The sequence below is a fragment of the Nostoc sp. NOS(2021) genome, from assembly GCF_017115025.1.
GTDB lineage: Bacteria > Cyanobacteriota > Cyanobacteriia > Cyanobacteriales > Nostocaceae > Nostoc.
This window is the reverse complement of the sequence record NZ_JABXKM010000306.1, coordinates 1-57671: the sequence shown is the minus strand read 5'-3', so window position 1 is coordinate 57671 and position 57671 is coordinate 1. Positions and strand designations below refer to the sequence as shown.

Below are 57671 nucleotides of genomic sequence, written 5' to 3'. Positions count from 1 at the left end.
AAAGCCCAAAGGCCCATGTGTCAGAAATTCCCGCACGCCCATTTCCACGCCAGAAATGTACTGTTTAGGAATCACGCCGCCGACAATGGTTTCATTAAAATTAAAGCCTGTACCGCGTGGTAAAGGCTTGATGTCGAGAAATACATCACCAAACTGTCCGTGACCACCACTTTGATGCTTGTAGCGTCCATGAACTGAAGCCACCGTTTTGCGGATGGTTTCTTTGTAAGGCACTTGCGGCAAATGAGTTGTCATCGGCAAGTTATATTTGCGGCGCAGTCTGTCGAGGGTGACTTGCAAATGAATTTCGCCTTGACCCCACAGAATTACTTCGTGAGTATCGCCGTGTTGTTCCCAAGCAAGTGAGGAATCTTCTTCTAACAACTTGGTAATGGCACTGCTGAGTTTAACTTCATCGTTACGCTTTTCTGGTGTAATGGCGAGAGCATACACAGGTTCCAACTGTGCAGCTTTGGGTAATTTTATTGCCGACTGCTGTTCTATAGAGATTGTATCGCCTGTTTTGACTCCTTCTAAACGGCTCAATGCGACAATTTCACCAGCACTAACTTGGTTAACGAACTGCTGTTGTTGTCCCATGAGGCGGTAAATTCCACCAGTGCGAATGCCATTGAGGACAATACCATCAGTTAATTTGCCCCGCCAAACACGCACGAGAGAGAGTTTGCCACCTTGGGGAGTGTAATAAGTTTTTAATACCTGTGCTAAAGCTGTATCACCTTTGATGTTTTTTAAACGACGTTCTGCTGTGGTTTCTGGTTCGGGGGCTTCCCGTAACAAGGCTTCTAATAGAGGTCTAACACCATAATCTTGTTCTGCAATACCAAAGAAAACGGGCACTACTAAATCTGCCCCTAATTCCATTTTTAAATCTTTGAGGATTTCTTCTTGGGGTGGTTCGATGTCTTCTAAAAGTTCTTCGAGTAAATGGTCGTCAAAATTTGCTAAGGCTTCGAGCATTTCTGCCCGTGCTGTATGTTCTTCTTCTTTTAAACTTTCGGGGAAGGGAATAGGATCAGCAGGTGCGCCTGGATGATATTTATATGCCTGTTCACTCACCATATCAATAAAGCCGGTGAGTTGTTCCCCGTTCATGATGGGATATTGATGCGCTACCAAAGGACGGCTAGAAACTGCTTTCAAGGCGTGTAACGTTTCCAAAACGTGAATATTTGCCCGATCCATTTTATTTACAAAGACGAGGTGAGGAATTTCCCAATCGTCCAGGAATTTAAATAGAGGGGCAAGGGTGAGGACGCGATCGCGGATGGGTTCGCAAACTACAATTGCTGCATCGACTCCGATTAAAGCATTGTAAGTTTCTTGGGCAAATTCTACACTTCCCGGACAATCAATAAAAGTGAAGCGAAGACCGTTATACTCAGTGCTAGCGGCGCTGACTTCTACACTCATCTGGCGATCGCGCGACTCGGCAGCACAATCTCCCACTGTATTGCTGTCCTTAACACTCCCTTTGCGGGAAATTGCCCCTGTGACAAATAACAAGCTTTCTAGTAGAGTGGTTTTTCCACTTAAATAAGGCCCGACAATTGCAACATTCCGCGAACCCGATTTTACTTTTTCGTTCATAAAACCTCCCTTGCGGTAAGTCTTTCGTAACCGCATTATTCTGCTGTATATATCAGGGATAAAAAATGGTTCTCTGGAGTCAAAATTACCCCTTCTTTAATTTGTTATTATGCTCCCTTTAATCGAAAGTTAAAACAATTGTAGCCTGTCGTAAGATTTAGCTTAAGAAAAGTTAAGTATCACAAACTTTCATGCCAAATAAAAAACTTTTGTAAAAAACTTTTTATGAAGTAAATTTAACTGAAAGTGTTGCGAGTCAGAAAATCAATGGGATTATCACTCTCTAAATATCGCATAGCCGGGTTAGTAAGTTTGACTTCACTGGTTGTTAGCATTTCCTTCCCCTCTGTTTCTCTATCTCCTCCTGTCGCCTCAAAACTGGCACAATCGAATGCTAAAACTGCCCTAGACTGGTTAAACCAAGGTTTACAAGCAATTCAGGCGGGAAAGGTACAAGATGCGATCGCGGCCTTTAAAAAAGCAACTCAATTAGATCCGACATTAGCACCAGCGTACTATAATTTAGGGCTAGCATTCCGACAAACGGGAAAATTACAACCCTCTGCGGATGCATTTTATCGAGCAACACAAGCCGATCCTAAATTTGCTCCAGCTTTTGCTAATTTAGGTGGTGCGTTGTTAGAAGGCAATAATTTACAGTTAGCTAATGATTATTTACAACGAGCGTTGGAACTTGATCCCAAACTAGGATTTGCCCACTATAACTTGGGATTGGTACGAGAACAGCAACGAGATTGTGAGCGAGCGATCGCATCTTTTAAAAAAGCCATAGAATATAGCAAAAATGCACCAGAACCTCCTTACCATATAGGGATATGTTATCTCCAACAAGGTAAACTTGATCAAGCCAGAGATGCCTTTAATCAGGCAGTAAAAATTAATCCGAAGTATCCAGAAGCTTACTACAATCTCGGTTCAATTTGGTTTAACCAACATAAATCACAAGAGGCATTAGAGGCTTTTAGAAAATCAGCCGAAGCTAACTCTAACTATCCCAATGCTTATTATGGTGCAGGGTTAGTTTTTATGCAGTTAAAGCAATATGGAGATGCAGTACAAGTATTGCAATTTGCTAGAGATTTATACAATGCTCAGGCTAATGCCCAATGGGCGAAAAATGCCGAGCAATTGTTGCAACAAGCACAAAATTTAAATTACCAACCTCGCTGAGGCGCAAAAACTTAATATTGCATAACATAAAACTATTGGGTTGACTCGCTGGTGTTGTCTGAACTTGTCCAGATTGGAATAAAACGTACATGCAAAAGCGCCTGAAGAGTCGATTTTTATTTGGCGATCGCTGGCTTGATCGGCACTCAATTGTTCGCAACATGGAAGCCTTCCAAGACTTAATTGTGATTGTCTTGTGTTTGGGTTTGTTCGCCGTCATGCTGATCCAATTGTGGGAGATATTTATTACCCTCACGCAGGCACTAGACTATAAACATGTGACTGCAAAAATACTATTTGTGTTGATTTTAGTCGAGTTATTCCGACTATTAATGATCTACTTGCAAGAACATAGTATTTCTGTAGGAGTAGCAGTTGAGGTAACAATTGTATCTCTACTACGAGAAGTAGTAGTTCACGGAGCGCTGGAAATTTATTGGGTTAATACGCTGGCAATTTGTGGTTTGTTGTTTGTTCTGGGTGGACTACTCGTGGTGTGTGCTAAAACACCACACATGGATTGTATGAGCGCTAATACTAAGTTTTGCCCGATTGTGTATAGAGGAGATAGGGAACGGCAAAATGATTTGAAATTCCAGTATTCACGTCAATGTGATGAGAATCAACCCCTTGGATAAATGATAAGATGTAACCCAGATTTTAAGTGCGTAGGCCTAGCCTACGCACTAGCTGATATTAGACTCTGCTTGCGTCTAATATCAGCTAGACTGATTCTGGGCTGTTTGCTGTACTTGCGCCACTGTTAAATCGAGAGCTACCGCCACTTGTTCCACACTCAACCCCAATGCCAACAACCGGGGAATAGCTTCTAACTTAGCTTCCTGGCGACCTTCCTGGCGACCTTCCTGGCGACCTTCCTGGCGACCTTCCTGGCGACCTTCTTCTAAGCCGTCTTCTTTGATTGATTGATACATCCTTGTTTTTTTGAATTCATCGTCTATACCTAACATTTCTGCTAACTCCTCTCGGCTTAACCGGGTAAATTTGTACAACAGAATAGTCTCTATCAATTCTACAATTTGCTTGGTGGTTGTTTCATCTGGCAGTTCTTGTCTTGCTTGCAAAATCAATTCTCTACCTTTATCAACGGCTGTCTCTTCTCTTTCGATAATTAATTTAACGATCGCAACTTGAAGTGAGTTCTCCCCCGTATCTAATTCATCTAGATAAATACGTTGCACTTGTAAACTGTTTAGCAGCAGCTGATACGGTAGTTGATCGTTGGGATCTAAACTTCGTTGGGGATAGATGACAACAGCACGCCAAAAATTGACTGACTCGTTTTGACGCAAGTAAAGAAAGATTTCAGCAAAGAAGCGTCTATAAAAAGCCGAGTCTAATTGAAACTGGACTTCCACAAAGTAGAGTGGTTGATTTGTAGTTTCACTTGTGGGGATGAATACTCCATCAATCCTAAAAGCAGTTTCTTTTAGTTCGACTGAAACAAATTTGTATGCGTTGACATTGACAGTCTTATCGCCAATTATTGCAAAAAATATGCTAGGGAAAGCTTGAAATAAGCTATAAAATATTTTGTCAGTTTGCACCTGGATTTAGTCAAGCGAAAATTGGATATTGAAAGTTTATCAAAAATCGTGTAGATGCGCCTGATTCACCATTAAAAAAAGCAGATGGGAACAACCATCTGCCTTAATAAAAGATTTGTTATAGTTATAGCGTCAAAATCTCACCCCAACTCATCTCCGAACTCACGGAGAGGGGAGATAAAGCACAGCTTTATCGGGGTGAGGTTAAACGCTATATCTCCTTTACTTGGATACCAACTGATTAACTGGAGGAATCCCAGCTAAATCTAAAATTGGCGCGATCGCATCTTCCCGTTTCACCGCCATCATGTGGACACCTTGACATAATTGCCGTGCTATTTGCACTTGCTCGGCGGCAATTTTTATCCCTTCTTCAAAAGGGTCTTTGGCTTTTGCCAATCTATCAATAATATGTTGGGGAATATTTACACCCGGAACACATCTATTAATAAACTGGGCATTTTTTGCCGACTTCAACAGAAAAATTCCTGCCAAAATCGGTTTTTTATAGCCAGCAGCAATTGTGTCCATAAACTTTTCTAGCCGCTCAAAATCGGTAATTAACTGACTTTGAAAAAACTGCGCTCCGGCTTCGATTTTGCGTTCAAATCGACTTTGCAAACCCGACCAACTCTGACATTGCGGATCTACTGCTGCACCCACAAATAAATCTAACGCTCCATCAGTCAAAGGTTTCTCGTTGCTATCAACGCCTTGATTCATCTTCCGAATCAGTTGCAGCAGTCGTACAGCTTCTAGGTCAAACACTGCTTTGGCATCTGGATGATCGCCTGCTTTTACTGAGTCGCCAGTCAAAGCTAAAATATTATGTATGCCCAAAGCATGAGCGCCCATCAAATCAGCTTGTAAACCAATGCGATTGCGATCGCGGCAAGCAATTTGACAAATCGGCTCTATACCGTTTTGTGACAAAATCACCGATGCGATTAACGAAGACATGCCTAACACGGCGCGGCTACCATCAGTAACATTGACGGCATGAACCCTCCCCTTAAGAGTCGCCGCCATTTGAATCATGTGCGCTGGATTTCCCCCTTTCGGGGGTGCTACCTCGGCGGTAACTAGAAATTCACCTGCTTGTACAGCTCTGCGAAAGTCATTTAAGGCTGTGGGGCTGTGGGTGTGATGCATAACATTAAGGTTTTCAATTTCTTAAATGGTATAACAAATCACACCTAAAGGTGAAAACTTATAGAGGAAGAGAGTAGCCTAAAGCAGCTTTGACTTGTGATAAAGTTTGATTTGCGATCGCCCTAGCTTTTTCCCCTCCATCCCGCAACACAGACTCCAAATAGCCTTTATCGGCCGTTATCACCTGATATTTTTCTTGAATTGGTTTCAGGGACTCAATTATCGTGTCCGTCAATAATGGCTTAAATTGCCCCCAACCCATATCCTGACACTCAACTACTACATCTTCCTTCCTTTTACCAGAAAGCAATGTATACAGCGTTAACAAATTATTACACTCTGGACGCGCTGGATCATCAAAAGTCAGCCCACGAATCGGATCGGTTTTACAACGCTTAATCTTGTATTGAATCTGTTCTGGTGAATCTAGCAAACTGATCCGGCTTAACTCTGAAGGATCGGACTTCGACATTTTGCGTGTACCGTCCGCCAAACTCATCACCCTTGCCCCTTCCTTGCGAATCAAAGGGTCTGGTAACTTCAGAACTGGCTGATCTAGTTTACCAAATTGGTGATTCAACCGAGCTGCAATATCCCGTGTCAATTCCAAGTGTTGCTTTTGGTCTTCACCCACTGGCACTTTATCCGCTTGGTAAAGCAAAATATCAGCCGCCATTAGCACAGGGTAATCTAATAAGCCTGCACTCACATTTTCTCCCTGTTTCACAGCCTTTTCCTTAAACTGGATCATATCTTGCAGCCAGTTTAGAGGTGTAATGCAGTTGAGCAACCAGGTGAGTTCACTGTGCGCCGAAACGTGGGATTGTACAAAGATGGTGGAGTGGTTTAAATCAAGACCACAAGCTAGATACAGAGCAACAAGAGTGTAGGTATCAGCTGCTAACTGTGTGGGGTCGTGTGGCACTGTAATTGCGTGCAAATCAGCCACAAAAAGGTAATTTTCGTATTCGCTCTGACCTTCTACCCAGTTGCGAATGGCTCCCAAGTAGTTACCTAGATGGTAATTGCCGGTTGGTTGAACTCCAGAAAGAACACGTTGCTTGCCCATAAATTCCAACTTAGTTATCTCAAATCTGCGCTATGTAAAGTGGCGATGTCTGGCGACAAGTCGCTTGCGCCTACGCAAAACTCATTTAATTTTGACATTTTCCAGGTCAACTGGCCGTTGCGGGATGAGAGATTTTAACTCAACTCGGATTGCTATAGAAACTCTTCACGAAGGAAAACGACAACTTAGTGTGTTAACGACAGCTTGTAGCGACTGTCTTGAATGTCAAGTGCGATCGCAAAAGAAAAAGCTGTAAATCAAAAGTCGAATTGGCATTTTAAGTCGATACAATCGCATAGCGAATTGTGCCAAGATGTCCTTGTGGCGTTAACACTGGCAACAGTGGGCATTCTGCTGACTGCGGCGAGGATGTGGTGTATTTCTATTTTGAAGCTTAAGGACGTTAGAAGACTAATGAAGCAGTACTCTCAACTCACAATTATTTCTTACATACTAGGTCCTACTTTGATCGTGGTGAGTCATTTAGGATCACTACTCATTATTGTTACTGGCTTATCGTGGGGTGCTGCCTTGTGGGCCGTGTTCTTATATATAATACGAATGCTTGCAACTACCGGCATTTACCATAGGCTACTCACCCACAAGAGCTACCAGGCTTCAAGCTCAGTTCTATGGGTTGGAAGCATCGTGGCTGCTTCAGCCGGGCAGATGGGGCCAAGTTGGTGGAAAGCTCACCACGTAGCCCATCATCAATGCTCAGACCAGGAAAAAGATCCTCATTCCCCCTATATGCCTTTTAAGGGAATCAAAGGATTCTGGTGGTCTCAAGCTGGATGGCTATTCTCTCCAGAGTTTTTTCCCTCGAAGCTTCCCACCGATGTTGAGAGTAATCTGGTTTTGAAGATTGTTGACCGTTTGCACTTCATTCCCACCGTTGCTCTTGGTGCTATCTCCTACTACATCGGTGGAGTTGAATATCTCGGCGCTTTTTTCCTCAGCACGACTGTCCTCTTCCACGGTGTCGCCACCGTCAACTCACTCAGCCATATACTGGGCGAGCAACCGTTCACAACCAACGACCACAGTCGGAACCATTGGCTCGTCGCGTTTCTGACTCTGGGTGAAGGCTGGCATAATCTTCATCATGCATTCCAGTCGTCAGCCCGACATGGCATAACCGTGCGAGAGGGACAGGTTGCTTATCTTCCAGACCCAACATTTTGGTTCATCAAAATCCTTGAGTTCCTGAAGCTAGCATCAAAGATTAGAGTGCCTTCTGAAACAGAACTTCTCGCTCGCGCCAAAAACCGAAACTGTCAGAACTCATTGTTCAAGGCGGAAGCGGAGATATCCGTCTAATATTCTGGTTGACAGATTGGTCAGGAGAAAAGTCTGTTCCTTGTCGTTTCAGTCAAGAATCCAAGGATTTAGCAAAATGGAGATGTTTTTGTGAAGAAGGCTTCTTCAGCCAATTAAATAGGGACGGGCAAGATGTCCATCCCTCAACACAAGTGCGATCTTTAAAGCATGGGCATTGCGTTGGAGCGCTTTGCAGCATTCGAGCTATCAGCCCAGTACTCCACACTGACCTTGATGCCGCAACAAATGATCGCAAAGCACCAGCGCCACCATCGCTTTCACCATCGGCACCGCTTTGCACAAGACACAGGGGTGATGCCGTCCTTTCGCTGCCAACATTGCTGAAAGATTTAGTTCAGGTCGAGGTGTCAAACTAAGTAAGGAGGAATGTAATTGACACTATGCCGTTCAACCCCTAGCTGGGGAAACTCTAGCTTTGTCCGGTTAAGCATGAACCATTAAAAATTGACCATTACCGTTATATTCTCCATCACAACAAGCAAAATTGTGAATAAACCATATCAAATAAAACCTCCATATCCGGCGAAACTTGGCATAGTCCATGCCATAGTTTAATGTTTTTATTGTTGCCTGGTTGTCGTCAAAATTTTGTAACCAGTTAGCTAGTGTTTTAGAGTAATTAGAGCCATTGAGATACCATTTTTGAATTGTTTTGAGGTCTTGGTTATGACTGGGAACTGCATCGTAATTCCAATACCGACCGTGTGGAAAAATATATTTGTGGGTGTAAACGCTAGACATATTGTTAGGGATGCGGACTGTGATGATGTGAATTAAAACTTTGCCATCATCCTTCAGAAACGAAGCTAATTTTTTAAACGCCCCCGTTAAGTTACCAACATGACAAAAAACACCAATCGAGAGGATTTTATCAAACTTTGTCTCGAAAGTTGCATTATTCAAATCACCTTCATATAGGGTAAACCGATCTGAACTGAGATAACTCTCAGGATCTTGCATTTTTTGGCGGATATATTCACATTGCTCATGGCTCAAATTAAGACCCGTAAACTTGACATTGGGGAACTTAGAAAGAATATAATTAGGAACACATCCCCACCCGCACCCAAAGTCTAAGATATTGTCTCCGTCCTTGATGTCTAACTTTTCAATCACATCATCAATCATGTGCATCTGGGATTGCTCAAGGTTTAATGCTCCTTTTTCCCACAATCCCATACTGTACTTAGGATAAATGAGTTTCCCATCCCATAACATAGTATTCAGCATGGCTTGAGGCAAGTCATACTGAATTTTCATTAGTTCCCGTGATCCTTCGGCGAGATAGTCAGTTTCTTTTAATACCCATTCATACGGTGCCAGGAGGGATGGGAAATACTGAAAGAAAATTGGCATACAGGTATCAAAAAGCGCTCCTAGTACTGAATCAGGAACTTCTAATCCGTTGATATAAGCTTCTGCCACTGCCATTTGGACTGTGTTGACTACCTCAACCGCCCCACGAGTTGCTTGGTATGCTAATGGACTCTTGATATTTATATCTCCGACAATAGGGATATACTTCTCTATTTCTTGCAGCAGGGTACCAGCAGTCATAGTCTATACTCCTAACAAGCATTAAAATAACCTAGCGTACTATAAGGATTGGATTTTTTTAGTTTTTTAACACTAAAATGTAATAAATATTAACATACATTTAGGAATATTGTTGAAGATACAACACGAGATTGAGCCGAGATATGATATAATTGGCGAAATATTTATTAATGGTGGCAGATACACCCTAGCCGAGCAGTTGGGTTTGCCTAGTGGCAGTTGGTAGCGATCGCCTTCCAGAAACCGCATTTATTGTATGATTACTTAGTAGCACTGATGGGTTAATCTTGTTCACAAAAACCAAACTTTTAAATTGGATTTACCCTTCTGCCAAACCTACTTGTCCTCCAATTAGCCCCAGAAATCCTGTTCCAAAGTGCTGAATCTCCAAAAAACTTGCTTGCTCCGGTGAGGTTTTATAAATTCGGAATGTCTTCATAATTCCCAAAGTAGCAGCACTTTCTAGAGGCCCAACAAAGCTAATATCTCGGTCGAGAAAATAAGTTTGATTAGCCCAATGAGCCATTTGATTTGCATTTAAAAAGTAGCAGCCTGCGTGAGGATTGAGAGCGCGATAAAAGGTAATTGGTGTATTCATAATTGTACCCTTGAGTTCCTGTTGCTCCTGCACATTTTGAAAAGGAGCAGTTACTCGTAAAGCCAAATCCCCATCAATGTAAGCTTTGTGAACCAAACCGTAGGGGGAGACTTCATAACGATGTGGCTGGAGCAAGTTTAAGTCACCAGCTTGTTGGGTAAACCAGTTTAATTTTATAAAAAACCAAGGGTCATGAATAATCAGATCATCTTCAAGAAAGCAGTAGTAATCATACTGACCGAGACAACTTTGCAGAACAGCTTGGCACTCAAACCCCAAAAGCAGAGGTTCTACATTAGTAGAATGATGCCTATATAAATGGGATGGTAAGGGAAGCTGATTCAGAAGATGATTATCTTTGGTTGTACAAATAACAATATCTAGTTCGTGCGACTGCGGCTGGTTAGCAGGTAAAGCTAGTCGTTGAGCAATGTTGATGATACTTTGAGATTTACCAAATAATTGGTGTAAAGCGGTAAGGCTTTTAGTTAACGCCTGCAAGCGGGGTTGCGGGTCTTTGCATTGGGAAGCATGACGACCCTCACTGCTAGGTTTGAAAAAATGGGCAATGGTAAAAATAATTCGCATTTTAAATATCGCTTTTATATAGCAGGGAACTCTTAATAGGGAACTCTTAACAGGGTTGAAAGTCTCTTGGTGTCAGTGTTTTCTGATTAGCTAATGTCAATGGCTACCTGGCAACTGCTATATTTCTCTGTCATTAGTCATTTGTCCTTTGTTGGTTGTAACTAATGACCAATGACTAATGACTAATGTCATCTAATTTCTGCCAAATCCTTTAGAATTTGGGCGCTTTTTCAAGCTATTAGAAGTTTTACCAGCGAACATCCATTGCAAATGCTGTGGTAACAGTTTCGCTAAATCATAACGCTTCAGAATTGTCTCTCGCGCATTCGCACGAATTGCGTTCATCTCTTGAGGATTATTCAGCGCCTCTTCAACCCTATTAGCAATATTCTGGGGAGAAAAGAAATCTACCAGCAGTCCATTCACCCCATCCTGTATGACTTCCAATACTGGCGCAGTCTTAGAAGCTACTAGTAAACATCCTGCTGCCATTACTTCTAACATTGACCAGGATAAAACAAAAGGACGGGTTAAATAAATATGAGCAGAAGAAGCTTGCAAAACTTGAAGATACTCATTGTAAGGAAGCCTATCTGTAAAGTGCAGCCTCGATAAATCCAAAGAAGATAATTTTTCCAACATTAATTGTTTATAAGTCTGACCATCGGGGAGATTTTTACCATAAGCCACCCGATCTTCGCCCACAACTACTACATGGCACTTCGGTCGTCGCTGCTGAAGTAGCGCCACCGTTTCCATAAACTGTGGAAAACCTCTATAAGGTTCCATCCCCCGTCCCACATAAGTTACCAACTCTTCGACATGGGAGAGATCAAGATTTATTCTTGGTAAAACTAACTTTGCGCCTGGTTTGGGGACAAAATATTTGGTATCAATGCCATCATGAAGTACAGTGAGTTTGCTATGATATTCTTTGGGAAACTGCTGCCGTTGCCAATTCGTCGGAGAAAGACCGCGATCGCAACTATATAAATCAGTCAAAATCGGCGCATTTTTCACGCGGATGCGGCATTGATCATCAGCATTCAGTGGTTCATTGGGATCAAAATCTGCATCCGAACCGTGAGCATGGTAAAACCACTCGAAATAACACAATAATTCGGCTTTGGGGAAAACATCTTTCATAAATAAAGTCGGCCCCCAACCAGAATGACCATAAACTATATCTGGAACGAAACCCTCGGCTTTTAATTTTTCTGCCACGCGATACACAGCCTGCGCGGTGAGAACAGCATTTTCCAGGCTGCGAACATAGTGGTGGGTTTGGGGAGCCGCTTCACGAGAAGGAGTGTAAATAGCTTTATAAACGCCAGGTATTTCCCCTTCACGACGATTTGTCCCAAAGACGACTTTGTAATTAGCATCTCTACCTAAAACTGTCGCTAGGTTGCGAAATTGCGAGGGAAAATTGGGATGTAAAAATAAAATCTGCATTGGAATAATCTTGATTAACTTATTGCCAGATAAAATAAATTAAGACAAGCTTTTTAAGATTATAAGATTATTTACCCTAATTTTTTGCAAGTAAATTTAGGTAAATGGTTGCCCGAAAATGCGAAAATAATCGCAAATTCGTGTTATGACCATGAAATTTATTGGCATTGATTTAGGCTGGAAATCCCAGCCAAGTGGACTATGCTGCTTAGAATGGATAGATGGACAACTGCAACTACTTGATTTAGATCGCAGAGAAGCCATTGCAGACATCCTCACTTGGCTCGATCAGAGCGTCAAACCAGATGAACCAGCCATTATTGCCGTAGATGCACCTACCCTCATACCCAACGCCACTGGGAGTCGCCTTGCCGACAAACTCAGCCACAAGTACTTTGGCAAATATCATGCGGGATGCTACCCAGCTAATCAAAACCTACCCTTCGCCGATCGCACCATCAACTTTGGCTTAGAATTAGAATCACGCGGCTTTGCACACGCACCCACCATCGAACCGCAAAAACTTGGCAGATATCAAATAGAAGTCTTTCCCCACCCAGCAATCGTTAACCTATTCAACTTAGAACGCATCCTCAAATACAAAAAAGGACGCCTCAGCGATCGCCGCCTAGAACTAATCAAACTCCAAAATTACCTTCTCGATATCCTCCCCTCCTTCTCTCCTCCTCTGCGTTCTCTGCGCCTCTGCGGTAGCCGACGGCAAGCCGCTGGTGCGTCTACGTTTCCTCTTGAAATCCCCACCACAGGCGCAGCCCTCAAAGCAACCGAAGATAAACTAGATAGCCTAATTTGTGCTTACGTTGGTGCATACTGGTGGTATTGGGGAGAACAACGTAACCTCGTATTAGGCGATGTCTACGACGGGCTACGCCTACGCACCACTGGCTACATTATCATTCCCCAAAGAATATTACCCTAAAATTGTAATATCCTAAGATTTAAGTCAAGGAGGTTTTATGCAAAGAGTTAATTCTAACTTGAGTTTAAAAGAGCTTTATGAAATTGATGATCATCTCTGGTTAGAGGAAACAATCAAGCTATTAAAAGCTAACCATTTAGAAGAATTAGATTTAGAAAATTTAATTGAGGAGCTAGAAAATTTGGGTCGTAGAGACAAAGCCAAGGTTGCTAGTTTATTAGAACAAATTATTAGACATTTTTTATTGCTGCAATATTGGACAGAAGAATATCAATATAATTCTGGACATTGGAAAGCAGAAATTAGAAGTTTTAGGAATCAATTAAAACGTAATTTAACAACGAATTTATATCAATATTTAGAAAATGAATTAGCATCAATTTATGATGATGCTTTAGGATATGTAGTTGAGAAAACGCAGGGCAAGCTAGATAACTTACCTCAATATTGTACTTATACCTTAGAACAGCTATTAGATATTAATTATCTACCTGAAAAGGTGTAACATAAAAGGGGTTGCTAAACTTAAATCAGCAATGCCTAGTCTTAGGTTTCAGGAATTTTGATGTTAAACATAATACTTCTCAAACAATTTCCCTCAGTGCTTGATTTTCCTGCCCCAAACATGAAGTTTACAGAGTGAAATTAGAAGAATTTGGGTTACTGCACGCACAAGAAGCGATGCCTACGGCGGCAAGCTACGCAATCAAATTTCTGATTTAATCTGGTTCCTGTCCAGATAGTGTTCATCAAGAGCGCGTCTTAGGATCATTTTAATCACAGCTTGACGGCTAATATTGAGTTCGGTTGCGATTTCGTCGAGTTCGTTGAGCATCAGACTAGGAATTTCAAGGTTTGTTGTGACTATATCCTGTCCTCTTCGTGAGGTCATTTGACGAGGCGTTCCGACTCTGGTTGTCGTGGAGTCAAAATAACGATCAACAACTTCCTCTCCTGCCTCAATTTTCTCCTCAAGTTCTTTAATAGAAATATTGTTCATAGATTTCTCTCTCCCGTCTCGTACTTTTCCAATAAGTAATTAACCAAATATATTCCCCTTCATCATCATAATGAACTTCGTAAATTACCGATAGAAGGGTGTTTTGCAGATATCCAATAGCAATAAATTGTTCTGGATCATCTCGTTTTATTCGTTCTACATAATCACCTGCCAAAATAGTAGCGACCTCTTCCAAGGAATATCCTCTATTTTGCTTAAGAAGCTGACTTTTGTGATTATCCCAGTCAAATCGCATTTCCCTTATATAGCAACGGACAAGAAGGTTAGGACATTAACTGATGATAAAACCTATATACAAACAGACTTTCAACCCAGTCCCCAGTCCCCTGCTATAATTCCTCATAATTCTAGCAATAATTATTTTCGGGGCATGACTGCATCGCAAAATAAAGGGCGTTGCTAAACTTAAATCAGCAACGCCTAGTATTGAGTATTCAAAAATTACTCAGCATTCTTATTCTGCCCAAGCAATTAACCTTGGTTCATAAGGATTAGCCAGATTTTTATTTTTCGGCAATACACGCAAAGACAAGCCTTGCAAACCAGAAGCGGTATAGGTGATATTACCCGTGTAAATACTCAATTGCTGTGCATCCTCCCCTTGGTAATCCATCACTACTGGCACAGCGTTGACAATCTCACCATTGGCATCGATCGCACCTTGATATAACTCTACCTGCACATCATTATTTGTCAAAGTTGCTAAGTCAACCTTGGCTTTAACAGCAACGGTTTGGTTAACCTCAATGTCCGAAACTGCGGATACGTCAATATCTTTGATTCTAATGTTGAACCAGTGTTCGCCCAGTTTTGCTTTCCAAGCAGCTAGTTCTTTAGCTGGGGCATAGTTATCAACAGTCAGGGTATGATAGCGATCGCTAGCTGGGAAATAAGCTCGTCCGGCATATTCTCCTACCATCCGCGCTGTATTAAAGAAGGGACAATTCAACCGAATAGCATCCTTCATTTTGGCAACCCACGGACGGGGTAAGCCATCACTATCCCGATGTTCATAAAATAGTGGTACAACTTCCTTTTCTAACAACTCGTAGAGAGCATTTGCTTCTACTTCATCTTGGTAGTTAGGATCGTCGTAATTTTCTCCATGTCCAATTGCCCAGCCCGTGCGGACATAATCCGCTTCATCCCACCAGCCATCTAGTACACTTAAATTCGGCAATCCATTCATTGCTGCTTTCATACCACTGGTACCAGAGGCTTCCCGTGGACGACGCGGTGTGTTTAACCAGATATCGCAACCTGCAACCATCAACCGGGAGATGTGAATGTCGTAATTGGGAACAAACACTACCTGTTTTTCTAAATGTTGTTCGCGGATAAAGTGATTGATATCGCGGATGAGTTCTTTACCGGGAATATCCTTGGGATGTGCTTTACCAGCAATCACGAATTGCACTTTCCGGTCTTTGTTGCCCAGCAAAAGCCGTTTAATGCGTTCCAAATCCCGCATCCAGAGGGTGGCGCGTTTGTAGGTGGCAAAGCGACGGGCAAAGCCAATGGTGAAAGCGTAAGGATCTAAAACTTCTTGTGCCTGGACAATTTCTGAGGCGGAAGCGCCGCGATCGCGCAAATGCTTGACCAAATGCTCTCGCACATACAAAACCATATCTAAGCGACAGCGTTCGTGATTACGCCACAACTCCTCATCGGGTATGGACTCCATCCGCTCCCACAATGGGCTATCTGGTGGTGCTGATGACCAATTTGGCCCCAAGTAGCGATCGTACAATTCTTGAGTCGATTTTGCAACACAACTCCGAGCATGGACACCGTTGGTAATTGCGGCGATCGGCACTTCCTCTACTGGCACCTTCTTCCACAAGCCCTGGAACATTTGCCGTGACACTACACCATGCAGTTGGGCGACACCGTTAGAAAATGTTGCCATCTTCAGCGCTAGCACCGCCATACTGAAAGGCCCAGATAAATCGCCTGTATTCTCGCGCCCCAGTCCTAAAAATTGCTCTTTGGGCAACCCAAATATCTCTGCATAGTACCCCAGGTAGTACAACATTTTGTCGGGAGCGAACAAGTCAATTCCCGCTGGTACTGGTGTGTGAGTGGTAAAGATATTGCTGGAAGCCACCACCTGTCTAGCTTGGGCATAATTCAGTCCCTCTTCCTGAATCAGCAAGCGGATGCGCTCTAAGGCAGAGAAGGCGGCGTGACCTTCATTCATATGGTAGGCTGTGACTTTCAGCCCCAAGGCTTTGAGCATTTGCACACCACCGATCCCCAGCATGATTTCCTGGTGGATACGCATATCGATGTCGCCACCATACAGCTGATCTGTGATGTCGTGATCGTAAGTAATGTTGGGTTCAATGTTGGTGTCCAGCAGATACAGGGGCACCGTTCCCACCTGTACGCGCCAAACTCTGGCATACACCTTGCGTCCGGGATAATCTACCGCAATCCGCAGTTCTGAACCATCGGCATTGCGCTCTAGATGCAAGGGCATATTGTAGAAATCGTTGTTCAGGTAGCGTTCTTGCTGCCAACCATCGGCATTGAGATACTGGGCAAAGTAGCCTTGCTGATACAGTAAACCTACACCTACAAGCGGTAGCCCCAAGTCACTGGCAGATTTGAGGTGATCCCCCGCCAAAACGCCCAAGCCCCCAGAATAGACGGGCAAACAATCTACAAGTCCAAATTCCGCCGAAAAATAGGCGTAGCATTCTTTTGGTTTCTGCTCCCGTTGTTTCTGATACCAGGTGCGCTCTTGCAAATAATCATCTAACTGACGATCAGCTCGATCCATTTGCGCTAAGAAGCCTTCATCTTCGACAACTTCCAGAAGCCGCGATTGAGAGATAGTACCCAGCATTAACACCGGGTTATGATGGCTAGACTCCCACAGGTCGGAGTCTAAGCGACGAAATAAATCTTTAGTGTCAACGTTCCAATCCCAGTGCAAGTTATATGCTAGCCGCCGCAGTGGTTCGAGTCGCGGCGGTAGTGAAGGGGATACGTTAAATGTGCGAATTGGCTGCATAGGTTGGCAAAACTCCAAGTTTAGCTATGGTTATTGTTTACTGTCTTTACCAATGTTGCCAATTCTTTATACTGTAGTTTGTGAAAAAGCGATGACTTTGTTAAGCATTGAGAATTCTTTTTAGCCTCGTTGCTAAAGTTTACACCAAGGTGTTTCTAATTCTATGCGTTAACCTCAGCCATGTACTTGGTATATTAAGATTTAATCATTTACTGTCATGTATCACTGAAAAAAAATCTAGTTTTGAATAAATAATTTATATTTATTTTAGTATTGCTTTCGGGGATCAATTCTAGTACAGCACGGACTAAATCAAGCTACCATCTCAATTAATCAGACAAGGTGCTTAAGCGACTTGTGAAACGTAGGCAAACTGACGCCACAGTGTATTAGGGGTCTTGGCTGAGGCTGAAAATTCCTCATAGCTGTTTACAAGAAAGTTAAATTTTTAATTATTTTTTAATAAAATTGCGCTGGCAAAGAAGCAGTGTGACAGATAAGACTTAGATGATTTTTCGGTTAAGGTTAGCTTAAGGTGATGCGTGAACCATAGCGTTAGCGAAGCGGTAGCAAATCTTGTCTAGGACACGCTGTTCACGTTTGAGCGTCACAGCACCTCGTAGACATCGCCTAAAATTGGATCATCTGAAAACCCTACCAAGCAGTTAACTAGAAAAGGCGATGCCTACGACGGGCTACGCCTACGCTAACTACTTGGTATTAAGTATTGACACTAAATCAGGAAAATAACTTACGAAGGTGTTATTTTATGCACCTAATGAAGGCTGATCTTTAGTATTTTTTGTCATCGTCAGAGCTACAGCTGCTGCATAAGCAATCTCCGCCGCCATTTGATAAGCAAGTTTGATACTCGATGAAGCGTCCTTGGCTTTAGGAGAGAGGGAAGCTTTTTTTCGGCGCGACTCTTGTTTGATATCACCTGCCACAATAGCTCGCTGTAAAATAATCCAGGCATCTAGGTCTTCTGAGTCATAATTACTTTGAAGCTGCGATCGCAGTTGATCTTCGGCTACAACACTCAGATAGCCGCTAGTTAGAGCTTGTTGCACAATTTCTTTAATTAAAGCCATAATTTGAACCAAGTGTGTTAGTTAAAACCGATACCTCAATTTGGCCAATTTGATGTTGTTTTGTAGATTTATCCTGGAAACTAAGCTACATTTTAGCTTTCCTTCATTAGAATTTATAATGAGTAGTGCCAAGTACGCATCACCCGCTTGGCTCACCCGAATGGGTGATTTACAAATTTTTAGATATAAGTATATGCAAAAGAGGAATATTTTGAGCTACTTTCGCTTTTTAACGAAGAGGGTGTCACAAATATAGTAGATATTATTCTGAGTTTAACGCGGAATCATAAAATTACTTGTTACTTGGACAAGCAACGGTAGAAATATAGACAAAAATGCCAATTAACCGCTTACAGCATTTTTCAAATCTCCCTCCTCAACAGATTTTATCTAAGTGTATAAAATTATTAGGGGGTAGCGTAGGCTTTGCCCAAACTAGGCATCGCTCCAGTAACAAATTTAACTGATTTCCACCATTCTCATCAACAAGCAACCTGGAAATCAACTTATTTATTGAGAGTGTTCCACTAAAAATAAAATGTGTTATCGTTAAAAACAATTGTTATTAAAAGCCATTCATGTAATTACAAACGTGAATTGGTTAGCCTGTAAATCATCCGTGTGCAACATGATTGGAGCAGCATACTCTAGAAATTCGTTGCAAGAAAGCCGTCATAGCAGTCGGGGAAGCGCTTACTTGTTTGCACCGATGGTTAACTTCAATGTGATGGCTGATGTGGGAGATAATCCACCCTAATTGGGTTTTATTTGGGCAAAAATACCCAAAAAAATCCAACAATAATTACATTGTCATGCTAGGCAGAAATTTTATCTAAACTTTGAAATAGTCTAGTTAAATGTATTTTTTGTTGCAAAATAGCTTGTGGAACTGAGTTGTTTCAAAAGACTAAAACCGCTTGAGAGAAAGTAGCCTCAAGGCAAATAACTCTGTCCCTAGTTGTGTAACAAGCTTTTAAAATTTGCCGGATAACCGAAACAGTAACCTATCTAAACCGAATGGCACTAAGTTAAGATACAGCCCTTACCCTAACTGGTTAAGAGCCTCTAGGCTGGGAACCCATCCTGGGGGGGCTGCCGCCTCCTCTTTCTTGACCAGAGGCAGAGCCTCTCGGAATACATTCCCAGTCTTAAGACTGGGAACGAGGTGACACAAGCCTTTGGGCTTTACAAGCGTGCCATTCCTATCTAAACCAGCAAATTTTCCCATCAGACAATTTAATAGTCTGAGGTTTGACGCTGCAATGCACTGAAATTGTTTTGTTAATTGTTCTGGTGAAAAAGAAGCCAAATTTTTACGTACCTATGGTACAAAAGCTTCTAGCGTCTTAACGCAATTGTGCATATCAACTGAGTTGAGTGATTCTACGCACCTAAGTTCAAGAATTGCTCACAGAGTCAAAGCCAGACTCTGGTTTTTCAACATTTGAAAAACCATCTAAGAATATTGGGAAATTTCGGTAATCCTGCCAATTTACCTTCTGTATTAATGACTACTAATACTATTGGTATTGGCAGAAGATGAGGATACAGCCAAAACAACTTTCAACACTGTCAACAACAATTGATTGAAGAGATATGTAGCTATGCATAACGAGCAAGATTTTTCCAAATTGCAGCGCGTGCAAGAACTTTTAGTAACTACTGTGTTAGGAGATATTCCGACACTTCTTATCGGGCCAAAGTTGCGTAATTTGGGATATCGTAGTATTTTTGCCCAGATAGACAGCCCAGTGTATATTCAAAATGGTGTTGAATTTTACGGTACTTCTTGTATTGAGATAGGCAGTGGAGTCTATATTTTCAAGGGTGTGCGGATGAATGCTAGAGGACACAAAAATAATAGAATTCATCTAGGAAATAGAGTCGCCATTGAGCGTAACGTTGATATCGGGTCTTTGGAAGATACATGTATATATATTGATGAAGATACCTTCATTGGCCCCAACGTGTCTATTGAGGGGCCAGGAGACATTAAAATTGGTAAACACTGCTTGATTGCTGCCCACTCAGGGATATATGCCAATAATCATAATTTTGCCGATTTGATAGAGCCGATTAAATACCAAGGTGTTACTCGCAAGGGAATTGTGATTGAGGATGACTGTTGGCTAGGACATGGAGTAACAGTATTAGATGGCGTTACTATCGGCAAAGGCAGTGTTATTGGTGCAGGAGCAGTTGTCAATAGAGATATTCCTCCTTTCTCCGTTGCTGTAGGCATACCTGCACGAGTAATCAAAAACCGAATTGGCAAAGACCTAGCTAGCAAAACTTCAATCTGAGAAATAAGGCATTGGGCATTGGGAATTGGGCATAATAACTATCCCCTGTAACCTGTAACTTGTTCCCTTTTTTGGGAAACCTTTGCCGTTAGTCAACGTCACAAGTCACAAGAGTAACCAGTCTCTGAGTTATTTCTTAAGGGCATCTAAAAGTCAGACAACTGACACCTTGCACCATTCTCAATAACCGTAGGATAGGCACTGCCAGTCCCCAGTCCCCAATTCCTAGTCCCAAGTCCCCAGAGTCCTCTAAAAAAGGGACGAGATTTGGGTAATATAAAGGAGCTATCTTTTCTGCATGGCAGATCCTGAAAGAAAAGCTCTCTTTGTCTTACCCGTTGGAGATATTTCTATGCTGACTTTAAAAATCGCTGTTTATATTGTTGTTGCCTTCTTCGCCACTCTCTTCGTCTTCGGATTTTTGTCGAACGATCCCGCTCGTAACCCCGGCCGTCGGGACTTAGAGTAAAAGGACGATAAATCATCCGCGACTTTAGAAGGCGGAAGATACTAAACGCCACGGAAACTTACTAAACTTTCGCCTAGTAAGTTTCCTCCTCCAAGTGGCTTGCTGCCGGTAGCAGAAGGCGACAGTCGGAAGGCAAAATGTATTATTTATCCTTCCGCCCGTCATTTGGCTGTTTGTTAGCCCGATTTTGCTCAAATATGCTTCATCCAGTTCTGCCGCCCGATCCGCCTCCTATCCTGGAACCTTTACAACCTGTAAATCCCGCCTCATCTGCTAGTCATACAAAGTTTCTTTCCCTTGTTGAGACTGGAATACACGAAAAGACAGACAAATCCAAGCAGCCCAAGGCTTTGGCTCAGTTGGCAATTGCGGGTAACACCAAAAGTCATCCTTTATTGCTAACTCCTTCCAACTTAACTCAGAATGACTTGCTAGTTGCCGAAACTCCCTCTGTACCTTATTCACCAGAAAGCTTCCCACCAGAAACTTCCCCACTCATCGGTTCTGGAACTGCTGCGCTTTTGGGGCAGCCGCTGGTCGTTGGTTATCCCACGTATGAGGTTAAAACCTCTAATCGCCAATATCAAGAAGACATAAAGACAAGTCCGAGCGTCGCCGTCCGACGCTCGGAACTTCTCCTAATGTCGGCGCTGCACAAACGGGAGACGCAAAGAGAAGCCACTGCGTTGCCAAGAAAAGTTGTAGCTGAGGCTTCCGATCTAGACGCAAAAGGTGAACCTTCTCAAAAACTCGGTCAGCGATTGCCAGATCCAAACTCTAGTGGTGAAGAAAAACAAACCTTTTTGGACTTTGGTAGCTTTAGCTATACAGTTTCCCCAAATCCCCTTGTCGCTCAATCTCCGCGTCCTCTTCAAATTGCCCCAAGTACCACAAATAGCCACAAGTTAGTCGAGTCCAAGGCGGAAATTTTAGCTGAGAAGTTAACTCAACAAAAACAGCAAAGTGATATTACTGCACAACAGTTTCCAAGAGCAGACAATATCTCTGTATCTGCTGCTGATCTTGCACCGAGTTCTCAATCAGTACAAAATTTTATAGAATTCAAGTCTCGTAACCCGACAAATCAACTCTCAACGCCCATCACTGTAGAATTCAATTCCCAAACCCAGCAACAAACTCAAGCACTAACCCCTACACCAAAGGTAAATTCTACTAATCAACCACAAGTTCAACCATCTGGTACAACTGCGCCAGCCACCACCCCGCCAGCCGGGCCGAGAATTGTGGAAGTCACTTCCGATCGGCAAGAGTATGACGAGCAACGGCGAATTATTACAGCTGTTGGTAATGTAGTTGTGCGATTTGATGGGGCAGTGGTGGATGCCGATCGCCTGCAAGTCAATTTGGACAATTTGATCGCTGCGGGAGAAGGCAACGTCACTTTAACACGGGGCGATCAGATACTGCGTGGACAACGCTTTACCTATAACTTTGTTCAAGATAGTGGGGAACTGGAAAATGGTAGAGGAGAAATTTACGTACCCTCAGCACAAACAGATTTTGCTTTTTTACCCACCGGTGTAACTGCTGGTGGAGTCTCAAAACGTCCGCCAAGCGATCGCATTATAGCCAATCAGCCCCTTTCCGGTGTAAGCAGCCCTGGAGGAATTGATCTGACATTTGGTGGTCAGGCAGGCGCTACCAACATCCCGCCACCGAAATCAGGGGGTGTAGTCAATCGGCTCAGGTTTGAAGCTGAACACATTGACTTCTATCCGCAAGGCTGGCAAGCAAGCGATGTCCGCATCACCAATGATCCTTTTTCGCCCCCAGAACTAGAATTACGCGCAAATAAAGTAACTCTAACGCGAGAGACACCCTTGGTAGACCGCATCAGGACACAGGGACAGCGTTTGGTATTGGATCAAACATTGTCTTTACCAATTCCGGTGGATGAGCATACTATTGACCGCCGAGAGCGGGACGTTACACCCTTTCTAGTCTCTCCCGGCTATGATGGAACTGATCGGGGTGGTTTCTATGTTGAGCGTGCCTTTCCAGTGATCAATACAGACCAGACTCGCTGGACGATCACGCCCCAGTTATTAGTACAGAGAGCTGTGCAAGATGGCACGAGTGACTTAGGCGCACTGTTTGGTGTGAAGACAAGGATAAATTCGGTTTTGAGTCCACGGACAACATTTCAGGGGACTGGGCAGTTAACCAGTCTTGACTTGAGCCAGGTGGAAAACAATTTGCGGGCGAATTTTGCGTTGCGCCAGACATTAGGCGATCGCCTTCCCTACATCTTTAATCTGCAATATAACTACCGCGATCGCCTCTACAACGGTAGCCTCGGCTTTCAAACTGTCCAGAGCAGTTTTGGCGGCATTATTACCTCTCCTGTGATTCCTCTAGGAAAAAGTGGCATCAACCTCACCTATCAGGCAAGTGCTCAGTATATCGATGCCAACACCGATCGCCAAGACTTACTAAAACCGCAGCGTAAAAATGATCGCATCTCATTAAGTCGTTTACAAGGCAGCGCTACCGTCAGTCGTGGGCTGTTACTGTGGCAGGGAAAACCATTACCACCCACTGCCAGTCAGGGATTACGATACACGGCTAAACCTGTAGTTCCTTACTTGCTAGCGATCGCTGCCATCACAGGTACTAGCAGTTATTATAGCGATGGTGATAACCAAAGCACCTTAACTGGTACAATTGGCTTACAAGGTCAAATTGGTCATTCTTCTCGACCTTTTTTCGACTATACCGCCTTTAATGTTAGTTACTCCCAAGGCTTAAATAACGGATTATCACCCTTTTTGTTTGATCGCTCCGTTGATAACAAAGTGTTGAGCGCTGGGATATCACAGCAAATCTACGGCCCTTTTCGCTTAGGCTTCCAAACATCCGTTAACTTAGATACTGGTGTACAAACTAGCACCGACTACATTTTGGAATATAGCCGTCGCAGCTATGGCATCACCTTGCGTTACAATCCGGTGCTGGAGTTAGGCGGCTTCACCATCCGAATTAGTGATTTTAACTGGGGTGGCGGCACTGATCCATTTTCGGAAATTAAGCCAGTAGTAAACGGCGTGCAACAGGAGAATTAGTCAAACAGTTATCAGTGATCAAAGGAATCACTCTCACGCCTGGGAAACTTCACCGCCCTAGCTTCCGAATAGGTTGATGCACCACCAGGTATTCTCAACTTGGCATAGTCGCCGCTGAGTTGAACACTTGACGGTGGTTGGTGTAGGGTTGCACAGCATCTTTGCACTGCGGCTTGGTACTCTCGCCATTGCTTACGGATTGCTATACTTGCAGCATCGTTACCTAAGTCTGAAAATCTTAGCCCCGCTCGAATCAGCCAAGATTCCACGTCAGTTGTTTCACCAATTATTTCTAGAATGGGATTAATCTTTTCCATGAGTAATATCTTTTACGCATATTCAAAATTGGTCATTTCACTTTAAGAGAAACTACTGAATAATAGCCAATATAATTGTTTATCAAAATCATAAATAAAAATGATTAAAAAAAGAGTTCATATCTGAGTATGGATACTCAGATATGACAGAATGAATTATGATTACGGCTCTCGTTTGGATGCAATACGCGGTAGGGGGACAGCAATGCTGTCCCCCTACTACGAATGGTCTATATTCTATGCAATTGAGAACCGCTATATTACGGCTGGCAAACATCATTGCTTTAGCTTGCGAATAAGCTGTTTTCTAGCTCGTAATCACTAGAAGCGATAGCCTAATCCAGCTTGGAAGCTGAGGGCATCAGCATCACTATTTCTGTAAGCATCAATACCCCATTTAGTATCGCCATAGGCAATGACATTGTTGCTAACTTCTGATTCAATACCAAGGGTGACTACAGGTGCATTCTGATTGCCCAATGGGGTTTTTTGACCTTCGTCAGTTACAAAAGAATAACCACCACCGAAGTAAACGTTAGTATTTTTGGCGATGGGCGCATCGTAAGTCACTATGGGCATAATTGCGGCAGCATCACCACCATACAGCACAGAACCCCGCACTGAAAAAGGTGTTTTGGGAACGGCGTATCGTCCTTGAATATTGCCACCAACTTGTGCTTCATCGTTTCCTTGTCCGCCACTGGTTGCACCAACCGCAATCCCAGCACCGATGTAATTGCCGTTTGTACCGGCTGTTTGAGCAGAAGCAATTCCCGCCGAAAGGACAATGGAAGCAACAGCAAGTACAGAGGCAGCTAATTTTGTAAATTTCATAAGATTATTCTCACTAGAGTTAAGTAAAATTAATGTTCTCTAGTACTAGAATCTCTTTTTTTACAAAATGTAACCTCGCACAGCTGGTTCACCCTACTGGCTGAATTATTGTTCACCCACTTGGGTGTACCAACTGAAATATTCAAATGGCACTTATTTCTTCAAAAAGCGCTGACGTAGACGAAATATAAATATATTCACCTCTGGTATTTTCATCAATGAAGCGATCGCAGCAAACACCGCAATCCCCACGAAGCCAGATACACACAACTGGAACACCAGAATCAGTAAACCCGTGTTACCTAAGAATTGTTGAGAAGCAACCAATGTCCCATAGCTTGCTACCCCAGCTACCACGCTACCCGCAGTCAAACCCAAAATTGGCAAACTCCACTCACGCCAAGGTAAACCATTAAGTTTGCGATCGAGCAACCATAACAGCATTAACATTGAGCTGCAATTTACACCCACTGTTGCCAACACCAAACCGGGAGCGCCAAAAGGTTTAACGAAAAACCAATCTAATAAGATATTGAGCAAGATGTTAAAAATACTGATACGAAAAGGTGTCTGTCCATCGCCTAAAGCATAAAATACCCGCACCAAAACATCACGTCCCAAATAGACAAACATCCCAATTCCATAAGCTACTAATAATGATGAAACTAGCTGTGTGGCTTCTGGCTTGAAAGCACCGCGCTCATATACCACCTGCACAATGGGTACTGATAGCGCCACCATCAGCGCCCCTAGCGGTAGCATGGTGAAGGCAGTGAGTAGCAGTCCTTGGCGAATGCGTAATTTTAGCTCTGGCCAATTTTCGGGGCCGGCAAGTTTGGCAAATATTGGTAATAGGGGCAGTAAAATGATATTAGAAATAATCCCTAAAGGAGTTTGGACTAATAGATTGGCATAGTTAAATCCTGCCGCCGCACCAGGGATAGGACTGGCAAAATAAAGGTCAGTGGCAACATTAATTGGCATCATTCCAGAGGAAACTGTTGCCGGAGTCATGATTTTAATGACTTCTTGAACGCCAGGGGATTTAAACTCAAACCGCAGGCGTAATGTGCCTAATCCTAACCGCCACTGGACAATTAGCTGCACTAACCACTGGAGAATTGCTCCTGCCAAGGTTCCCCAAGCTAAGACCATTCCCCCGATTAAAGCGTACTCCGGCTTAATAATGTCTTTGCCCAGTTGCATAGCCAAAATAGCAAGACCGGCAACAACGGTAATACTGGATAATAAAGGACTAATGGAGAGTAACCAATATTGATTGGCTGTATTGAGAGTACCGAAGCCAATGCCAATTAATCCCGAAAATAAAGCCATTGGTGCCATAATGCGGAGTTGTTGAATTGCGATCGCTCTGGTTGTCGCCTCCAAGCCATGACCGACTAAATCAACGATCGCATCCGCAAAGAAAATCTGAGCAACTGTCACCAATAACAGCACTCCAGCCACCAGCGTTGTCACGGTTTCCACTAGGGGAGCCGCTTCTTCTCGCCGACGCTTGGCTAAAACGCTGACGATCGCACTGTGTAACGGCCCATTTACACCACCGAGTAATATCAATAGAAAGCCAGGGATAATATAGGCATAACTATAGGCAGTGGCAGCAGCACCAACACCAAAAGCGGCAGCGATCGCTTGCTGCCGCACTAAACCGAAGATTTTACTAATTAATGTGGCTGCGGCAACAATGCCAGCAATTCCAGCGAAAGAACGAGAAGGTTTTTGGTCTTGTTGTGTCACGAATAATACCCGACAACTCTTGCAGAGTGCATACTTTAAAACATTTAACCTGAAATCCCGCAGTCTGTCAGGTAAATTTTGACAAATTAGTAATTTTAAGTGCGTAGCCCGCCGCCAAGGGCAACGCCTACGCTCAAAATTAAATTCCTGAGATTGCTATGATACAGCCAATAGCAAGTTAGTTAGATAACGATTCAAAAGGGGTCAAACAAGAGGCAAAGGAGCAGAGGGGATGGGGAGCAGAGGAGAAACCCCATAAATAAATTTATTTGCTCTGAAATAAGGACACATTATTTCTCGTGCCTTGCATCTCGAAATAAATGTTTTTCTTTTGAGCATAAATGAATAATGGTGCTTTAAACCCAATGCAGGGGAGTCTAAAATCTTTCTCCTCTACTCCCCTACTCCCTTACTCCCCTGCTTCTTGGGTCAGATCGCTTTTCTGATTAGTCCCGACAAAGCTGTACTTAGTCATGTCTTCTGTTGTGTACAAGCCAAAATTATTTTTTAACCGATTACGAGGATAGATAAAGATTGGGGAACTATAAGAATAACCATCTTCTGGGAAATAGTTGAAGACTGTAAAAATTTGCAGTTTGTCAGATTTTTGACACCTTTTAACCCCATAAAGTTTGGTATGAGGAACCCTTGTATAAAAACGAGATAATCCAGAGCAATGGAACCCAATTCAAATTTCACGGAAAATCAACTTCTCTTGTCAAGCGCTCAACTTCAAGAGCAACTAGAGCAACAAAAGGCTCTGGCAAGTGCAATTGTGCGAATTCGGAAGTCTCTTGACTTAGAAACAATTTTTCAAACTACCGTTACACAAGTGCGTCAGTTGCTAAATGCTGACCGAGTAGCAGTCTTCCAGTTTGACCTAGAAAAAGATTGGGAAGGAGAATTTGTTTCTGAGGATGTTGCACTTGGCTGGGACTCAGCAATGGCACTAAAAGTTTACGACCACTGCTTTGGAGAACAATTTGCTTCCAGTTATCAACAAGGTCGAGTGCAAGCAGTAGCAGATATTTACAAGGCGGGACTTAGTGATTGTCATGTGGAAATTTTGAGTAAATTTCAGGTACAGGCCAACCTCGTTGTCCCTCTATTACAGGAGAAGGAACTGTGGGGATTGCTTTGTATTCATCAGTGCAGTCAGGCTCGTGACTGGAAAGAATCGGAAATTGAATTTATTCGTCAAATTGCTGACCATCTTTCCGTTGCGATTCAACAAGCGAAGCACCTCCACCAAGTTCAATCCCAAGCCGCAAAATTGGCTCAAGCGACTCAACGCGACCAAGTAATTGCTCAGATTGTCGATGAAATTCGCTCACGCCTTGATATTGAAGCCATCTTTAAAACCACAACTCAAGAAATACGCAAGCTGCTGCAAGCCGATCGAGTTGCCATCTTTAGCTTCAATCCAGATTGGAGTGGTAACTTTGTTGCTGAATCATTTGCGTCAGGCTGGACTCCCTTAGTTGGCGTTCAGCCGACGATTTTTGATACTTATTTACAACACACGCAAGGCGGACGTTACGTTGACAACCAGACATTTGCAGTTAATGACATTTATCAAGCTGGATTAACAGACTGCCATATAACGCTGTTGGAGCAATTCCAGGCAAAAGCTTTTGCAACTGCCCCGATTCTCCAGGGAGATCAACTTTGGGGAATCATCGCTGCCTACCAAAATACTTTACCCAGACAGTGGCAATCTTATGAAGTCGAATCATTGACCAAAATCGGCACACAAATTGGTGTGGCCCTGCAACACTATAAGTTGCTGGCAGACGCTCAGTACCAAGCAGAGCAACAAAAGACATTAACTAGCGTGATTACTCGAATTCGGGAGTCTCTAGATTTAGATACAATCTTGCAGACTACTGTCATCGAGGCACGGCAAATACTGCAAGCAGACCGAGTGGCAGTCTTTCGTTTTGACCCTCAAAAAGATTGGGAAGGAGAATTTATTTGTGAGGATTTTGTACCTGAATGTAACTCGGTAATGGCAGAAAAAGTTTATGACTATTGCTTCGGTCAAAACTTTGCAACCCTTTACGCACAAGGTCGAGTAAATGCGATCGCTGATATTTATCAAGAAAACTTTTCAGGTTGCTATATCCAAATCCTAGAAAAATTTCAAGTGCGTGCAAATATGATCGCACCTCTATTGAAAAAAGGTGAACTTTGGGGATTGCTGTGTATTCACCAATGTAACGCTCCTCGTTACTGGCAACCATCTGAAATTGAATTTACCAGTCAAATAGCCGAGCAATTGGGAGTCGCGTTAAAACAGGATTCTTATTTAAAGCAAGTTCAAATGCAAGTTGTCCAGTTAGCAGAAGCCACTGAACGGCAGAAAGCAATGGAACGGCAAGAATTGCTGGCTACAACCATTGATAAAATCCGCCAGTCACTCGATATTAAAACTATTTTTATAACTACTACTCAAGCTGTGCGAGAGTTGCTGGAAGTCGAGCGAGTTGCAATCTACCGCTTCAACCCAGATTGGAGCGGGAAATTTGTGGCAGATTCCTTTAAAGATGGTTGGAAACCTGTTGTAAAAGCCCAACCAATGATTAGAGAAACTTTTGAAGACACAGACGACAATAACGAACTTCCGCGTCACGAAACCTTTGTTCCGATTCGGGAAGGCGAAAAATTATGGGGATTATTAGTTGCTTATCAAAATTCGCAACCGCGTTATTGGAAAGAGGAAGAAATTAATTTACTGGCTCAAATAGGGGTACAATTTGGAATTGCAATTCAGCAAGCGGAATTACTCGAACAAACTAAACGTCAAGCCTTACAGCTTACTCAAGCTCTACAAGAATTAAAACAAACTCAGATCCGGTTAATTCAGGGTGAAAAAATGGCAGGTTTAGGACAACTACTTGCTGGAGTCGCGCATGAAATCAACAATCCTATCAGTTTTATTTTTGGTAATCTTATCCATTTAAATGAATATACTCAAGAACTGCTAAATGTAGTGAAAATTTACCGTCAAAACTCCTCCCTATTGCCAACTGTTCAAGAGCAAATTGACCAGACTGATTTGGACTTTCTCATGGAAGATTTACCCAAAACCCTTGAGTCAATGAAAGTAGGAACAGAGCGGATTTGTGATATTGTGCTATCACTGCGTAACTTTTCTCGTACAGATGAGGCTGAATTGAAGCCAGTAGACATTCATGAAGGCTTGGATAGTACTTTGCTGATTTTAGGGCATCGGCTCAAAAACAATAATGAACGCCCAGCTATTGAGATTATAAAAGAATATGCTACTTTAACTTTGCTCGAATGCTATCCCGCGCAATTAAATCAAGTATTTATGAATCTTTTGAGTAACAGTATTGATGCATTAGAGGAAAAGTTTAAAACTATACAGCAAAGGTATTTGAAGTTATCCCAAACGTGTCCGAAAATACCCTTGACTATCTGGATTAGTACGCAAGCCGTTAATAATCAGATTGTAATTAGAATAGCTGATAATGGTCTTGGAATTCCAGAAGAGGTGCGATCGCACATTTTTGACCCCTTCTTCACCACCAAAGCAATAGGTAAAGGTACAGGGTTAGGATTATCTATCAGTTATCAAATAATAGTTGAAAAACATCATGGTCAGATTAAATGTTCCTCTAAACCAGGAGAAGGAACAGAGTTTTTGATTGAAATTCCTAGCAGTGGTTAAAGGTGACTGATTTTCGGGAATTCTCATAATGCTATTTCACGAAATACCTGGTACAGATACACTGGTAGGGGCATACAGGTGTACGTGAAATCTACCGTCAACGCAACATTGTTGAACGTGCTATCAACCGACTTAAGCAATTTAGTCCTTAGATATTAACATTCGGTTTATAATTCCTGTCCGATTAGGGGGAATACATTCGCCGCATCATGCCCATACCCATAGTTGTTTTTCTCCCGACACCGCTATATAAAGCAAAGTCAGCTAAAGCATTAATTTGCTTAATTTGTATCGGTTGAATTTCTCCCAAAATCTTGTAATTAACTTCGCCAACAATGCCAATAAATTTGCTGCGAGAGTCAGCTAATATTTCTGTGTGAATATTGACAAAAGAAGGAAAGATGGACTCGATCGCAATGTGATTAAATTCTATGCCACTGTATTTATTCCACCGCGAAAGTAGGGAATTAAAAACAGATTCTCTGGTAGGAAGAGTACTGTCATACTGTCCTTGACGGAAGGCGGTGGGTGTGGAGAAGCTAAGGTTAATGGAGCAATTGCGTAGGCGTAGCCCGTCGTAGACATCGCTAGCTTCTTCGTATAATTGAGCGTAAGTACTGGCATTTGCCCAAGGTTGAATAGATTGGGGTGTGCCTTGAATGCTGGTAATATACAAGTCAGCGGGGCCAAGATGCCAAGGGCGATTGGGATTAAGATTTAGCCAGAGTTGGGTAAGTTTGGCAAATAGAGTGTCATCTAATAAAGAGATGCGCCACCAACAAGGTGTACCGGCGGGAATGGGTTGTTGATGTGAATATTGCAATTTAGATCCCCCTTTACCGCCCTTTAAAAGGGGAGAATTAATTTGTAGAGGGGAGAGGGTGAAAGCTTTATCAGCAGTGGAATCGTGCAAGCGATCGCCCAATGTGGTATCTACAGAACTAACAAGGGTTAAAAATAGGGCGTGGAGATGTCTACCTGTAAGATACTGTGGTGGAATAGGCGATTGAGGTAGCAAATTCAACACTAAACTATGAGGCATATTTTCTTTTTTTGGTTGTAGACTGAGTGCTTCTTGACTCTACAGTAAACTCTGGAATTTCCTGGAGTTCAGCTTCACTCAAACTATACTGTTCACAAACTAAACTTAAGCGATTTCCTGGAGTTTTCACAGCGTTAACCGAATGGGTTAAATCACCTTGAAAGTAAAGTAAAGTATTGATTTGGGGCTTAATTTGCCCAAGTTGGCGTTTGTGCGATCGCAGTACCAGTTCTCCCCCTTCCATATCTGCTGGTACTCGCACATAGAGGACGCTGACAACCGCAGGTGGTTCAATGGTTTTGGAGTAGGAACGTAAGGAGCGATCGATATGCGGATCGACGCGGGAGCCTTCTTTGAGTTGTAAAGGATTGAGGTAAAAAGCATTACAATTCGGCTGGAGGGCTAAATCTAGGTAAGGCTTGAAGTAGGGAAACTGCTGTTCTACTTGTGCTAATCCAGAACGCTGAAACACTACAGAAAATCCTTTAGTGGCGACAAAATCGCGGTTGAGGTTGTTGATAGCAAAGTAAGGACAAGCTTGGATTTCTCCCCACAAGTTGTTTAGGTAATCGTTGGGGAAGGCGTTGGGTTGTTGTTGATAGTGTTTCACAGTGAATGTGGGGAGCGTACAGAACTAACACGGGTTAAAGATTGTAGCGTAATTTGTGACTGAGGAAAAGGTTAAAAACTGTGGAGCATAGATATAGCGGTTTTTGTTTGGATGCAATACACTTTGACCTCACTTCCATTCCTCTCTCCTTTTAGGAGAGAGGCTTTGAATCTTACCCCCTTCCCTACAAGGGAAGGGGCTGGCAGGGTGGTTTCATACAAGCAGAGAAAAACTAAAACTGGGTTTCAAAGCCTCTCCCCCCGTGGGGGAGAGGAATGGAAGCGGGGTAAAAGCCATGCCACAAAACGAGGAATCAAGACTTATGTATTTTTCTTTTTTCGTATGAAACCACCCTGCCTTCTACAAGGGAAGGGGCTGGGGGTTAGGTCTGTATTTCACTCAACTGAGAACTGCTATAGTAAGATCCTTTTAAACTGAAATAAAGACTGCATAAGGAGCTAGACAGATGAGAATTGATGATTACAATGCAGCAAAGGCACTTACTAAAAAATTAAATGAGAGTTTACCAATTAAAGCATGGGCTGGAAAGGAGTTTTTGAAGACATTAAAGCAAAAAAGAGAAGACGCTGACCCAGACAGAGAGTTTGAGATTGATTTTGTTAGTTATTCAGGAGATGAAGGCGGGATTATGTGCGGACTAAAAGAGCCAAATAATCCCGAAAGTAAAGAAAAATATGTTTCTTCTATTACTCACCTAAAGATTGATCCTAATCATCCTTTAGCTGCTGAAGTGCAGGCTTACCAACGCCAGCGAATACGTAAGTTAATGTTGCAAAATTCCAGAGGTTTTAAAGCAGAGCTAATGACGCTAGAGCCGACAAAAAATAAAAACCGTAGTAAAGGTTTTGGGAAGTAATTAACTCCGAAAACGATATTCCATCCGAACTGGGATTTTTCAGTTTTGAATGCCATCAAATTGATAGTATTGCCCTCGCATTTGGACATTATGAATTAAGCTAACTGGAGGCATATTCACAACATCATAGCTAATCACTTGATTAGTGAACATCACATCTAAAGGATTTCATGGATGTGTACAAGTGAATATACCTTCAGTAATTTTATGTTTCGGTAATTGTTCAACCGTTACTTCAGCTTTACTCATCCATTTACCCAAACGAATCCACTTTTGTAGTTTGAGTTCTTTTTGGGAGATGATAAAAAACTCAAATGTACTTTCTGCTGCTATTTCCTTTGCTCTACCAAAACTAGGGATATTTTTCTGTGTTTTCTCCATTTCAACGTGGTAGTTGTTGTTAGCATACTTCCAGGTGTTGAGGATGGAAGAATGATTGAGCGATCGCGCCGGAGTAAGGAGCGTTGAGGATGAATGTTTCGTGTGATTCATCAAAAGCTGTAATTGAAAATGCCGTTTCAATTCCGGGATGATGTTCTAAATTATCAGTCGGATTCAAATGGTAGATATTCCTTAATACTTTCAACTTGAATAATCCACAATTTTACCCAAAACCGTCCCTCTCCGAGTCGGAGAGGGACAGACTTTAACTTTAGTTTAAGGCAGGGAGAGGTTCGTTCGTCGTGCAGTTACATAAGATGCACTCATGTAGCCGTTGTCTACGATCGCCTATACCCATCTACAATACGTAAGTAAGACAAATGACGTAATAACAAGGTTTCCAGACACCAATTCTAAAAATTAAAGAAAAAAATCATGACTAATTCCCTAAAAAGTCCGGTTTTTTTAGCTTTGTGATGATAAATAAAAATAATAGCGTTGAATGTCATGCTTCCTACCGCGAAGGATTACTGAAATTCTTCGCTGCTTTCAGAATGACTACTGAACATCAAACAACATCTGCCGCCAATCAGTTTTTTGCTGGGGATGCTTCTTTGCCACAAAAAAAGGAGATGAAGCTACATCAAAAGGCTCTACCACAAAACTTGCTCTAGATGTATCTAAATAACTCTGCTGAGAAAGTGTAAAGATGTCACGGTATCTGAGAGCAAATTTTAAAGGAATTGTAAAGGACTTGGTGCCATTTTGGCAGTTTTTTATCCCAAATATGGGATATTAGTAGATTGTACAAATCTTTATATCTACCGCAAGCTGCTAAGACTAAGCAAATTTGACACAGATAAGTTTAAGTAATTTATGAAGTAGGAAATAATACATGGTATTATCACTGTCTTCTCATAACGTTATCCAGTATCTGCAAGACGTGGGTCTGTGTAGCTCAGAAGATGGCGCATCAGATAAATCTGAGTTGCCGGGAAGTAGTAAGAACAATCTCGATTTACTAGTGACTCTAGCAGATAATCGCAAACTGCTCCTTAAACAAGAACGTAACATCAACAATGATGCGCCGCCCCATGAGTTATTTAAGGAGTGGCTGTTTCACCAGTTGCTCCAGCAGTTTCCAGTTCTCGGCAATATTTCAGCGCTCGCACCATTGGTAGTGCATTTTGACGAAGAAAATTCTATCCTCGTCCGCAATTACCTGAGTGAATATCTGGAACTTGCGACATTCTACCACAACAATGATATTTTTCCACAAGAAATTGCCTCTGCGATCGGCACTACTTTGGCGGGACTGCATCGCGCAACCTTCAACCGCCGAGAATATAAGGATTTTATGGCAACTGCTCCCCAAGGAGAGTTTCGCTATGGCTTTTACAATCCGGCGCAAGGGCTAGGGTCAATTGAACCAGAGATTTTTGGGACTGTTCCCACAGATGCGCTGAAATTCTATGTTCTCTATCAACAGTACGAGAGTTTGGAATCTGCGATCGCAGATTTGGCATATGATTGGAATCCTTGCTGCTTGACTCACAACGACCTGAAATTGAACAACATTTTGGTTCATTCCAGGTGGGAGAAACTAGACAATTGCCTAGTACGACTAATTGATTGGGAAGCTTGTTCTTGGGGAGATCCAGCCTTTGATTTAGGAACTTTGCTGGCAAGCTATTTAGGAATTTGGCTCAAGAGTCTTGTAGTAGACCCCACCATTGAGTTAGAAGAATCTCTACATCTGGCGTTGACACCTTTAGAGATTTTACAACCTTCAATTATTGCCCTAATTAGGGCTTATATAAATACTTTCCCGATGATTTTGTCATACCGCAGTGACTTTATTTCGCGCGTTATCCAGTTTGCGGGGCTGGCACTGATTCATCAAATTCAGGATATGATTACGTGCCGTAAATACTTTAATAATGCTGACATCTGTATGCTCCAAGTAGCTAAAAATTTACTCACTATGCCGGAGCAAGCTGTGCTGACCATTTTCGGGATATCAGAGTCAGAAATCCTGAATCCTGTAGCAAAAATCCATAAACTTTCTCAACCTGTAAAAGAGCAACAGTTACTTCGCATTTATTACGAAAAAACTCGGCTTCGCGGTTGTTAATGGCAGGATATAGAACAATTTAAAAGCCAGCTTCTAAATTAAATTAGACATTTTTAATTGTTCTACGTGTTATTTACCCTATGATAATTATCAGAGGATTTTTGCCCCTGAGTGGTTTCTTGAAGAAGAAGTCAGAATTCAGGAGCGGAGCTTGAAATTGCTCCGCCACTCATACAGAATTCATGGCTTTATTCTGACTCCTGACTCCTGAATTCTGTTTTGATGATTTTGGATTTTAAAGTTTTAGTTCTGAATGGATTAATGCTAAATTACTGTATCAATCAACCCCTAACTTCTCTATTTGACATTGCTAAGAATATCCAGATTGAGTCAAATTTTTGTATTTCCCATCCTAATTATCAACCCTTTGCTCTGCCGACTAAAATAGCCGACAGATTTCAGCACAATTCTGTAGATTTACAACAGAAGTATCTCACTCTACTGCTGCGAAACTTTCTGTATGGAATCTATTACAATGGCTCCCTGCAAAGTACTTTGGCAGTCAATAGTGATAGTAGTAATCGCCCGCCAAAGCATAATTTAGCAGATAATTCCATTTTGGAGATTGATTGGAACTTTTACGAGCAATTGCACGCCAGTAATCACAGCATAGGTTACTTTGACCCTCGATGGCAGGTGTTGCGGAAAGAACCTGATGGTACTATGGCGGTGACTAAAGGCGGTTTAACACTTTATGTTGAGCCAGACTGCCATCTAGAATCCAGTAAGAAATCTACCAAAGTGGGTGACATGGTAGCAATCTGGATGCCCAAAAATCGACTGCAAAATGGTTGTTACTTGGCAGTTAGTAACGTCGGACAGGAACACCAGAGCAACCCCGATGCTGATTTGGGAGCAGGGCGAATTTACTTTAACTTTACGGCATCTGGTGCGATCGCTCTCATGGAAAGCCTGACACTGCGATTGAATGCAGCCTCGATTCCCTTTAGCTTTCAGGTTCTCCACAATCCCTGTGCATACGGACGCTATGATTCGGGGCTACTCTACTTTGAACTCCCCGACTATCCAGCAATCCGCACAATCCTTCAGGCTATTTATCCAGAAAATCAATCCCATTTCCAGCCCGAAATTCCCTTGTTTACAAAATTTTTAGCGCCAGGGTTAGGTTTAGCCGAAGAACCAACCCAAAAATTTGCAGCACAAGAAAGTTTTGGGATGAACCGTTGCCAAATTGTCGCTAATGCTTTATTAGAAGCTTGGCAAAAAGGTAAGAATGCAATGGAGGAACGCATGAGGGTTATTGACCAACACTTTACGCGGCATACAATTGACTTGCAGCGTCCTTATCTTAATCCAAGTTCTAAGGATATATATTACCCCCTAAATTGATCATGTTGTTGGCGAAGTAACAGGGGGTGTTACCAGTCTGGTGATTATCTGTCACTGAGGTTACACTTTCATCTAAAGGCGATCGTCAACTCTGTGTTTTGCTCCCAGCAGTGGGAGCAAGTGCCGTAAAACGAGACTGACGCATCTTGGTTTTAGGTAGATATGAATCTAAAGTCGCTCATAAAGCTAAAAAGTGATGCCATCTCTTTCAAGTTTTCCAAATTTTCAATTTTAGAGCCACTGGTATCAATATATAAATCTTCTAAATCGCTGTTATTAAGATCCAGTCGTTTAAACTTTTTAATTTTTCCTGTTACTCTAGAACTCAGTTGATCAAGTGTTCCGATAAATTTTAAGCCAGCTAGACGGGTAATTGCGGAATCCTCATCGTCCTTAATTCTCTTGGTTAAAAAATTAAGGACCATGCGGATTGTCTCATTTTCATTATCTGAGTGATATTCTGAACCATCTAGAAAAAATTTAACATCATCTGTATTATGGCTGGGTCTAGGGGATATTTCGCTTGATGGGGTATAAAATCTATGGTAGAGCTTATGATCCACAAAATCAGCCTCATCAATTGTCTCAATTGTTTGACCTGAAGAATTACATAATGGCTTGGAATTGAAGTGTTGCTGCTTCTGTTCTAGCTTTTCCAAGTATGGCTGTGGATTCTCTATAATTAGATTAAGTTTATTTTTCCAAATTCCTAGACGTACATTCAGTTTAGAGCTTGTTGAGCGTGAAACAGCATCTATAAAATTGCGATCATAAGAACTATGATTCATATAAACTAAAGAATCGCAAAATTAACTCAACATCAAGCATTCTGTTTTTGTCTGGCTTTCCCTCTTTTACGTTGTTAAATTTTGAGAAAGGCTCTAATATTTCTCTATAGATGGGAATATGCCTGCACTTGAGCAAAAAATCATTAAAATTCCCATGAAACATACAGTTTCTTAATTCTTGAGCATTAAGAGAAACTGATCCGTTATTGAGTCTTCCAAATACTTCAAATTGTATTTCTGGGTGGGTATCACTTTCAATGATAATGATATTGATTTGGCGTTCCCAAAACAGACTACTTATACTGGGTGGAAGTGTTAAAAAAGTGTATTGGTTTAATTCTGGTAAATTTTCAAGACCTGCGAGTTTGAGAGTTCCCTTCAGAAAGTTCTCAAGAGTAGTGATTCTTTGAACTCCGTCAATTATTTCAAAGATTTTTTCGCCTGTCTCATTACTGAATTTTTCTAGTAAGAATAAAGGTGGAATTGGAATATCCATAAAAATAGATTCGATAAATCGGTACTGCTTTGCGCTATCCCATACAAAAGTTCGCTGGTAAGTTGGTATTCCGATTTTCTTATTATCACAGTCGTTTATTAAATCTCTGACTGTGCGAGTTATTGTATTTTTAACAACTCTTACTTTTTTTAACCGTATTAGAATGTCTTGTTCTACTGGCATATATTTTGTATTAGATTTATTTGATTTGAAATTCAACCTTACGTAACTTAAATCTTACACAGCAACCGTACAATAGCGTAATTTTGCTAATTTATTAATATCAGTGAGTAAATGGTTTCCACCAAAAGCAGAATCTAGGTTTGCATATTTGCATTACTACAGTACCTTTACAACACTCACTACCTGTCCCGAATGTGCGAAGCAAAAATAATACTTCAAAAGGACAATCAGCTTATTTCTCTTTGCCATAAAATAAACCTCGTCTATTTTAAAACTTGGAGTAGTGCCAATAGGGTTCCGTTAAGAATATTTGTAGGTTGGGTTGAACGAAGTGAAACCCAACAAACTCTGCAATATGTTGGGTTTCGTTCCTCAACCCAACCTACACATTTTTATTTTTTGGGCTTAACCGAACCGTATTGGGAGTAGTGTGGGCATCTTATCCGCTACTACCCGCAGGGAGCAAGATGCGATGCTCCCACTACTTTTAAAACTATGGTTCTCAAAATAAATATGGTTTATTTAGAGATTATTCGGGTTGATTCCCTTGTGTTGTAATCTCGCTAAAAGTTCCTGAAGCTGTTGTTGAGCTTGCTCTAGTTGTTGCTGTTGCTCAATTGTTGTTTCTTCTGGTGTTGAGTATCTATTACCATTTTCGTCATACCAATACAACCATTCTCGCGTGATTCTTTGGTAGGTTCCCCGTTCACGTCCAATACCTAAACCAATTTCCGGCATCCAGATTTTATCGCCTGGTTGTAAAATATATTCACCATTAACTAACCGATAAACTTCTAAACGCTGACGCTTACGACGTAAGCGGGTTGGTGCATAAATTACGTAATATAAAATGCCTAATTGGGCATAATCTAATTTTTTTTGTTCGTATTCAAAATTGTAAGTTTGGCAAACAATTTCTAACGATAAGATTGGGGAAATGCCATCTTCTTCCCAAAATACATAACTAGAACGCCCATTTTCTCCAACAAAACGTTCTACACCCAAACTGAGAAACCCATCGGGGACAATGGCAGGTTTATTGACTGTATAATAAATACCCATATTGATCCCAAAAAACCAATCATCACGGGCTTGCCAAATAGCAGCTAATATCGCTAACAATAAGTTGGGAATTAATATTTGCAGTTCGTTATCCACAGGAGTATCATCAGAATCGGGCAATTCTGCTGATGAAGGTAGGCACTCTAATGGATTGTAATTGAACATAAGCAGTAAGCAGTTCTCAATCCCAAATGATAAATCTAAACCTGTTTTCCCATAACTTCAGGGTAGCTCAGGCTGCACATAATACTTAGTGGCTTCCTTGCCTTTATTACTTTTTGTAGTCACTTGATTTAGGTAAATCATTGACTCAATATTGGCAATATCTACGGCAAGCAACTACGTATTTAGGCTCTGGGCGCAAGGGTCACTAAAAATTCATTTCTTTAGTTTATCTAAAGTCGCATCTAAGTTCTCAAATTACCTTTCTAAGATAGAGGCAGCAACTACTATAAGTTGCTATACACGACTAAAACCCAACTAACAGCTAGTGGCTGCGGAGAACATAAAAATGGCTAAAGCGCCAGAATCTTTAGACTTATCTACCTACGACGCTACAGACAAATCCCTAGATCGTGATTGTACAACCTTATCCCGTCACGTTTTACAGCAACTTCAGAGTTTTTCGCCAGATGCACAGGATTTAAGTGCGCTGATGAATCGTATCGCCCTAGCCGGCAAACTGGTTGCTCGTCGCATGAGTCGCGCCGGTTTAATGGAAGGCGTTCTCGGATTTACTGGGGAAGTTAATGTCCAAGGCGAATCCGTCAAAAAGATGGATGTTTATGCCAATGATGTATTTATCTCAGTGTTTAAGCAAAGCGGCTTAGTCTGTCGCCTCGCTTCTGAGGAAATGGAAAATCCCTATTACATCCCCGAAAATTGCCCCATTGGACGTTATACCCTGCTGTACGATCCAATTGATGGCTCATCCAACACTGATAACAATCTCAGCTTAGGTTCCATTTTCGCCATTCGCCAACAAGAAGGAACTGATAGCGATGGTAAGGCAACTGACCTCCTCACCAACGGTCGTAAGCAACTCGCTGCCGGATACATTCTGTATGGGCCTTGCACGATGCTGGTTTATACTATAGGTAAGGGGGTTCATTCCTTTGTCCTTGATCCCAGCTTAGGAGAGTTTATTCTCACAGAAGAAAATATCCGCATTCCTACCCACGGGTCTGTTTACAGCGTCAACGAAGGTAACTTCTGGCAGTGGGAGGAATCAATTCGAGAATATATCCGCTACGTTCATCGCACAGAAGGCTACAGCGCTCGTTATAGCGGCGCAATGGTGAGCGACATCCATAGAATTTTGGTTCAAGGCGGCGTGTTTCTCTACCCAGGTACAATTCAAAACCCAGATGGGAAATTGCGCTTGCTTTATGAAACCGCTCCTCTGGCCTTTTTAATTGAACAAGCAGGCGGTCGTGCTACCACAGGACTGATGGATATTTTGGATGTAGTGCCGAAAAAACTGCATCAGCGCACGCCTTTAATTATTGGTAGCAAAGAGGATGTCGCAAAAGTGGAGTCTTTTACTCAAAACGGACATTAGTATCCCAAGGTAGAAGACAAAAGAAAATAAAGCTTTATTTACAAGCTTTTTCAACTGGATAGTTATTTTTGCCATACTGCATTAGAAGACGGTGACAAAAGCATCAAGGATGCGTCTAGCCTCTGGCATTAATTAAAAGTTAATCATGGTGATTTAGGATTGGAAATGGAGAATAGCACTTCTTAAAGATGTATTAAAGATTATCTCAGCTGGCCGATGCGATAAGTGATTGGCAACGCCACAATTCAAAAGTCACCATCAAAATTTGATGGGTTTTGCTGACTTCACTTGGAAACATCACTATACAGGAGTGAAACAAATTAGAGCTATGGCTACCAATCATCTACTAGAAATTAAGCAATACGGTCAAAGTATCTGGATCGATAATTTGACCCGTGACATTATTCAATCAGGCGAACTCAAAGACCTGGTTGAAAATCAAGGGATCTCTGGGATTACCTCTAACCCAGCTATCTTTGAAAAAGCGATCGCTGGTAATGTCATTTATGATGCCGATATCGAAGCCGGAGTTCGGGCTGGCTTACCGATACAGAAAATTTACGAATCCCTAGTTTTTGCAGATATCCGTAATGCCTGTGATATTTTACGCCCAGTTTATGAAGCCTCGAATAGACTAGATGGTTATGTGAGTATGGAAGTACCACCAACCATCGCCCAAGATACTGAAGCAACAATCGCCGAAGCCCGACGCTATTTCCAAGAAATTGGTCGGGAAAATTTGATGATTAAAATCCCCGGTACAGAACCTGGCTTGCCAGCAGTGGAACAGGTGATCGCTGATGGTATTAATGTCAATATTACGCTACTGTTTTCTGTAGAAAGCTACATCAACACGGCTTGGGCTTATATTCGGGGCTTAGAAAAACGGGTGGCTGATGGTAAAGACATCAGTAGAATTGCTTCAGTTGCTAGTTTCTTCCTCAGCCGGATTGATAGCAACATTGACGGCAAAATTGATGCTAAGTTGAAAAAAGGCGTTGATGATATTGCCGTGGAAGCAAGGCTCAGAGCTGTTAAAGGGAAAGTGGCGATCGCTAACGCGAAGATTGCGTACCAAGAATACAAGAAAATCATTAAAAGCGATCGTTGGCAAGCCTTGGCAGCCAAAGGAGGCAAAGTACAACGGCTACTTTGGGCTAGCACCAGCACCAAAGACCCCAACTACAGAGACGTGATGTATGTCGAAGAGTTGATTGGACAAGATACCGTCAACACCGTACCGCCAGCGACGATTAAAGCTTGTGCCGATCATTGTAACGTAAGCGATCGCTTAGAAACGGATGTAGAAAAAGCTTACACGCTGATCGAAAACCTCAAAGATCCCGACATCAACATCGATCTCGATGCCGTAATGGATGAACTGTTAGTCGAAGCTATTGACAAGTTTATCCAGCCCTTCCAGTCCTTGATGAACTCTTTAGAAGAAAAGATCAAGGTATTGTCGCCAGTGTAGGGGCTAGGGATTGGGAATTTGGGATTTTGGATTTGGGATTTTGGATTGGACTTCAATCTAAAATCCCAAATCTAAAATCTAAAATCATTTCCCAGTCCCTAATACCCAATCTAAAATCCCAAATCCAAAATCCCAAATTCCTATGGTTAGTCTGCTAGAAAATCCCTTGCGCGTTGGTCTGCAACAACAAGGGATGCCCGAACCCCAGATTATAGTCATTTTTGGCGCTTCTGGTGATCTCACCTGGCGCAAACTAGTACCAGCACTTTACAAATTGCGGCGAGAACGGCGTATTCCACCAGAAACTACCATTGTCGGTGTGGCACGTCGAGAGTGGAGCCATGATTACTTCCGTGAACAGATGCAAAAAGGCATGGAAGAGGCGCATCCCGATGTCGATTTAGGGGAACTCTGGCAAGACTTCTCTCAAGGACTCTTCTATAGTCCTGGGGATATAGATAACCCCGAAGGCTACCAGAAACTGAAAACCTTATTGACTGAATTAGACGAAAAACGGGGCACGCGAGGGAATCGGATGTTTTACCTCTCAGTTGCCCCCTCATTCTTTCCCGAAGCGATTAAGCAGCTAGGAAGCCTCGGGATGCTAGAAGATCCCTACAAACATCGTCTAGTAATTGAAAAACCCTTTGGCCGAGACTTGGCTTCTGCCCAGAGTCTTAACCAAGTGGTACAGAAATTTTGCAAAGAAAACCAAGTATATCGTATTGACCACTACTTGGGTAAAGAAACAGTCCAGAATTTGCTGGTATTTCGCTTTGCGAATGCGATTTTTGAGCCGTTGTGGAATCGTCAATTTGTTGACCACGTACAAATTACCGTGGCAGAAACCGTGGGAGTGGAAGACCGGGCTGGTTACTATGAAAGTGCCGGCGCACTGCGGGATATGTTGCAAAATCACCTCATGCAACTTTACTGCTTAACGGCGATGGAAGCACCCAACGCAATGGATGCCGACAGCATCCGCACCGAAAAAGTGAAGGCACTCAAAGCTACCCGTTTAGCTGATGTTCACAATCTGTCGCGGTCAGCAGTACGCGGTCAGTACAGTGCTGGCTGGATGAAGGGTGAAGCAGTGCCAGGGTATCGGACAGAACCAGGCGTTGATCCCAACTCCACCACACCCACCTATGTAGCGATGAAGTTTTTGGTAGACAACTGGCGCTGGAAAGGTGTTCCTTTCTACTTGCGTACCGGGAAGCGGATGCCGAAAAAAGTCAGTGAGATTTCGATTCACTTCCGCGAAGTTCCGTCTCGGATGTTCCAATCTGCCGCCCAACAGGTAAACGCCAATATTTTGGCGATGCGGATTCAGCCGAATGAAGGTATTTCCCTGCGTTTTGATGTCAAAATGCCGGGGGCAGAATTCCGCACCCGTTCCGTTGACATGGACTTTAGTTATGGTTCATTTGGCATCCAAGCAACATCCGATGCCTACGATCGCCTATTCCTTGATTGTATGATGGGTGATCAAACATTGTTCACACGGGCGGACGAAGTAGAAGCAGCCTGGCAGGTAGTAAATCCAGCCCTTTCCGTTTGGGATGCACCCGCCGACGCAAATACTATTCCCCAGTATGAAGCCGGTACCTGGGAACCAGCAGAAGCAGAATTCTTAATTAACCAGGATGGCCGGCGCTGGCGCAGACTCTAAATATTAGTCATTAGTCATTAGTCATTAGTCACTAGTAAAAACAAATGACAAATGACAAATGACAAATGACGAATGACAAAATCCAAAATCCAAAATCCAAAATTCCTTATGGCTCCCCAAGCTTCTACAATTTTTTCACTTCAGGCACCAAAAGATATTTCGCTGAACGAATTAGATGCGGAACTGAGTCAAATTTGGCAAAGCTACGGCATTAATGGCGATAACGGTGGGCTTCCTGCTGCTACTCGGGCTACTACATTTACCTTAGTGGTTTACGAACCGGAAGAAACCCAGTATCTTTTAGCTACTTTGGGATTTTACAACGGCCCGCTTGACGGAATTTTAGGGCCTCAGATGGAAGCTGCGCTGCGGCAAGTGCAGAGAAAATATGCACTGCCAGATACTGGAGTAGCAACACCTCAAACCCTGGCTGTCTTGAGAGAAGAATTTGCCAAACGTCAAGGAAACGGGGCTACGGGGGATAATGGTTCTGGTAGTATTCCCAGCTTAAATGCCCCAAGCCCCAGAATTGCCGATGAAATCGCCCTCCGCAACCCCTGCCGCATTATTGCGCTATTTCCCATTGCTGGCGAAGATGAAGGGGTCAAGGCTCAAGTTTCTGCCTATTGCCCCATCCAAAAGCAATCGTCAAGCACACTAATCTGTTGCGAGTATATAACTCTCAGTGGAACTGCTACTGCCTTGGAACGCATAGGGGGCATGATTCCAGCATTGTTAATTGGTGGCTTACCAAAGTTTGTCTGGTGGAAAGCAACACCAGACCCAAACAACAGTCTATTCAAGCGGCTGGCAGCAGTCTGCAATAATGTTATTGTGGATTCTTGCCGCTTTAACGAGCCAGAAAGTGATTTACTCCGCCTACAAGAGTTGGTAGAAAGTGGTGTTCCCCTAGCTGACTTGAACTGGCGTCGCCTTGCATCATGGCAAGAGTTGACAGCTGAAGCCTACGACTCACCCCACCGTCGCGCGGCGCTTAGGGAAGTTGATCGAGTAACTATTGATTACGAAAAAGGCAACCCCGCCCAAGCTTTGCTATTTTTGGGTTGGCTGGCAAGTCGTCTAGAATGGCAGCCAGTTTCCTATCAAAAGGAAACCGGAGATTACGACATCACTCGCATTCGCTTTATTGCCCAAGATCAACGGCAAGTAGAAGCCGAATTAGCGGGTGTTCCTCTTGCTGATGTGGGTGAGATTGTCGGCGACTTGATTGCCTTGCGCCTCAGTTCGACCAATCCGCAGGCAGACTGTGGTACAGTAATCTGCTCGGAAACTGGTGGCTGTATGCGGATGGAAACCCACGGTGGTGCCCAATCTGACGGTTTGTTTCAACAAGTGACTTCACTTTCGGAACAAAAGGCGGAAGCATTGCTGAGTCAGCAGGTGCAACGTTGGGGCCGCGAGTCACTTTTTGAAGAAAGCCTGGGAATTACAGCGAATATTTTCAAATTGGAAACAAATAGTTAGCTTCGCCTGGAAAGAATAAAAGTTACCAAAATTGCGAAAATCAAACAGAAGCTCTTCAGATTTTTGGATATTCCAAAAATCTGGAGGGTTTTTCTATTTTCCTTCCCCAAATTATTCAAAGGATACGTTGTATGTGCCTCCACGCTCAAGCGCCCGTTTGTAAGGAGGTCGCGCATGAATGCGCTCGACAAATTCTTTGAGCTTTGGCCGGTTCTCGACCTGTTCTCTGAGCGTGGCGACTACTTCGAGGGGAAAGCTCATTTGGATATCGGCGGCGGTAAATTCCTCGCCCGCAAACCACGTACTTTTACGGAGTTCGCCTTCTATGTAGTCAAAGTGAAGTTTGATCTGGGGCGCGACGAATCCGCTAACAACGCTGCTGTCCCCTGCCCCGAAATTATTCAAGACCGTCCGCATCACCAAGGGTAGCATTGCAGAGCCTTCGGCGTAATGCAGCCAATACGTATAGCGCAGATGCTCCGGCGTACCGGATGCCGGGACTAGCCGACCATTACCGTAGCGAGCAACTAGGTATTCGATGATGGCGCCCGACTCAGCAACCGTGAGGTCTGCATCTGTGATCACTGGTGACTTGCCGAGCGGATGGACTTGGCGCAGCGACTCCGGTGCCAGCATCGTCTTTGCATCGCGTTCATAGAATTTGATTTCGTATTCGATACCTAATTCCTCAAGCAGCCACAGCACACGCTGCGATCGCGAGTTGTTAAGATGATGCACAACGATCATAAAACGTTCCTCTTGTAGTGGCTTATTGCTATCCGAGCTCGGCTAATCTCTAACTATATTATTAGACAGACTTTTTCAGCCTAACTCCCCTAATTGGCTGGTTTTCTTCTTTCTAATTGGTATAAGTTGGAGTTAGTTGGTTTTGCTTTTGCAAAAAGCGACGATAGACGCACAGGCAATAGTCAATTATCCGTTTGTTTCATTTATGACTTTAGTCATTGCCGGGGAACGTAGTGGAGTGGGTAAGACAACAGTTACGCTCACCCTTTTAGCATCTTTACGCCGTCGCGATCGCCTGGTGCAATCTTTCAAGGTAGGCCCAGACTACATTGATCCGATGTTTCATCAACACGTAACTGGTCGTGCTTGTCGCAATTTAGACCCAGTATTGACTTCCGAAGCCTACGTCCAGCAATGTTTTGCCCGTCATAGCCAACTGAGTGAATATGCTCTAGTGGAAGGGGTAATGGGGTTATTTGATGGAGTGAAGGGGAGTAGGGAGTGGGGAGTGGGGGAAGAAGAATTAATAACCAATGCCCAATGCCCAATGCCCAATGCCCAATGCCCGACAGACTTTGCGAGTACGGCACACATCGCGCGGCTTTTAAATTTACCTGTGGTGTTGGTGATTGATTGCAGTCGTTTATCTGGTTCTGTCGCTGCGATCGCTCACGGCTACCAGTCTTTTGATTCCCGAATTAAAATAGCTGGGGTAATATTAAATCGCGTCGGGAGCGATCGCCATCTCTCTCTGCTCAAAGATTCCCTAGAACCCTTACAATTACCTATTCTCGGCGTGCTGCGTCGTCAAGATAACATCACAATTCCCGATCGCCATTTGGGTTTAGTACCCACAGCAGAACTTCCCGAACTCAATGCTTTAATTGATCGCCTCGCCGATTTAGGTGATACTTGCTTCGATTGGCAACGCTTATTACCTTTATTAAAATCCGAACCTCTCCCTCATCCCCCTCATTCCCCTCATCCCTCATCCCCAGTCAGGATTGCAGTAGCCCGCGATCGCGCTTTTAATTTTTACTACCAAGATAATCTCGATTTGCTGCAACAGCTTGGCGCAGAACTGGTTTTCTGGAGTCCTTTAGAAGATGCTGGTATACCAAAAGATGTGCAGGGAATGTATTTTGGCGGTGGTTTCCCGGAAGTTTTTGCCCAGCAACTAGCAGAAAATACCAGCGTTCGTGATGCAGTGAAAACAGCAATACTTAAAGGAATGCCTACAATTGCCGAATGCGGCGGATTGATGTATTTATGTGAGCAAATTATCGATTTTGAGGGTAAATCTTGGTCGATGGCGGGAGTTCTACCAACATCTGCTGTGATGGGTGGGCGTTTAACTTTGGGGTATCGTCGTGCAGTAGCTTTGCAAGATAATCTGTTAGTTAAGGCAGGTATAACAGTTTATGGACATGAGTTTCATCGTTCCCATTTAACCTTAACTCCCACTCAGCCCCTATTTGAAACTTCTCGCTACGATTGTGACGAAAATATGGGATGCGAGGGATGGGGTTTACCTGCAAATGTTCATGCTTCTTATGTGCATCTGCATTGGGGAGAAAGTGTAGAGATTCCCCAGCAGTTTCTCCAACAATGTCTGGATTTTAAATTATATTAACTCTCAAGCTTAACTAAAATAAAAATTTATTTTAGAGGTTGTTTGAAAAGTATTGGGCAAATAGAATTCGCTACTACACAAGCAAAGTCCACCTCTGTGGAAAGCATGAAAAATCAACGGTTTCAAACCCACGGAGGCGGTCACTGAGCTTGCGTTGCCCTGAGCTTTGTCGAAGGGTCGAAGTGTGGGTTTTGTCTGTGTAGCCGCGATTTCCTTTTCTCCTGGGCTAGTAATAAATTAGACTTTTCAAACATCCTCTTAGACTACTTCAAAATCAGTTATAACGTTCACGATTTTGTGACTGGCATTGTATCCAAAGTAAGTAGCATAAACGCCATCACCCCAGCCAGATGAAAAAGCAATTACATTTGCTTGATTTAATTCACCTACAGATAGATTAGCCCAGTCCCACGTAGGGCTATAATTTTTTCGTAGTTCTTTAAGCAACTGAGTGTTCCAATTTTCTTCTAGTTCATCAATAATTTCAGCAACACTAGCATCCATAAAGCAACCAGTTCCAGAGTCAACACCGTAGCCAAATATTTGCGCTTCTTCTAAAGAATTTAAGTTTTGACTTGAGATAGCTGCTATCTCCCATCTCACAGCAGGTTCTTCACTCAGTTGAAGCATTGCATAAGCAACCCTTTTATCATTTCTACCATTCTTGTTGTGAATATGAGCGACGCTTAAAATAACTGGGTAACGACCTGGTAAAAAACTTCCTGTAAATGCTTCTGGATTCCAAAGTGTTAATGGATCGCAAGCCAATAATTTACCGGAAATTAAAACTAATTCACCTGCTTGATGATGTGTCAAATATCTTTGATTTAAACCTTGAGTTGATACTATTTGTTCTGTTAAAAATAAGTGAGAAAAATCGGGAATACTCATCTATTAATTTCCCTTTTAAAAATATCGTCAATCACAGTTTTATAAACAATCGAACGACCATTAATTAATGACTCTGTGAGGCTGCCACATTAATTAATGTTTTCATTCAGCCCACGAATCAAACGAGAGAGTTCACGAATGATGTTGACGGCAATTTCGGGAGTTTCTTCGATCGCATCATACAGTTGCTCTTGCGTCAGTTCTAAAAATTCACAAGGTTCCAAAGTTGTTGCGGTGGCGGAACGAGGTTGAGTATCAAATACTGCCATCTCACCAAAGTATTTTCCCTGTTCCACCTCTGCAAGTTGTTTATTCCCAATGTGAACTTTAACTCGACCTGACACGACAATATAGAGCGATCGCCCTTCTTCTCCTTGTCGAAATATGGTGTAATTAGCTGGAAATGACAATTCGTTCATTACTGAAGTGAGCCGCACAATAAAATCATCCCGCAATTCCTTAAAAATCGGGACTCGCCGGACAAATAATAAACGGTCAACACTGGTTAGCATAATTACACGTTAAATATCAAATATTACTGTAAATTTTCAAACTGAAGCCAGAGCGCAATTAGTCATATTAACCGATGTTGAACGCTAGCCGTCAAGAATATCCCAAAATTTACCGATAGAAAACTACTTAGCATCTCTTCAATAACAGCGATGCCTACGGCGGTAAACTACGCACAGAAGCTTCTCAAACAATAGCTCAGTATTAGGTATTATCTCATTGCTCTGAAAACTCAAAATTTTTGATGGGTGCTATCCAAAAAGATTTTTTAATCACTTGAATTTATCAATTTGAATCAAAATAATATTTGCTCTTATCAATCAATTTATCTAAAGTGAGAACAAAGCAGATTATTGATGGCTCCTATAAAAGCAAGCCCACTACTACGAATCATCATAGGAAGGAACTAATGAATCAATCAAATTCTAAAAAATTAACTCAGTGGATCGTCACAGCAGTATTTCTGGTACTTGTAGCAGGATTTTCTCTGCTTGACCAACCCAGCGTTAGAGCTCAAACACTAACACCATCCATACCTACAGACATACCTACAGAATCTGAACTAGCTCCAGAAATATCTCCAGATACATCACCAATGGAGTCTTTAGCAGCACCAGTAATATCTCCGGTTGTATCCCCAATAGTGTCTGTAGCAGAAAACGTGAGACATTTACTACAAACCAATGAATGTGTCGGCTGTAACCTAACTGGAGCAATGCTCAAGGACGCAAACCTGCAAGCGGCAAACTTGGAGGGTGCTAACTTACAAGATGCAGACTTAGAAAGGGCTAACTTACAGCAAACAAATTTACAAAGGGCTAACTTTCAAGGAGCAGATTTAGGCAAGGTAAACCTTTTGGGAGCAAACCTTTTGGGAGCAAACCTATTTGATGCAGACCTAGAGAAAGCCAACTTTATGGGAGCAAACCTGCAAACGGCTAACCTACAGGGCGCGGACTTGGAAAAGACAAATCTCACAAATGCAAACATCCAGGGGGCTAACCTGATGGGCGTTGATTTGGAAGATGCGATCAGACCGGAAGGATTCGCTATTCAGTAATTAAACTGAAGTTTTGCGTGCAAATTTAATAAAAAATTTCAATTGCCTGATTCAGTAATGAATACAGGCTTTACTTTAATATTTTAGGACTTATAGCAATCCGATTTGATTCCTGAATCACTCGTAGAGTAAGGGAACGGGGAACAGGGAAGAAGGAATAAAGATAGGACTTACGCAAAACCACACGTTGTAGGAGCAATTCATGAATTGCCCCTAAGAAGAAAATCACTCTTTTCGGCTATTGTTTGCGTAAGTCCTGAAAGATATACTGAGTTTTTTTCAAAAATCAAATCGGAGTCCTATACATCACAATACGCTTGGGTTAAGCATTTTTTTCTTCTCTCTGTTTCCTCTGCGCCTCTGCGGTACCCTGCGGGAAGCCGCTTCGCGTCTACGTTAAAAAAATTGAGTTTGACAAAGAGTTTTAACCTTAACTGAACCGTATTGCTATATATCATGTCCGCATAATTAGTTATGATTCCCACAGTCATTGCACCCCACACGCCAGATGCAACAAGAGTGGCTGGCTCACCTTAATCCCCTCCCCGCAAGCTCTTAGGGGAGACGAAGCGTAGCTTTGGCTCTTTGGGGTTCTTCGGGTTTAATAAGTAATTAAGCGGACATGATATTACGCAAAACTAGACGCTGTAGGGGCAATTCATGAATTGCTCCTAAGAAGAAAATCATTCTTTTCGGCTATTGTTTGCGTAAGTCCTGTATTTGAAAGGTCGCGGCGATCGCACCGACTTGTAATCAGGGCTTCAGCCCTCACTACAAACCTTTAATTATTTACGCCGACCTACTTAATTGTCGTAGCTGGCGATCGCCACAATAGTAGATAAAGGCACTTGTGCAAAATACTGTCGCTGAAATTGTTCTTCTCGGACAGCAGCTAAAAATCGTGCAACTGCTGCATCGGCAGAGTTTTCGGCGCTATCGCTTGGATGCCAGGTGATTTGCAAATAACGGTCTTGTCGTTTGACTGTGAACCCTAAATATTTTAAAGCTTTGAGTCCTACAAGTAAGGTTTGGTCGCTGATGCCAATTTTCTCTAAAAGTTGGACGCGGGTAACTAGTTGATTTGTGCGACTAAGATATTTGGCAATTCCGACAAGAGTCAGCCAAATTTGATTGGGTGGTTGGGGGTTAGGTTTAGACCAAGCGATCGCTAGTTGTTGCTGATTGTCAAGCCCAGACGTAGAGCGGCTTATCGTTAGACATCGCCGCAACCACGCGCGTAAATCATCCCAATTTGCGGGACAATCTTCAATAATCAGTGCTGTTAGCGGATAGCTAGGGTTTAGCCCGTGCTGAGTGCTAAGTGCTGAGTGTTCCTGATTCCGTAAGTCTAAGATGAGTGGGGAGTTCCGAGTGTTGAGTGTTGAGTTAACACTAGGACGCACGGCAATTAATCTGATTTCATAACGTTTTTTAAAGGTGTTGTAATCTAGTTCTGCTATGCAATCACACCTTCCTACAGGCAATTCATCTTTGTAGTGTCCCCACCATATACCAGGAAAAACACTTCTGCTGGAATCATCCCGAATGTCAAACTCGGTTTTAATGTACTGTACCTTTTTCCCTTGCCAATCCTGCTGATTGCGATGCCAAGAATTTTCAAACCAGCAGTTTTGAATTAGCAATTTCGGAACAGGATTACCCATTCCACAAGGTTCTAGCAGTTTCAGTTCTAAAAATAACTCTTTCCCCAAGTCTGCTACTGTTAGTGTCAAGTCTGTTTGCACGGTTGGCGTTAGGGTTGTACTACCTAAAGATTGCCGCAACTGCTGATTAATCGCGGCTGTAAATAAAGGAATGTTCTCCACCAACAAACTCAAACCGGCTGCAAAGGGATGTCCCCCAAAACGATGTAACAAATGTGCTTGGTCTTTCACCAGTTGGTATAAATCGACAGAATTCACCGAACGAGCAGAACCACGAGCTAATGCGAGTTCTAAGTGCTGAGTTCTGAGTTCTGAATTAGAAGATAAAGGAGTAATTTCTCCCCCTGCTTCCCCTGCTTCCCCTGCTACTTCCGTACTCAACAAAATAGTCGGGCGACCTGTTTCTTGTGCTATCTGTCCGGCGACTAAGCCCAATACACCCGCAGGCCATTGGGCATCTTCTAAGACTATGACGCTGGTGGTTGATAAGTCTAATTGAGTAAGTTTTTGTGCTACTTGCGCTTGCACATCTTTTTGTAAAGATTTGCGGCGGGTATTTGCGAGTTCTGTAACTTCGGCTAGTTCGTTACAACGTTTGGCATCCCGACTAGTTAATAATTCAACGCAAAAACTGGCATTACCTTGGATGCGGCTGACAGCGTTAATTCTTGGCCCCAAACCAAAGGAAATATCTGTGGGGCGATCGCCATTTTTCTGGCACAATTCTAATAATCGCCCCACCCCCGGACGCCGCCGCGCTGCTGCTGGCTGTTGAAAATCTGCTTGCAGTCGTTGAATTCCCATCTGTGCCAAATAGCGACAATCTCCACTTAACTGCACCAAGTCGGCAATTAATCCTACTGCTACTAAATCTAATAAATCCTCTAATGGATATTTTGCCACATTAGGCAGAGTTTGATATAGTGCTTCCACTAACTTATAAGCTACCGCCACCCCAGAAAGATGAAACAGCTGATGTTCCCTTGGCAAATAGCGGGGATTGATAATCGCTGCGACAGGTGGGCGTTCGGCGGGTAAGGTGTGATGGTCTGTAACTATTACATCTATGCCTAGCTGTTTAGCATAGATAATTTCCTCAATGTTTGTACTACCTGTATCGCAAGTAACGATTAATTTACAACCTTGTTTTGCTAAGTTATCAATCCCTTGGTTATTAAGTCCGTGGGATTCTTTGAGGCGATTAGGAATGTAGTAAATTAACTGAGTATTTTGTTTGACAAACTGCCCCAATCCATCCCAAAGTACAGATGTGGCGGTAATGCCATCAGCATCAAAGTCTCCCCAGATGGCAATTTTTTCTCTGGCGTTATATGCTTGTTGCAACCGTGCGATCGCTAGGTGCATTTCTTGCCCAAACTCAAAGGGACTTGCTGGTTGATAAGCTTTATGGTTGATAAAAGCTGTTAATTGTTGATCATCTTTAATTCCCCGTTGCCACAACAATTGCGCTGCATATATTCCACTGGATGCGGGTGTATGCTGTTTCACCGCTTGGATGAACCACTCCGGGGGTTGTTCGCTTGCTGCTATAGTCCACTGCTGTTGTTCTGGCATACTAAAGTTAGGAGTTAAGAGTTGGATGCGACCTAATTAATCTTAATGTCCAGTATTTTCTCGGCAACTTGAGCTTAAGTCAAAGCCTTGGCATTCTCTAGCTTCCAGCAATTGCCTGACTGCACCACCAGGCTGACAACTCATCAAAGTTGCCCCCACAGCAACCAGTGTAACAACAGTGGCTAGTCCCAGCACAGTAGCTCGTTTTCTAAGTTTGATTGTACTGACTAAAGTATCTATCCCGGTGGCAGTACCAACAACCTGAATTGGCTGAAGTGCTTTTAAAGCAACAGCCGCATTCGCATAGCGACGTTTCCGATTGCGTTCCACCATTTTCATCAACCACGACCGAAAACGCGGACTGATGTAAGGAACTAATTTCTGGAAATTAAAGCGATAGTTATCATCAATTAATTTCCCAATCTCAACAGAACGGGTATTAGTAAGTAAGCAAATCAATGTTGCTCCTAAACTATATAAATCTGATGCCTCAGTCAGGGAATGACCAAACTGTTCCTCTGGTGGCATAAAACCTGGGGTTCCGGCTACAAAGCTGCTAAAAGCTATTTTTGCACCCTGTATCCTAGCCAAACCAAAATCAACCAGATAAGCATTTAGTTCTTCATCAACCAAAATATTTTCTGGCTTAATATCCCGATGAATAATTGAGGGAATTTGCTCTTGCAGGTAAACTAAAATTTCTAAGATTGACAGAGTAATTTGTTTAATTTCTTCAGGATGAAAGCTGCATCTTATACCCAAGGATGGGGCATTCTTATATTCCTGTACCATATAAAAAACCCCTGGTATTTCAAAGGAATCTACATAGCGAGGGATGCGGGAATGATTCAGTTTTTGCAAGATTTCAATTTCGCGCTCATAGGCTTTCACACCCGACAAATCAGCACCTGCACGAGCAAAACAAAACTCTTTAATCACCACCTGTTGATTAGAGTTGAGGACATTAGCTAAGTAAGTAATGCGTCCTCCTTCTCGGTTGCGTCCTAGTTCGTTAATGACTTGATAGCCTTGTTCGGAAAAATCTGGATGGTGACTTAAGGGAATTACCCTTTTATGTCCATTACGCACATCAAGCTCCATTACATTCACCAAATGAGTTTGATTTTTTCAAAGTGCAATAAAAAAATAAGAGTGACTCACCCAGATTGTTAGCCGCATTTTTACCTTGTACGCACCGAGGTGCATAGGCACAAAGTTATTCTTGGTGACGGACACTTTGCTCAATAGACCTTTTGCAAAAGTCGAACACCCGCCCGAAAATAAATTTTCGGGCTAATAGCTCAAGGTGGTTTAAACGGACTAATGACAGTAGTTTTAGTCCGTTTAAACGGACTTTTACTATTAGCCAGAGACTTGAGTTTCTGGCGGTTAAAGTATTTTCGCAATAGGTTTAATGTCACAAGCAAGTGTTTTTAATGGCAAATTGCCTTAGTCTTTGCGTTTACCAGTTGTGAGTTAGGAGTTAAGCTGAAAAACATCTAATTTGCATAACCGAATTAAACATAACTCTTGTGGGGTAGGCAACATGAGCGCCCTAATTATGCAAGTTGAATGTGGAACAACTTATGAGTTATGAGGTAGTTATCAGTTACGAGTAAAACTTCTATATCAATCCTATTTGATTTGTAAGAATTGCAAGCCGCAGATCCCCAACTTCATAAAAGTTGTCGGGGATCTTGTTTCTTACGAATGATTCAGGATTGCTATAATAACTCTTCACTTCTAACTTCTAACTCCTGACTCCTCACTTCTGACTTAGCACTCTTGATGTTGCGCTAGCCAATCGACAATCTGGGCATTGACAACATCTGGAACTTCATCGTGGGGACAATGACCGGCATTGGGAATGGGAACAATTTTGATTTCTTTGCCATTCTCACGCGCCTCTTCGTAAATCTTTGCCCCGGTAATTGGTGTCCAAGGATCGTCAGCACCCCAAATCACTAATAAAGGACGTTCTACTTTAGGCAATAGTTCCTCTGGACTTGGGCCAGGAGGTGCTGTGAGAATGGAGGCGAAAACTTGTTGCGCTCCTGGGTCGCAAGAGGGAGTATAAAGTAAATCGACTAATTCATCGGTGACGGCTTGGCGATCGCGGTAAACTTGGTAGAGGGTACGGCGAATTTGGGCTTTTTGGCGGATGCGGTTATAGACAAATTTACCTGTAATTGGCGATCGCACAAACCGGTTAAAAGCTGCCATCACAATCCGTAGCGGTGGGTTCAATTCGTGGGGACGATGACTCAACCCACCCGCAGAGTTAATTAAAATACCACCAGCAGCAATTTCTGGATGTTCTACCAGTACTATTAAGCTCAAAAGTGCGCCGATGGAGTTGCCAATAAATACAGCAGGTTGGTGTATATGTGCTGTGCAGAAATCTTTCAGCAGTTCCACCCAAACTTCCACACTGTAATCAATGGGCGCTTTATCAGAACCACCAAAACCTAAAAGGTCTATAGCAAATACCTGGTAGCCAGCATTAGCTAAAACTGGGATATTTTTGCGCCAGTGTCCAATGGAAGCACCAAAGCCGTGAACCAGTACCAGAGGGCATCCTGTACCCATGACAGTATACTGAATTTTGTAGCCCTGCCAATTCCAAAAGAATTTTTCAAAGGCGTCTTGGGTTGCAAACTGCTGTGTAGTTACAGTCATTAATAAGATTTATAAAGTGTTTCTTCAGGGTAATTGAAACTGTGGGAGATTTCAAAACCCTTCATATAAATGAAGGGTTTTAGCATCAGTTTCCGGGAATTATTTTACACAATTTGTGGAAGAGTAAGTTCACCACCTTACTCATCAACTTTCCTTGGATGTGTTTACCCCCTAGTAATTTTTCTCCCTGTTCATTGGTGCCCTTCCTTACCCGCGTATTTTACTCCAAACATATTTACGGCAGACTTCGCAGGCGGCTTTTGCTTCCTCAGTTTGCGGATTGGTGAAGATGGGATGGTAACGTAACCTGTCACAACAGACTTGCAACCATGCACGCCAGTCACCGCGCCACAACCGCACTGTGCCGTCTTCACCGCCACTAACAATCGTCTGCCCATCGGCGCTGATGGCGACAGAATAGACATAACCCTCATGACCACGCAATGGTTCAGCTAAGGTCTGACCTTGGAGGTTCCACAACCGTACCGTACCGTCATCACCGCCACTGACAATCGTCTGCCCATCGGCGCTGTTCGCATCGCGTTGCCCAGCAAAGGCCACAGAATAGACCCAACCCTCATGACCACGCAATGGTTCAGTTAAGGTCTGACCTTGGAGGTTCCACAACCGCACCGTGCCGTCAGTACCGCCACTGACAATCGTCTGCCCATCGGCGCTGATGGCGACAGAATAGACATAACCCTCATGACCACGCAATGGTTCAGCTAAGGTCTGACCTTGGAGGTTCCACAACCGCACCGTGCCGTCAGTACCACCACTGACAATGGTCTGCCCATCGGCGCTGATGGCGACAGAATAGACATCACCCTTATGACCACGCAATGGTTCAGCTAAGGCAAGACCTTGGTGGTTCCACAACCGCACCGTGCCATCACTACCGCCACTGACAATCGTCTGCCTATCGGCGCTGATGACGACAGAATAGACCCAACCCTCATGACCACGCAATGGTTCAGCTAAGGTCTGACCTTGGTGGTTCCACAACCGCACCGTGCCGTCAGTACCACCACTGACAATCGTCTGCCCATCGGCGCTGATGGCGACAGAATAGACCCAACCCTTATGACCACGCAATGGTTCAGCTAAGGTCTGACCTTGGTGGTTCCACAACCGCACC

Annotated in this window: 48 protein-coding genes and 2 pseudogenes (1 of these 50 running past the window's edge); 21 read left to right on the top strand and 29 right to left on the bottom strand. The window is 42.8% G+C overall.

The features are described from left to right. On the bottom strand, positions 1 to 1611 hold the 5' portion of the coding sequence (locus HWQ41_RS29895) for an elongation factor G (RefSeq protein ID WP_292771063.1). 438 nt of this gene lie to the left of the window's left edge; the window shows 1611 of its 2049 coding nt (coding positions 1-1611); its start codon is at positions 1609 to 1611; its stop codon lies off the left edge, out of view. A gap of 267 nt (positions 1612 to 1878) precedes the next feature. On the opposite strand from HWQ41_RS29895, the gene HWQ41_RS29890 reads away from it, so the two are divergent. Both HWQ41_RS29890 and HWQ41_RS29885 read left to right on the top strand, forming a co-directional pair. After that, on the top strand, positions 1879 to 2802 hold the full coding sequence (locus tag HWQ41_RS29890) for a tetratricopeptide repeat protein (protein ID WP_292771061.1): 924 nt from the start codon (positions 1879 to 1881) through the stop codon (positions 2800 to 2802). Positions 2803 to 2891: 89 nt separating this feature from the next. Beyond that, positions 2892 to 3440 carry a phosphate-starvation-inducible PsiE family protein gene (locus HWQ41_RS29885; protein ID WP_292771059.1) on the top strand — a complete coding sequence of 183 codons (549 nt, stop codon included), beginning with the start codon at positions 2892 to 2894 and terminating at the stop codon, positions 3438 to 3440. Between the two features lie 81 nt (positions 3441 to 3521). Here HWQ41_RS29885 and HWQ41_RS29880 read toward each other — a convergent pair whose 3' ends face one another. From HWQ41_RS29880 to trpS, 3 genes are all read right to left on the bottom strand, one after another. Further along, a complete protein-coding gene (locus HWQ41_RS29880) occupies positions 3522 to 4370 on the bottom strand; it encodes an Rpn family recombination-promoting nuclease/putative transposase (RefSeq protein ID WP_292771057.1) in 849 nt (282 codons plus the stop codon). Positions 4371 to 4592: 222 nt separating this feature from the next. Beyond that, a complete protein-coding gene (locus tag HWQ41_RS29875) occupies positions 4593 to 5522 on the bottom strand; it encodes a methylenetetrahydrofolate reductase (RefSeq protein WP_292771055.1) in 930 nt (309 codons plus the stop codon). A 58-nt stretch (positions 5523 to 5580) separates the two neighbouring features. After that, on the bottom strand, positions 5581 to 6591 hold the full coding sequence (trpS, locus tag HWQ41_RS29870) for a tryptophan--tRNA ligase (RefSeq protein ID WP_292771053.1): 1011 nt from the start codon (positions 6589 to 6591) through the stop codon (positions 5581 to 5583). On the opposite strand from trpS, the gene HWQ41_RS29865 reads away from it, so the two are divergent. Together HWQ41_RS29865 and HWQ41_RS29860 are read left to right on the top strand one after the other, a co-directional pair. Then, positions 6584 to 6847: a hypothetical protein gene (locus HWQ41_RS29865; protein WP_292771051.1), complete on the top strand. Its 264-nt coding sequence runs from the start codon at positions 6584 to 6586 to the stop codon at positions 6845 to 6847. The two genes, trpS and HWQ41_RS29865, sit on opposite strands and share 8 nt — an antisense overlap. Continuing rightward, a complete protein-coding gene (locus tag HWQ41_RS29860; RefSeq protein WP_366931727.1) occupies positions 6814 to 7911 on the top strand; it encodes an acyl-CoA desaturase in 1098 nt (365 codons plus the stop codon). Before HWQ41_RS29865 ends, HWQ41_RS29860 begins: the two co-directional genes overlap by 34 nt. Before the next feature lie 207 nt (positions 7912 to 8118). Here HWQ41_RS29860 and HWQ41_RS29855 read toward each other — a convergent pair. From HWQ41_RS29855 to HWQ41_RS29840, 4 genes and pseudogenes are all read right to left on the bottom strand, one after another. Further along, positions 8119 to 8250: pseudogene (locus HWQ41_RS29855) on the bottom strand (chorismate synthase); the annotation flags it as partial. 105 nt (positions 8251 to 8355) lie between these two features. Beyond that, positions 8356 to 9489 carry a class I SAM-dependent methyltransferase gene (locus HWQ41_RS29850; protein ID WP_292771049.1) on the bottom strand — a complete coding sequence of 378 codons (1134 nt, stop codon included), beginning with the start codon at positions 9487 to 9489 and terminating at the stop codon, positions 8356 to 8358. A 319-nt stretch (positions 9490 to 9808) separates the two neighbouring features. Next, positions 9809 to 10675, bottom strand: a complete 867-nt coding sequence (locus tag HWQ41_RS29845) for a calcium-binding protein (RefSeq protein WP_292771047.1) — start codon at positions 10673 to 10675, stop codon at positions 9809 to 9811. A 192-nt stretch (positions 10676 to 10867) separates the two neighbouring features. After that, a complete protein-coding gene (locus HWQ41_RS29840; RefSeq protein ID WP_292771045.1) occupies positions 10868 to 12130 on the bottom strand; it encodes a glycosyltransferase family 4 protein in 1263 nt (420 codons plus the stop codon). A 151-nt stretch (positions 12131 to 12281) separates the two neighbouring features. On the opposite strand from HWQ41_RS29840, the gene HWQ41_RS29835 reads away from it, so the two are divergent. Beyond that, on the top strand, positions 12282 to 13070 hold the full coding sequence (locus HWQ41_RS29835; protein WP_292771098.1) for a DUF429 domain-containing protein: 789 nt from the start codon (positions 12282 to 12284) through the stop codon (positions 13068 to 13070). 37 nt (positions 13071 to 13107) lie between these two features. Next, positions 13108 to 13575 (top strand): DUF29 domain-containing protein, encoded by a 468-nt coding sequence (locus HWQ41_RS29830; RefSeq protein WP_292771043.1) that lies wholly within the window; start codon positions 13108 to 13110, stop codon positions 13573 to 13575. A gap of 201 nt (positions 13576 to 13776) precedes the next feature. Here HWQ41_RS29830 and HWQ41_RS29825 read toward each other — a convergent pair whose 3' ends face one another. The 4 genes from HWQ41_RS29825 to HWQ41_RS29810 all read right to left on the bottom strand — a co-directional run bounded on the left by HWQ41_RS29825 (position 13777) and on the right by HWQ41_RS29810 (position 18201). After that, positions 13777 to 14070 (bottom strand): hypothetical protein, encoded by a 294-nt coding sequence (locus HWQ41_RS29825; protein WP_292771041.1) that lies wholly within the window; start codon positions 14068 to 14070, stop codon positions 13777 to 13779. Further along, positions 14051 to 14326: a hypothetical protein gene (locus HWQ41_RS29820; RefSeq protein WP_292771039.1), complete on the bottom strand. Its 276-nt coding sequence runs from the start codon at positions 14324 to 14326 to the stop codon at positions 14051 to 14053. The genes HWQ41_RS29825 and HWQ41_RS29820 overlap by 20 nt, the downstream gene beginning before the upstream one ends. A 219-nt stretch (positions 14327 to 14545) precedes the next feature. Next, the gene (gene glgP, locus HWQ41_RS29815; RefSeq protein ID WP_292771037.1) at positions 14546 to 17110 is read right to left on the bottom strand and encodes an alpha-glucan family phosphorylase; all 2565 of its coding nucleotides are present in this window, start codon (positions 17108 to 17110) and stop codon (positions 14546 to 14548) included. Positions 17111 to 17877: 767 nt separating this feature from the next. Beyond that, on the bottom strand, positions 17878 to 18201 hold the full coding sequence (locus HWQ41_RS29810) for a hypothetical protein (protein WP_292771035.1): 324 nt from the start codon (positions 18199 to 18201) through the stop codon (positions 17878 to 17880). A gap of 628 nt (positions 18202 to 18829) precedes the next feature. Between HWQ41_RS29810 and HWQ41_RS29805 the strand changes: the two genes are divergently transcribed. From HWQ41_RS29805 to HWQ41_RS29790, 4 genes are all read left to right on the top strand, one after another. Beyond that, the gene (locus tag HWQ41_RS29805; protein ID WP_256091202.1) at positions 18830 to 18958 is read left to right on the top strand and encodes a hypothetical protein; all 129 of its coding nucleotides are present in this window, start codon (positions 18830 to 18832) and stop codon (positions 18956 to 18958) included. Between the two features lie 847 nt (positions 18959 to 19805). Then, the gene (locus HWQ41_RS29800) at positions 19806 to 20504 is read left to right on the top strand and encodes an acyltransferase (protein WP_292771033.1); all 699 of its coding nucleotides are present in this window, start codon (positions 19806 to 19808) and stop codon (positions 20502 to 20504) included. Positions 20505 to 20856: 352 nt separating this feature from the next. Further along, the gene (locus HWQ41_RS29795; protein WP_292771096.1) at positions 20857 to 20973 is read left to right on the top strand and encodes a photosystem II reaction center protein I; all 117 of its coding nucleotides are present in this window, start codon (positions 20857 to 20859) and stop codon (positions 20971 to 20973) included. A 197-nt stretch (positions 20974 to 21170) separates the two neighbouring features. After that, positions 21171 to 24056 (top strand): DUF3769 domain-containing protein, encoded by a 2886-nt coding sequence (locus HWQ41_RS29790; RefSeq protein ID WP_292771031.1) that lies wholly within the window; start codon positions 21171 to 21173, stop codon positions 24054 to 24056. A gap of 11 nt (positions 24057 to 24067) precedes the next feature. Here HWQ41_RS29790 and HWQ41_RS29785 read toward each other — a convergent pair whose 3' ends face one another. The 3 genes from HWQ41_RS29785 to murJ form a co-directional block, all read right to left on the bottom strand. Then, entirely contained in the window at positions 24068 to 24373 is a 306-nt protein-coding gene (locus tag HWQ41_RS29785) for a hypothetical protein (RefSeq protein ID WP_292771029.1), read from the bottom strand. A 321-nt stretch (positions 24374 to 24694) separates the two neighbouring features. Beyond that, a complete protein-coding gene (locus tag HWQ41_RS29780) occupies positions 24695 to 25207 on the bottom strand; it encodes an outer membrane beta-barrel protein (protein WP_292771027.1) in 513 nt (170 codons plus the stop codon). Between the two features lie 153 nt (positions 25208 to 25360). Beyond that, positions 25361 to 26965 carry a murein biosynthesis integral membrane protein MurJ gene (gene murJ / locus HWQ41_RS29775; protein WP_292771025.1) on the bottom strand — a complete coding sequence of 535 codons (1605 nt, stop codon included), beginning with the start codon at positions 26963 to 26965 and terminating at the stop codon, positions 25361 to 25363. Positions 26966 to 27641: 676 nt separating this feature from the next. On the opposite strand from murJ, the gene HWQ41_RS29770 reads away from it, so the two are divergent. Then, positions 27642 to 30659, top strand: coding sequence for a GAF domain-containing protein (locus HWQ41_RS29770; RefSeq protein ID WP_292771023.1), 3018 nt, complete (start codon positions 27642 to 27644; stop codon positions 30657 to 30659). Positions 30660 to 30843: 184 nt separating this feature from the next. Here HWQ41_RS29770 and cas6 read toward each other — a convergent pair whose 3' ends face one another. Then, on the bottom strand, positions 30844 to 31701 hold the full coding sequence (cas6, locus tag HWQ41_RS29765; protein WP_292771021.1) for a CRISPR-associated endoribonuclease Cas6: 858 nt from the start codon (positions 31699 to 31701) through the stop codon (positions 30844 to 30846). Next, positions 31691 to 32311 carry a 2OG-Fe(II) oxygenase gene (locus HWQ41_RS29760; RefSeq protein ID WP_292771019.1) on the bottom strand — a complete coding sequence of 207 codons (621 nt, stop codon included), beginning with the start codon at positions 32309 to 32311 and terminating at the stop codon, positions 31691 to 31693. Before HWQ41_RS29760 ends, cas6 begins: the two co-directional genes overlap by 11 nt. Positions 32312 to 32777: 466 nt before the next feature. Here HWQ41_RS29760 and HWQ41_RS29755 point away from each other — a divergent pair, with 466 nt between their 5' ends. After that, positions 32778 to 33188: a hypothetical protein gene (locus HWQ41_RS29755; RefSeq protein ID WP_292771017.1), complete on the top strand. Its 411-nt coding sequence runs from the start codon at positions 32778 to 32780 to the stop codon at positions 33186 to 33188. A gap of 39 nt (positions 33189 to 33227) precedes the next feature. Here the strand turns inward: HWQ41_RS29755 and cas5d are convergent. Together cas5d and HWQ41_RS29745 are read right to left on the bottom strand one after the other, a co-directional pair. Further along, positions 33228 to 33647: pseudogene (cas5d, locus tag HWQ41_RS29750) on the bottom strand (type I-D CRISPR-associated protein Cas5/Csc1); the annotation flags it as partial. Further along, positions 33589 to 33774, bottom strand: a complete 186-nt coding sequence (locus HWQ41_RS29745) for a hypothetical protein (RefSeq protein WP_292771109.1) — start codon at positions 33772 to 33774, stop codon at positions 33589 to 33591. The gene HWQ41_RS29745 and the pseudogene cas5d, both read right to left, overlap by 59 nt. 268 nt (positions 33775 to 34042) lie before the next feature. Here HWQ41_RS29745 and HWQ41_RS29740 point away from each other — a divergent pair, with 268 nt between their 5' ends. The 3 genes from HWQ41_RS29740 (at position 34043) to HWQ41_RS29730 (ending at position 37053) form a co-directional block, all read left to right on the top strand. After that, a complete protein-coding gene (locus HWQ41_RS29740) occupies positions 34043 to 34243 on the top strand; it encodes a hypothetical protein (RefSeq protein ID WP_292771015.1) in 201 nt (66 codons plus the stop codon). 221 nt (positions 34244 to 34464) lie between these two features. Beyond that, entirely contained in the window at positions 34465 to 35703 is a 1239-nt protein-coding gene (locus HWQ41_RS29735; protein WP_292771013.1) for a phosphotransferase, read from the top strand. A 261-nt stretch (positions 35704 to 35964) separates the two neighbouring features. Next, the gene (locus tag HWQ41_RS29730) at positions 35965 to 37053 is read left to right on the top strand and encodes a T3SS effector HopA1 family protein (RefSeq protein ID WP_292771011.1); all 1089 of its coding nucleotides are present in this window, start codon (positions 35965 to 35967) and stop codon (positions 37051 to 37053) included. Positions 37054 to 37205: 152 nt separating this feature from the next. Here HWQ41_RS29730 and HWQ41_RS29725 read toward each other — a convergent pair whose 3' ends face one another. From HWQ41_RS29725 to HWQ41_RS29715, 3 genes are all read right to left on the bottom strand, one after another. Continuing rightward, complete coding sequence (locus HWQ41_RS29725) at positions 37206 to 37841, bottom strand: hypothetical protein (protein ID WP_292771009.1); 636 nt, start codon at positions 37839 to 37841, stop codon at positions 37206 to 37208. After that, positions 37831 to 38520, bottom strand: a complete 690-nt coding sequence (locus tag HWQ41_RS29720) for a DUF262 domain-containing protein (protein ID WP_292771007.1) — start codon at positions 38518 to 38520, stop codon at positions 37831 to 37833. Before HWQ41_RS29720 ends, HWQ41_RS29725 begins: the two co-directional genes overlap by 11 nt. Positions 38521 to 39042: 522 nt before the next feature. Next, positions 39043 to 39747: a Uma2 family endonuclease gene (locus HWQ41_RS29715; protein ID WP_292771005.1), complete on the bottom strand. Its 705-nt coding sequence runs from the start codon at positions 39745 to 39747 to the stop codon at positions 39043 to 39045. A gap of 346 nt (positions 39748 to 40093) precedes the next feature. On the opposite strand from HWQ41_RS29715, the gene fbp reads away from it, so the two are divergent. The 4 genes from fbp to opcA all read left to right on the top strand — a co-directional run bounded on the left by fbp (position 40094) and on the right by opcA (position 45774). Further along, positions 40094 to 41143 (top strand): class 1 fructose-bisphosphatase, encoded by a 1050-nt coding sequence (gene fbp, locus HWQ41_RS29710; protein ID WP_292771003.1) that lies wholly within the window; start codon positions 40094 to 40096, stop codon positions 41141 to 41143. Between the two features lie 328 nt (positions 41144 to 41471). Further along, complete coding sequence (tal, locus tag HWQ41_RS29705; RefSeq protein ID WP_292771001.1) at positions 41472 to 42617, top strand: transaldolase; 1146 nt, start codon at positions 41472 to 41474, stop codon at positions 42615 to 42617. 142 nt (positions 42618 to 42759) lie between these two features. Then, positions 42760 to 44289, top strand: coding sequence for a glucose-6-phosphate dehydrogenase (gene zwf, locus HWQ41_RS29700; protein ID WP_292770999.1), 1530 nt, complete (start codon positions 42760 to 42762; stop codon positions 44287 to 44289). Positions 44290 to 44397: 108 nt separating this feature from the next. Beyond that, positions 44398 to 45774 carry a glucose-6-phosphate dehydrogenase assembly protein OpcA gene (opcA, locus tag HWQ41_RS29695; RefSeq protein ID WP_292771094.1) on the top strand — a complete coding sequence of 459 codons (1377 nt, stop codon included), beginning with the start codon at positions 44398 to 44400 and terminating at the stop codon, positions 45772 to 45774. Between the two features lie 111 nt (positions 45775 to 45885). On the opposite strand, the gene HWQ41_RS29690 is transcribed toward opcA, so the two are convergent. Beyond that, a complete protein-coding gene (locus tag HWQ41_RS29690) occupies positions 45886 to 46521 on the bottom strand; it encodes a glutathione S-transferase (protein WP_292770997.1) in 636 nt (211 codons plus the stop codon). Positions 46522 to 46726: 205 nt separating this feature from the next. Between HWQ41_RS29690 and HWQ41_RS29685 the strand changes: the two genes are divergently transcribed. Then, entirely contained in the window at positions 46727 to 48154 is a 1428-nt protein-coding gene (locus HWQ41_RS29685) for a cobyrinate a,c-diamide synthase (protein ID WP_292770995.1), read from the top strand. Positions 48155 to 48412: 258 nt separating this feature from the next. On the opposite strand, the gene HWQ41_RS29680 is transcribed toward HWQ41_RS29685, so the two are convergent. Further along, on the bottom strand, positions 48413 to 49045 hold the full coding sequence (locus HWQ41_RS29680) for a DUF4241 domain-containing protein (RefSeq protein ID WP_292770993.1): 633 nt from the start codon (positions 49043 to 49045) through the stop codon (positions 48413 to 48415). Between the two features lie 89 nt (positions 49046 to 49134). Then, on the bottom strand, positions 49135 to 49557 hold the full coding sequence (locus HWQ41_RS29675; RefSeq protein WP_292770991.1) for a cyclic nucleotide-binding domain-containing protein: 423 nt from the start codon (positions 49555 to 49557) through the stop codon (positions 49135 to 49137). 407 nt (positions 49558 to 49964) lie between these two features. Here HWQ41_RS29675 and HWQ41_RS29670 point away from each other — a divergent pair, with 407 nt between their 5' ends. Then, positions 49965 to 50615: a pentapeptide repeat-containing protein gene (locus tag HWQ41_RS29670; protein ID WP_292770989.1), complete on the top strand. Its 651-nt coding sequence runs from the start codon at positions 49965 to 49967 to the stop codon at positions 50613 to 50615. 803 nt (positions 50616 to 51418) lie between these two features. Here HWQ41_RS29670 and HWQ41_RS29665 read toward each other — a convergent pair. The 4 genes from HWQ41_RS29665 to HWQ41_RS29650 form a co-directional block, all read right to left on the bottom strand. Continuing rightward, the gene (locus HWQ41_RS29665) at positions 51419 to 53854 is read right to left on the bottom strand and encodes a DHH family phosphoesterase (protein WP_292770987.1); all 2436 of its coding nucleotides are present in this window, start codon (positions 53852 to 53854) and stop codon (positions 51419 to 51421) included. 42 nt (positions 53855 to 53896) lie between these two features. After that, complete coding sequence (locus HWQ41_RS29660; protein ID WP_292770986.1) at positions 53897 to 54955, bottom strand: serine/threonine-protein kinase; 1059 nt, start codon at positions 54953 to 54955, stop codon at positions 53897 to 53899. A 675-nt stretch (positions 54956 to 55630) separates the two neighbouring features. Further along, positions 55631 to 56533 (bottom strand): alpha/beta fold hydrolase, encoded by a 903-nt coding sequence (locus tag HWQ41_RS29655; RefSeq protein WP_292770984.1) that lies wholly within the window; start codon positions 56531 to 56533, stop codon positions 55631 to 55633. A gap of 207 nt (positions 56534 to 56740) precedes the next feature. Further along, positions 56741 to 57671, bottom strand: a 931-nt coding sequence (locus HWQ41_RS29650) for a WD40 repeat domain-containing protein (protein ID WP_292770982.1), incomplete at its 5' end; no start/stop codon positions are given.

Bases quoted from the DNA above. Each gene is read 5' to 3' on its own strand.
- HWQ41_RS29890 (WP_292771061.1), top strand. From the start codon at position 1,879: ATGGGATTATCACTCTCTAAATATCGCATAGCCGGGTTAGTAAGTTTG.
- HWQ41_RS29885 (WP_292771059.1), top strand. From the start codon at position 2,892: ATGCAAAAGCGCCTGAAGAGTCGATTTTTATTTGGCGATCGCTGGCTT.
- HWQ41_RS29875 (WP_292771055.1), bottom strand. From the start codon at position 5,522: ATGCATCACACCCACAGCCCCACAGCCTTAAATGACTTTCGCAGAGCT.
- trpS (WP_292771053.1), bottom strand. From the start codon at position 6,591: ATGGGCAAGCAACGTGTTCTTTCTGGAGTTCAACCAACCGGCAATTAC.
- HWQ41_RS29860 (WP_366931727.1), top strand. From the start codon at position 6,814: ATGTCAAGTGCGATCGCAAAAGAAAAAGCTGTAAATCAAAAGTCGAAT.
- HWQ41_RS29850 (WP_292771049.1), bottom strand. From the start codon at position 9,489: ATGACTGCTGGTACCCTGCTGCAAGAAATAGAGAAGTATATCCCTATT.
- HWQ41_RS29845 (WP_292771047.1), bottom strand. From the start codon at position 10,675: ATGCGAATTATTTTTACCATTGCCCATTTTTTCAAACCTAGCAGTGAG.
- HWQ41_RS29840 (WP_292771045.1), bottom strand. From the start codon at position 12,130: ATGCAGATTTTATTTTTACATCCCAATTTTCCCTCGCAATTTCGCAAC.
- HWQ41_RS29835 (WP_292771098.1), top strand. From the start codon at position 12,282: ATGAAATTTATTGGCATTGATTTAGGCTGGAAATCCCAGCCAAGTGGA.
- HWQ41_RS29830 (WP_292771043.1), top strand. From the start codon at position 13,108: ATGCAAAGAGTTAATTCTAACTTGAGTTTAAAAGAGCTTTATGAAATT.
- HWQ41_RS29825 (WP_292771041.1), bottom strand. From the start codon at position 14,070: ATGAACAATATTTCTATTAAAGAACTTGAGGAGAAAATTGAGGCAGGA.
- HWQ41_RS29820 (WP_292771039.1), bottom strand. From the start codon at position 14,326: ATGCGATTTGACTGGGATAATCACAAAAGTCAGCTTCTTAAGCAAAAT.
- glgP (WP_292771037.1), bottom strand. From the start codon at position 17,110: ATGCAGCCAATTCGCACATTTAACGTATCCCCTTCACTACCGCCGCGA.
- HWQ41_RS29810 (WP_292771035.1), bottom strand. From the start codon at position 18,201: ATGGCTTTAATTAAAGAAATTGTGCAACAAGCTCTAACTAGCGGCTAT.
- HWQ41_RS29805 (WP_256091202.1), top strand. From the start codon at position 18,830: ATGATTGGAGCAGCATACTCTAGAAATTCGTTGCAAGAAAGCCGTCAT.
- HWQ41_RS29800 (WP_292771033.1), top strand. From the start codon at position 19,806: ATGCATAACGAGCAAGATTTTTCCAAATTGCAGCGCGTGCAAGAACTT.
- HWQ41_RS29795 (WP_292771096.1), top strand. From the start codon at position 20,857: ATGCTGACTTTAAAAATCGCTGTTTATATTGTTGTTGCCTTCTTCGCC.
- HWQ41_RS29790 (WP_292771031.1), top strand. From the start codon at position 21,171: ATGCTTCATCCAGTTCTGCCGCCCGATCCGCCTCCTATCCTGGAACCT.
- HWQ41_RS29785 (WP_292771029.1), bottom strand. From the start codon at position 24,373: ATGGAAAAGATTAATCCCATTCTAGAAATAATTGGTGAAACAACTGAC.
- HWQ41_RS29780 (WP_292771027.1), bottom strand. From the start codon at position 25,207: ATGAAATTTACAAAATTAGCTGCCTCTGTACTTGCTGTTGCTTCCATT.
- HWQ41_RS29770 (WP_292771023.1), top strand. From the start codon at position 27,642: ATGGAACCCAATTCAAATTTCACGGAAAATCAACTTCTCTTGTCAAGC.
- cas6 (WP_292771021.1), bottom strand. From the start codon at position 31,701: ATGCCTCATAGTTTAGTGTTGAATTTGCTACCTCAATCGCCTATTCCA.
- HWQ41_RS29755 (WP_292771017.1), top strand. From the start codon at position 32,778: ATGAGAATTGATGATTACAATGCAGCAAAGGCACTTACTAAAAAATTA.
- HWQ41_RS29735 (WP_292771013.1), top strand. From the start codon at position 34,465: ATGGTATTATCACTGTCTTCTCATAACGTTATCCAGTATCTGCAAGAC.
- HWQ41_RS29730 (WP_292771011.1), top strand. From the start codon at position 35,965: ATGCTAAATTACTGTATCAATCAACCCCTAACTTCTCTATTTGACATT.
- HWQ41_RS29725 (WP_292771009.1), bottom strand. From the start codon at position 37,841: ATGAATCATAGTTCTTATGATCGCAATTTTATAGATGCTGTTTCACGC.
- HWQ41_RS29720 (WP_292771007.1), bottom strand. From the start codon at position 38,520: ATGCCAGTAGAACAAGACATTCTAATACGGTTAAAAAAAGTAAGAGTT.
- HWQ41_RS29715 (WP_292771005.1), bottom strand. From the start codon at position 39,747: ATGTTCAATTACAATCCATTAGAGTGCCTACCTTCATCAGCAGAATTG.
- fbp (WP_292771003.1), top strand. From the start codon at position 40,094: ATGGCTAAAGCGCCAGAATCTTTAGACTTATCTACCTACGACGCTACA.
- tal (WP_292771001.1), top strand. From the start codon at position 41,472: ATGGCTACCAATCATCTACTAGAAATTAAGCAATACGGTCAAAGTATC.
- zwf (WP_292770999.1), top strand. From the start codon at position 42,760: ATGGTTAGTCTGCTAGAAAATCCCTTGCGCGTTGGTCTGCAACAACAA.
- opcA (WP_292771094.1), top strand. From the start codon at position 44,398: ATGGCTCCCCAAGCTTCTACAATTTTTTCACTTCAGGCACCAAAAGAT.
- HWQ41_RS29690 (WP_292770997.1), bottom strand. From the start codon at position 46,521: ATGATCGTTGTGCATCATCTTAACAACTCGCGATCGCAGCGTGTGCTG.
- HWQ41_RS29685 (WP_292770995.1), top strand. From the start codon at position 46,727: ATGACTTTAGTCATTGCCGGGGAACGTAGTGGAGTGGGTAAGACAACA.
- HWQ41_RS29680 (WP_292770993.1), bottom strand. From the start codon at position 49,045: ATGAGTATTCCCGATTTTTCTCACTTATTTTTAACAGAACAAATAGTA.
- HWQ41_RS29675 (WP_292770991.1), bottom strand. From the start codon at position 49,557: ATGCTAACCAGTGTTGACCGTTTATTATTTGTCCGGCGAGTCCCGATT.
- HWQ41_RS29670 (WP_292770989.1), top strand. From the start codon at position 49,965: ATGAATCAATCAAATTCTAAAAAATTAACTCAGTGGATCGTCACAGCA.
- HWQ41_RS29665 (WP_292770987.1), bottom strand. From the start codon at position 53,854: ATGCCAGAACAACAGCAGTGGACTATAGCAGCAAGCGAACAACCCCCG.
- HWQ41_RS29660 (WP_292770986.1), bottom strand. From the start codon at position 54,955: ATGGAGCTTGATGTGCGTAATGGACATAAAAGGGTAATTCCCTTAAGT.
- HWQ41_RS29655 (WP_292770984.1), bottom strand. From the start codon at position 56,533: ATGACTGTAACTACACAGCAGTTTGCAACCCAAGACGCCTTTGAAAAA.